The 57,643-nt window shown below is 35.8% G+C and carries 54 protein-coding genes, 1 riboswitch and 1 other annotated feature; of the genes, 12 read left to right on the top strand and 42 right to left on the bottom strand.

The features are described from left to right. Positions 1-378 precede the first annotated feature (378 nt). Positions 379-645, top strand: coding sequence for a hypothetical protein (locus tag RRY75_RS06090; protein ID WP_332493864.1), 267 nt, complete (start codon positions 379-381; stop codon positions 643-645). A 198-nt stretch (positions 646-843) separates the two neighbouring features. Here RRY75_RS06090 and RRY75_RS06085 read toward each other — a convergent pair whose 3' ends face one another. The 13 genes from RRY75_RS06085 to RRY75_RS06025 form a co-directional block, all read right to left on the bottom strand. Then, on the bottom strand, positions 844-1,326 hold the full coding sequence (locus RRY75_RS06085; RefSeq protein ID WP_332493863.1) for a DUF4358 domain-containing protein: 483 nt from the start codon (positions 1,324-1,326) through the stop codon (positions 844-846). A 201-nt stretch (positions 1,327-1,527) separates the two neighbouring features. Beyond that, positions 1,528-1,683 (bottom strand): hypothetical protein, encoded by a 156-nt coding sequence (locus RRY75_RS06080; protein WP_332493861.1) that lies wholly within the window; start codon positions 1,681-1,683, stop codon positions 1,528-1,530. Between the two features lie 325 nt (positions 1,684-2,008). Further along, positions 2,009-2,365 carry a 50S ribosomal protein L20 gene (rplT, locus tag RRY75_RS06075; protein WP_332493860.1) on the bottom strand — a complete coding sequence of 119 codons (357 nt, stop codon included), beginning with the start codon at positions 2,363-2,365 and terminating at the stop codon, positions 2,009-2,011. A gap of 25 nt (positions 2,366-2,390) precedes the next feature. Further along, the gene (rpmI, locus tag RRY75_RS06070; RefSeq protein ID WP_332493859.1) at positions 2,391-2,588 is read right to left on the bottom strand and encodes a 50S ribosomal protein L35; all 198 of its coding nucleotides are present in this window, start codon (positions 2,586-2,588) and stop codon (positions 2,391-2,393) included. Positions 2,589-2,634: 46 nt separating this feature from the next. Next, the gene (gene infC, locus RRY75_RS06065; RefSeq protein WP_332493865.1) at positions 2,635-3,126 is read right to left on the bottom strand and encodes a translation initiation factor IF-3; all 492 of its coding nucleotides are present in this window, start codon (positions 3,124-3,126) and stop codon (positions 2,635-2,637) included. A gap of 265 nt (positions 3,127-3,391) precedes the next feature. Next, positions 3,392-5,365, bottom strand: a complete 1,974-nt coding sequence (thrS, locus tag RRY75_RS06060; RefSeq protein ID WP_332493858.1) for a threonine--tRNA ligase — start codon at positions 5,363-5,365, stop codon at positions 3,392-3,394. 126 nt (positions 5,366-5,491) lie between these two features. Continuing rightward, a complete protein-coding gene (gene thrS / locus RRY75_RS06055) occupies positions 5,492-7,435 on the bottom strand; it encodes a threonine--tRNA ligase (RefSeq protein ID WP_334309735.1) in 1,944 nt (647 codons plus the stop codon). A 91-nt stretch (positions 7,436-7,526) separates the two neighbouring features. Then, positions 7,527-7,728: a binding site (T-box leader), on the bottom strand. Positions 7,729-7,801: 73 nt separating this feature from the next. Continuing rightward, positions 7,802-8,641: a sporulation protein YtxC gene (gene ytxC, locus RRY75_RS06050; RefSeq protein WP_332493856.1), complete on the bottom strand. Its 840-nt coding sequence runs from the start codon at positions 8,639-8,641 to the stop codon at positions 7,802-7,804. 186 nt (positions 8,642-8,827) lie between these two features. Then, the gene (gene nagE, locus RRY75_RS06045; protein WP_332493854.1) at positions 8,828-10,267 is read right to left on the bottom strand and encodes an N-acetylglucosamine-specific PTS transporter subunit IIBC; all 1,440 of its coding nucleotides are present in this window, start codon (positions 10,265-10,267) and stop codon (positions 8,828-8,830) included. A 357-nt stretch (positions 10,268-10,624) separates the two neighbouring features. Then, positions 10,625-11,500, bottom strand: a complete 876-nt coding sequence (gene hslO, locus RRY75_RS06040) for an Hsp33 family molecular chaperone HslO (protein WP_332493852.1) — start codon at positions 11,498-11,500, stop codon at positions 10,625-10,627. A 10-nt stretch (positions 11,501-11,510) separates the two neighbouring features. Beyond that, positions 11,511-12,284 (bottom strand): class I SAM-dependent DNA methyltransferase, encoded by a 774-nt coding sequence (locus RRY75_RS06035; RefSeq protein WP_332493850.1) that lies wholly within the window; start codon positions 12,282-12,284, stop codon positions 11,511-11,513. Positions 12,285-12,565: 281 nt separating this feature from the next. Further along, entirely contained in the window at positions 12,566-13,654 is a 1,089-nt protein-coding gene (dinB, locus tag RRY75_RS06030) for a DNA polymerase IV (protein ID WP_332527372.1), read from the bottom strand. Between the two features lie 151 nt (positions 13,655-13,805). After that, positions 13,806-14,015 carry a small, acid-soluble spore protein, alpha/beta type gene (locus RRY75_RS06025; protein ID WP_332493848.1) on the bottom strand — a complete coding sequence of 70 codons (210 nt, stop codon included), beginning with the start codon at positions 14,013-14,015 and terminating at the stop codon, positions 13,806-13,808. 232 nt (positions 14,016-14,247) lie between these two features. After that, positions 14,248-14,431: riboswitch (Lysine riboswitch) on the top strand. Positions 14,432-14,544: 113 nt separating this feature from the next. Here RRY75_RS06025 and RRY75_RS06020 point away from each other — a divergent pair. From RRY75_RS06020 to dapB, 3 genes are read left to right on the top strand one after another with little or no spacing between them, the layout of a single operon-like run. Next, positions 14,545-15,543 (top strand): aspartate-semialdehyde dehydrogenase, encoded by a 999-nt coding sequence (locus RRY75_RS06020; protein WP_332493195.1) that lies wholly within the window; start codon positions 14,545-14,547, stop codon positions 15,541-15,543. Between the two features lie 21 nt (positions 15,544-15,564). After that, the gene (gene dapA, locus RRY75_RS06015; RefSeq protein ID WP_332493196.1) at positions 15,565-16,449 is read left to right on the top strand and encodes a 4-hydroxy-tetrahydrodipicolinate synthase; all 885 of its coding nucleotides are present in this window, start codon (positions 15,565-15,567) and stop codon (positions 16,447-16,449) included. 24 nt (positions 16,450-16,473) lie between these two features. Beyond that, the gene (dapB, locus tag RRY75_RS06010; protein WP_332493197.1) at positions 16,474-17,232 is read left to right on the top strand and encodes a 4-hydroxy-tetrahydrodipicolinate reductase; all 759 of its coding nucleotides are present in this window, start codon (positions 16,474-16,476) and stop codon (positions 17,230-17,232) included. 94 nt (positions 17,233-17,326) lie between these two features. Here dapB and RRY75_RS06005 read toward each other — a convergent pair whose 3' ends face one another. From RRY75_RS06005 to RRY75_RS05990, 4 genes are all read right to left on the bottom strand, one after another. After that, positions 17,327-17,857: a cob(I)yrinic acid a,c-diamide adenosyltransferase gene (locus RRY75_RS06005; RefSeq protein WP_332493198.1), complete on the bottom strand. Its 531-nt coding sequence runs from the start codon at positions 17,855-17,857 to the stop codon at positions 17,327-17,329. A gap of 18 nt (positions 17,858-17,875) precedes the next feature. Continuing rightward, positions 17,876-18,544, bottom strand: coding sequence for a M48 family metallopeptidase (locus RRY75_RS06000; protein ID WP_332493199.1), 669 nt, complete (start codon positions 18,542-18,544; stop codon positions 17,876-17,878). A gap of 95 nt (positions 18,545-18,639) precedes the next feature. Beyond that, positions 18,640-19,302 carry a single-stranded DNA-binding protein gene (locus RRY75_RS05995; protein WP_332493200.1) on the bottom strand — a complete coding sequence of 221 codons (663 nt, stop codon included), beginning with the start codon at positions 19,300-19,302 and terminating at the stop codon, positions 18,640-18,642. A gap of 104 nt (positions 19,303-19,406) precedes the next feature. Next, positions 19,407-20,018: a hypothetical protein gene (locus RRY75_RS05990; RefSeq protein WP_332493201.1), complete on the bottom strand. Its 612-nt coding sequence runs from the start codon at positions 20,016-20,018 to the stop codon at positions 19,407-19,409. A gap of 241 nt (positions 20,019-20,259) precedes the next feature. Between RRY75_RS05990 and RRY75_RS05985 the strand changes: the two genes are divergently transcribed. Both RRY75_RS05985 and RRY75_RS05980 read left to right on the top strand, forming a co-directional pair. Next, positions 20,260-23,208: a vitamin B12-dependent ribonucleotide reductase gene (locus RRY75_RS05985; protein ID WP_332715952.1), complete on the top strand. Its 2,949-nt coding sequence runs from the start codon at positions 20,260-20,262 to the stop codon at positions 23,206-23,208. 91 nt (positions 23,209-23,299) lie between these two features. Continuing rightward, positions 23,300-23,506: an aspartyl-phosphate phosphatase Spo0E family protein gene (locus RRY75_RS05980; protein ID WP_332493203.1), complete on the top strand. Its 207-nt coding sequence runs from the start codon at positions 23,300-23,302 to the stop codon at positions 23,504-23,506. 67 nt (positions 23,507-23,573) lie between these two features. Here the strand turns inward: RRY75_RS05980 and RRY75_RS05975 are convergent, their stop codons facing one another. From RRY75_RS05975 to RRY75_RS05905, 15 genes are all read right to left on the bottom strand, one after another. After that, the gene (locus RRY75_RS05975; RefSeq protein WP_332493204.1) at positions 23,574-24,290 is read right to left on the bottom strand and encodes a polysaccharide deacetylase family protein; all 717 of its coding nucleotides are present in this window, start codon (positions 24,288-24,290) and stop codon (positions 23,574-23,576) included. Between the two features lie 137 nt (positions 24,291-24,427). After that, on the bottom strand, positions 24,428-25,273 hold the full coding sequence (locus tag RRY75_RS05970; RefSeq protein ID WP_332493205.1) for an NlpC/P60 family protein: 846 nt from the start codon (positions 25,271-25,273) through the stop codon (positions 24,428-24,430). A 325-nt stretch (positions 25,274-25,598) separates the two neighbouring features. Then, the gene (locus tag RRY75_RS05965; RefSeq protein WP_332493206.1) at positions 25,599-26,084 is read right to left on the bottom strand and encodes a PTS sugar transporter subunit IIA; all 486 of its coding nucleotides are present in this window, start codon (positions 26,082-26,084) and stop codon (positions 25,599-25,601) included. Between the two features lie 32 nt (positions 26,085-26,116). Next, entirely contained in the window at positions 26,117-26,944 is an 828-nt protein-coding gene (locus tag RRY75_RS05960; RefSeq protein ID WP_332493207.1) for a PRD domain-containing protein, read from the bottom strand. A gap of 12 nt (positions 26,945-26,956) precedes the next feature. Then, positions 26,957-28,609 carry a phosphoenolpyruvate--protein phosphotransferase gene (gene ptsP / locus RRY75_RS05955; protein WP_332493208.1) on the bottom strand — a complete coding sequence of 551 codons (1,653 nt, stop codon included), beginning with the start codon at positions 28,607-28,609 and terminating at the stop codon, positions 26,957-26,959. 15 nt (positions 28,610-28,624) lie between these two features. Further along, a complete protein-coding gene (locus RRY75_RS05950; protein WP_332493209.1) occupies positions 28,625-28,882 on the bottom strand; it encodes an HPr family phosphocarrier protein in 258 nt (85 codons plus the stop codon). A 243-nt stretch (positions 28,883-29,125) separates the two neighbouring features. Next, positions 29,126-29,866: a glucosamine-6-phosphate deaminase gene (gene nagB / locus RRY75_RS05945; RefSeq protein ID WP_334309727.1), complete on the bottom strand. Its 741-nt coding sequence runs from the start codon at positions 29,864-29,866 to the stop codon at positions 29,126-29,128. A gap of 10 nt (positions 29,867-29,876) precedes the next feature. Further along, entirely contained in the window at positions 29,877-31,028 is a 1,152-nt protein-coding gene (gene nagA, locus RRY75_RS05940; RefSeq protein WP_332493211.1) for an N-acetylglucosamine-6-phosphate deacetylase, read from the bottom strand. 87 nt (positions 31,029-31,115) lie between these two features. Continuing rightward, a complete protein-coding gene (locus RRY75_RS05935; RefSeq protein WP_332493212.1) occupies positions 31,116-33,728 on the bottom strand; it encodes a GH36-type glycosyl hydrolase domain-containing protein in 2,613 nt (870 codons plus the stop codon). 94 nt (positions 33,729-33,822) lie between these two features. After that, positions 33,823-35,433, bottom strand: coding sequence for a glycoside hydrolase family 3 protein (locus tag RRY75_RS05930; RefSeq protein ID WP_332493213.1), 1,611 nt, complete (start codon positions 35,431-35,433; stop codon positions 33,823-33,825). An 86-nt stretch (positions 35,434-35,519) separates the two neighbouring features. Next, a complete protein-coding gene (locus tag RRY75_RS05925) occupies positions 35,520-36,932 on the bottom strand; it encodes a phosphoglucomutase/phosphomannomutase family protein (protein ID WP_332493214.1) in 1,413 nt (470 codons plus the stop codon). 59 nt (positions 36,933-36,991) lie between these two features. Then, entirely contained in the window at positions 36,992-37,882 is an 891-nt protein-coding gene (locus RRY75_RS05920; RefSeq protein WP_332493215.1) for a carbohydrate ABC transporter permease, read from the bottom strand. 30 nt (positions 37,883-37,912) lie between these two features. Continuing rightward, positions 37,913-38,782 (bottom strand): carbohydrate ABC transporter permease, encoded by an 870-nt coding sequence (locus RRY75_RS05915; RefSeq protein WP_332493216.1) that lies wholly within the window; start codon positions 38,780-38,782, stop codon positions 37,913-37,915. 314 nt (positions 38,783-39,096) lie between these two features. Then, positions 39,097-39,873 (bottom strand): response regulator transcription factor, encoded by a 777-nt coding sequence (locus tag RRY75_RS05910; RefSeq protein WP_332493217.1) that lies wholly within the window; start codon positions 39,871-39,873, stop codon positions 39,097-39,099. Positions 39,874-39,887: 14 nt separating this feature from the next. Continuing rightward, the gene (locus RRY75_RS05905) at positions 39,888-41,789 is read right to left on the bottom strand and encodes a sensor histidine kinase (protein WP_332493218.1); all 1,902 of its coding nucleotides are present in this window, start codon (positions 41,787-41,789) and stop codon (positions 39,888-39,890) included. Positions 41,790-41,998: 209 nt separating this feature from the next. On the opposite strand from RRY75_RS05905, the gene truA reads away from it, so the two are divergent. The 3 genes from truA to RRY75_RS05890 all read left to right on the top strand — a co-directional run bounded on the left by truA (position 41,999) and on the right by RRY75_RS05890 (position 43,426). Further along, positions 41,999-42,739 (top strand): tRNA pseudouridine(38-40) synthase TruA, encoded by a 741-nt coding sequence (gene truA, locus RRY75_RS05900; protein WP_332527369.1) that lies wholly within the window; start codon positions 41,999-42,001, stop codon positions 42,737-42,739. Positions 42,740-42,815: 76 nt separating this feature from the next. After that, positions 42,816-43,232: a DUF5721 family protein gene (locus RRY75_RS05895; RefSeq protein WP_332493991.1), complete on the top strand. Its 417-nt coding sequence runs from the start codon at positions 42,816-42,818 to the stop codon at positions 43,230-43,232. Positions 43,233-43,243: 11 nt separating this feature from the next. Next, positions 43,244-43,426 carry a hypothetical protein gene (locus RRY75_RS05890; protein ID WP_332493990.1) on the top strand — a complete coding sequence of 61 codons (183 nt, stop codon included), beginning with the start codon at positions 43,244-43,246 and terminating at the stop codon, positions 43,424-43,426. 99 nt (positions 43,427-43,525) lie between these two features. On the opposite strand, the gene RRY75_RS05885 is transcribed toward RRY75_RS05890, so the two are convergent. Next, positions 43,526-43,696: an alpha/beta-type small acid-soluble spore protein gene (locus tag RRY75_RS05885; RefSeq protein WP_332493989.1), complete on the bottom strand. Its 171-nt coding sequence runs from the start codon at positions 43,694-43,696 to the stop codon at positions 43,526-43,528. Between the two features lie 272 nt (positions 43,697-43,968). Here RRY75_RS05885 and htpG point away from each other — a divergent pair, with 272 nt between their 5' ends. Continuing rightward, positions 43,969-45,831: a molecular chaperone HtpG gene (gene htpG, locus RRY75_RS05880; protein WP_332493988.1), complete on the top strand. Its 1,863-nt coding sequence runs from the start codon at positions 43,969-43,971 to the stop codon at positions 45,829-45,831. Between the two features lie 26 nt (positions 45,832-45,857). Next, a complete protein-coding gene (locus RRY75_RS05875) occupies positions 45,858-46,109 on the top strand; it encodes a DUF3783 domain-containing protein (protein WP_332493987.1) in 252 nt (83 codons plus the stop codon). A 141-nt stretch (positions 46,110-46,250) separates the two neighbouring features. Here the strand turns inward: RRY75_RS05875 and RRY75_RS05870 are convergent, their stop codons facing one another. From RRY75_RS05870 to RRY75_RS05830, 9 genes are all read right to left on the bottom strand, one after another. Beyond that, positions 46,251-46,865, bottom strand: coding sequence for a hypothetical protein (locus RRY75_RS05870; protein ID WP_332493986.1), 615 nt, complete (start codon positions 46,863-46,865; stop codon positions 46,251-46,253). Between the two features lie 17 nt (positions 46,866-46,882). Further along, positions 46,883-50,773, bottom strand: a complete 3,891-nt coding sequence (addA, locus tag RRY75_RS05865; RefSeq protein WP_332493985.1) for a helicase-exonuclease AddAB subunit AddA — start codon at positions 50,771-50,773, stop codon at positions 46,883-46,885. Next, positions 50,739-54,155: a PD-(D/E)XK nuclease family protein gene (locus RRY75_RS05860; RefSeq protein WP_332527368.1), complete on the bottom strand. Its 3,417-nt coding sequence runs from the start codon at positions 54,153-54,155 to the stop codon at positions 50,739-50,741. The genes addA and RRY75_RS05860 overlap by 35 nt, the downstream gene beginning before the upstream one ends. Before the next feature lie 90 nt (positions 54,156-54,245). Beyond that, positions 54,246-54,659, bottom strand: coding sequence for a hypothetical protein (locus RRY75_RS05855; protein ID WP_332493983.1), 414 nt, complete (start codon positions 54,657-54,659; stop codon positions 54,246-54,248). Positions 54,660-54,807: 148 nt separating this feature from the next. Continuing rightward, positions 54,808-54,969 carry a hypothetical protein gene (locus tag RRY75_RS05850; protein WP_332527367.1) on the bottom strand — a complete coding sequence of 54 codons (162 nt, stop codon included), beginning with the start codon at positions 54,967-54,969 and terminating at the stop codon, positions 54,808-54,810. A 90-nt stretch (positions 54,970-55,059) separates the two neighbouring features. Next, on the bottom strand, positions 55,060-55,788 hold the full coding sequence (locus RRY75_RS05845; RefSeq protein ID WP_332527366.1) for an HAD family hydrolase: 729 nt from the start codon (positions 55,786-55,788) through the stop codon (positions 55,060-55,062). Positions 55,789-55,866: 78 nt separating this feature from the next. Beyond that, entirely contained in the window at positions 55,867-56,049 is a 183-nt protein-coding gene (locus RRY75_RS05840) for a hypothetical protein (protein ID WP_332527365.1), read from the bottom strand. A 226-nt stretch (positions 56,050-56,275) separates the two neighbouring features. Further along, entirely contained in the window at positions 56,276-56,425 is a 150-nt protein-coding gene (locus RRY75_RS05835; protein WP_332527364.1) for a YvrJ family protein, read from the bottom strand. Positions 56,426-56,428: 3 nt separating this feature from the next. Then, on the bottom strand, positions 56,429-56,659 hold the full coding sequence (locus tag RRY75_RS05830) for a DUF2922 family protein (protein ID WP_332527363.1): 231 nt from the start codon (positions 56,657-56,659) through the stop codon (positions 56,429-56,431). A gap of 156 nt (positions 56,660-56,815) precedes the next feature. On the opposite strand from RRY75_RS05830, the gene RRY75_RS05825 reads away from it, so the two are divergent. Then, on the top strand, positions 56,816-57,643 hold an 828-nt coding region (locus RRY75_RS05825), incomplete at its 3' end, for a transposase (protein WP_332715935.1).

Raw genomic sequence — 57,643 nt, 5'->3', positions numbered from 1 at the left:
CTTTTGAATCGACTGGTTTAATGGTTACTATTTTATTTTCAAAGTTCATTTGTTTATTTTAGTGTGTCGCCTTAGTGACGACTTTTACTATTCTATATGATGCGTTTCTTTTTGTCAAGGATTTTTTTATCCTTTTTCATCTGTCTTTGTCAGATATTGTTCCGCCTCACAAGTAGATATATTACAGGATATCTTTACTTTTGTCAAGCAATGTTTTAAAGAGTCATTATTTCAAAAAAAGCTTTACTCTATCCCCCTCATTCAAATATCAATTTTTATTTATCTCTCTAATTTATATATTATTTTATATTCAAAGTTATTTTTAAGACAACTCTATCATATTTTATAGTAAGGCTTGTCATTAAGGAGGTTATTATTATGAACACAAAGAAGAAAAGTCATGCCATTAATTATGAACGCATTTATCAAGTATGTGCTATTGCTGCTATTTGTTTCTTGAGTTATGTTATTATTGCTTTTTTCTTAAGCATGAGTCATTTTATATCTGTTTTCCTTCTCTTTTCTAGTATTATCTTTTTAGTGTTACATCTTATCTTTAAGTTAAATCCTTATCTAGTTGCATCTTTTATCTGTTGTACCTTATGCCTTATAAGTAATATTTACTTTATTTACATACAAAAATAGAAGACAATCCTTACGGCATTGTCTTCTATTTTTATTATTCTCTCTTAAATGCTTCTTATATCTTTTGATCCACTTCACAGTATCTACTAAATAGATTCAATATGATATGATTCATGGTCTATTTCTCCTTAGAAATTCTTCTTCTTCTCCAAGGGCATAGTTTCTATGAAATAGAAAATACGATTTAAAGATTATTTTTTATTCTGCAAAGGCTTTTTCAATTTTTTCAAGGGCTTCATCAACTGCTTCTACCATTAATAAAATGATATAACCATCTTTTTCAATAACTTGTCCATTTGTTGCCACTGTAATAGCTGGTTCCATGCGATATTGCTCATAGGTTTCAAATACAAGATCTTTTCTTTTAGTAAGTGCTTCTTTTACAGCTTCATATTGTCCTTCTTTAGGTTTCACCACGCTTACATTCGTCGCTGATGTTCTAAACATAGAAAACATAGTATATTGGCTTTCATATAAATCAGGTGTTAAATAAAACATATCTTCAAGTAAAGTTTCATCTGGTTCTTGTAGCATAGGTGTTTCATCATTTTCAAGAATCTGCTCGACTAATGCTTTCTCATCAATTATTACTGATGTACTGTCAATACTGCTTCCACTACTACATCCTACAACGCCTAATGCCATTATCACGCTCATACATATTAATAATAATTTTTTCATATTATAATTCTCCTTAGTTTTCATCTTTATTTTATATATAAGACGTATAATGTTAGGCATGAGTTCCTAAATCTTTTTCTTTTGTACCTTTATTGTGTTTCCAACATATGTATATTATTTTAGGCTATCGTTTTTTCTATTACAAAACCTAGCAAAGCGTTAGGCTAATCTCAAGTATACTGTGTACATTTCATACACTAGCTAGCCTTCATCTTCTGAGTAATAAGCAAAACACGAAAATACTGTATTCAAAAAATCGAGTAGGTTACTTGTTTCAATTTCTGCATCATTTTCTCTTTCTCTCTTTGAGAACGCCAAATTTTTACTAAGCATCCCTTGATTATCTCCAGTTTCCATCTGTACCTCCTCAAGGCGACCTAAATATTTAGTTATCTGCTTTCCTTGTAATTTATTTGAGCTGTTCAAAGCCAAAAATCTCCTTAATGTTCAGTCCTTCCTAGATAGTGTTAACCCCATCTAGTACTATGACGTCTGCTGACTTCTGACACCTTACCCAGTGTGCATATGCCTCATATGTGATTTCTGTTCGTCAGACCAGAGTTTTGCCGCCAACTTCCTTCAGATTCCACCTCACGATGGACACCCTTGCCTTAGGCTATGCACTGGGCACAATCAAAAAAACGGCCTAGGCAAATGCCTAGACCATTTTATATTAACTTAATTATTTTAAGTTTGCTTTAGCTGTTTCAACTAATTGTGTGAAAGTAGCTGCATCATTGATAGCCATATCAGCTAACATTTTTCTGTTGATTGTGATATTAGCATTTTTAAGACCATTCATGAAACGGCTGTATGATAAACCGTTCATTCTGCTTGCTGCGTTGATACGAGCAATCCATAATGTTCTGAATTCGCGTTTTCTTTGTTTTCTACCTGCATATGAGTAGCTTAATGATTTCATTACAGCTTGTTTAGCTGTTCTGAATTGTTTAGATTTCGCGCCTCTATAGCCTTTAGCTAATTTTAATACTCTATTACGTCTTTTTTTAGTAGCCATGCCACCTTTTACTCTCGCCATGTTCCTGACCTCCTACTGCTTTTTCTTATAAATATGGTAATAAACGTTTCATTTGTCTTTCGTTTGTTGAATCAACAAGTCCTGCATGTCTTAAGTTACGTTTTCTCTTAGGAGATTTTTTTGTTAAGATGTGACTTGTGTATGCTTTTGATCTTTTAAGTTTTCCTGATCCTGTTGCTTTAAAGCGTTTTGCTGCTGCTCTATTTGTTTTTAATTTAGCCATGGTAGGATCCTCCTTTTTAATGATTTATTATTTTATCTTAAGGTAACTATTTTGGTGCTACCACGATAGCCATGTTTCTACCCTCTAATTTAGGTCTGTTTTCAGCCACGCCAAACTCTTCGAGAAGTTTCATTGCTTGATCTAATATCTCTACACCTTTTTGTGTATGCATCATCTCACGGCCACGGAACATAACTGATACTTTCACTTTGTCCCCTGCCTTTAAGAATTTTTGTGCATTACGGACTTTAGTTTCGAAGTCATGTGTATCAATACTAGCTGAAAATCTAACTTCTTTAACACTAATTGTTTTTTGATTTTTGCGCGCTTCTTTTTCTTTCTTAGCTGCATCAAATTTGTATTTGCCATAATCCATAACTTTACATACTGGTGGTTTACCTTGTGGAGCGATTTTTACAAGATCAAGATTTTTTTCAGTTGCTAATTGTTGAGCTTCTTTAAGTGATACTACACCAAGTTGCTCTCCATCTGAACCAATAAGTCTAACTTCTTTGTCTCGAATCTGTTCGTTAATCATTAATTCGTTAATAATGGGCACCTCCTAAATTTGTTTGCCTTTATTCATAAAACATCTTTTGCGTTGATGTGAACGCACTAAAATAAAGAAGTGGATAGATGCATTTGATCTATCCACTTCTTCTCTATATCATACTAAATCTGTCGATTTAAAAATTCAATTAGTATGACCTTACGAACTATTGTCGTTGTAAGGTGAGAAGAGATAGCTTCTACTTGCATCTGATTACCTCTGAAATACTAACATAGTCAAATAGGTTTGTCAACTAGTTGTTCTCGTTTTCAGCCTTTATTTCAAGATGGTAATTATATCTAGTTTTAATTTCGTTTGTAATACGTTCTGCAAATGTATCTAGCGCTTGTGCACCTTCATCACCATTTTGTCTACTTCTTACAGCTACAGTTTTATTAGCTTCTTCGTCCATACCTACAACTAAGATGTATGGTACACGTTCCATACGTGCTTCACGGATTTTGTAACCAATCTTTTCTGTTCTGTAGTCTGCCTCTACTTTTACACCATTATCTTTAAGTGTTTTTACAACTTCTGCTGCATAGTCAGCATATTTATCTGAGATTGGAAGCACTTTTACTGCTGTTGGTGCAAGCCATGTTGGGAATGCCCCTGCATATTTTTCAATAAGCATTGCAAGTGTTCTTTCATAACAGCCAATAGATGAACGGTGAATGATGTATGGGCGTTTTTTCTCCCCATTAGAATCTACATAAGTCATACCAAAACGTTCTGCAAGTGCAAAGTCTATTTGGATTGTGATAATCGTATCTTCTTTACCATGTACGTTTTTGAATTGGATATCAAGTTTTGGACCATAGAAAGCTGCTTCACCATCTGCTTCTGTATAGTCAATTTCAAGATGGTCTAAGATATTTTTCATAATCACTTGAGTTTCGTCCCACGCTGCTGGATTATCAATATACTTTTCTGTATTGGCTGGATCCCATTTAGAGAATCTGTAAGTAATATCATCTTGGATACCAAGTGTTGTCATAAGGTATTTAATAAGGTCAAGACACCCTTTGAATTCATCTTCAAGTTGTTCTGGTGTACACACAATATGTCCATCAGCAAGTGTAAATTGTCTTACACGAATAAGCCCATGCATTTCTCCTGAAGATTCATTTCTTGCAAGTGTAGCTGTTTCCGCAAAACGTACTGGAAGGTCACGGTAACTGTGTTGTTCTGCATTGTAAATACAAAATTGGAATGGACATGTCATAGGACGAAGTGCGATTACTTCACTATCTGCATCTTCTTCTCCCATTACAAACATACCCTCTTTGTAGTGATCCCAGTGTCCTGAAATTTTGTAAAGGTCGTTTTTAGCCATACTTGGCGTTTTTGTAAGGACATAGCCACGTCTTTCTTCCTCATCTTCTACCCATCTTTGGAGTGTTTGGATAACACGTGCACCTTTTGGCATCATAAGTGGAAGCCCTTGTCCTACTGCTTCGTCTGTAGTGAAAAGCTTAAGTTCACGACCAAGTTTGTTGTGGTCACGTTTTTTAGCTTCTTCAAGTTGTTCTAAATGCTCTTTAAGTTCAGCCTTTTTAGGGAATGCTGTTGCGTAGATACGTGCTAGCATTTTGTTTTTCTCGCTACCTTTCCAGTATGCACCTGCAGCATAAAGCACTTTGAAAGCGTCTACTGGTTTTGTACTCATAAGGTGAGGACCTGCACAAAGGTCTACAAAATCACCTTGTTTATAGAAGGAAATGATTTCACCTTCTGCAAGGTCATTGATAAGTTCTACTTTGTATGGTTCACCAGCTTCTTCCATAAGTTTGATAGCTTCTTCTTTTGGAAGTTCAAATCTTTCAATAGGAAGTTTTGCTTTTACAATTTTTTTCATTTCAGCTTCAATTGCTGTAAATTCTTCTTCTATAAATGTTTTTTCACGATCAAAGTCATAGTAGAAACCATCTTCAATAGCTGGCCCAATCGCAAGTTTCACATCTGGATAAAGGTTTTTCACAGCTTGTGCTAAAATATGTGCTGCTGTATGACGGAATGCCCATTTACCTTCTTTATCATTAAATGTAAGAATCTCAATATTTGCATCTGCTGTTACTGGTGTTCTAAGGTCTACCATTTGACCATTTAATTTACCCGCACAAGCGGCACGTGCTAAACCTTCACTAAGGTCTTTGGCAATATCTAAAAGCGTAATGCCTGCTTCGTACTGTTTCCTTGTACCATCTTTTAAAGTAATATTAATCATGTTTCACCTCTATTATATTGTGCATTTAAATTTTGTATAGGAATAAAAGCTAAGGCTTATCACCATAGGTGCATCACCCTAACTTTTACTTATTCCCTTATTTATAACTTTCGTTGTACCTACTGGTTACTCTATTTCAGGCGCGTTTTGGGGACCTGATACTAAATAGTTATATTTAGTTTTGATTTCTTCTGTAATCTTATCTATGAAGTTTGCAAGTGGCATCTTACCTTCTTCACCATTTTCACGACTTCTCACAGCTACATTGCCCTCTGCTTCTTCTTCAGCCCCTACTACTAAGATGTATGGCACACGTTCCATACGTGCTTCACGGATTTTGTATCCAATTTTCTCTGCACGCTCGTCTGTCTCCACTTTTACGCCTACTTCGATTAAAGCTTCTTGTACTTGTTTTGCATAGTCATGATACTTCTCTGATATAGGAAGTACTTTTACTTGTACAGGTGCAAGCCATGTTGGGAAGGCCCCTGCAAAGTGTTCTGTAATAACTCCAATAAAACGTTCAATACTTCCAAGGATTACACGATGAATCATAACGGGTCTATGTTTCTCACCATCTGCACCTACATATTCAAGTTCAAAACGTTCTGGAAGTTGGAAATCTAGTTGAATGGTTCCACATTGCCATGTTCTACCTAAGCAGTCTTCAAGTTTGAAGTCAATTTTAGGCCCATAGAATGCACCATCCCCTTCATTAATCTTATAGTCATAGCCAAGATCTGTTAAAGCTTCTTTTAAAGCTTCTGTTGCTGTATCCCAAGCCTCGTCACTACCCATACTATCTTCTGGTCTTGTAGAAACTTCTACTTTGTATTTAAATCCAAAAGCTTTGTATACCTCATCAATAAGTTGTACAACACCTTTAATCTCACCTTTAATTTGCTCTGGAAGCATAAAGATATGTGCATCATCTTGTGTAAAGTTACGTACACGCATTAAGCCATGCAATGCACCTGAAAGCTCATGTCTGTGTACAAGTCCTAACTCACCCATGCGAAGTGGTAGGTCGCGGTAAGAGCGCATCTTTGTCTTATACACTAGCATACCACCTGGACAGTTCATAGGCTTGATAGCATAATCTGCTTCATCAATAACTGTTGTGTACATATTCTCACGGTAGTGATCCCAGTGACCACTTGTAAGCCATAAGTCCTTATTTAAAATAATTGGTGTAGAAATTTCTTGGTACCCTGCTTTTTTATGGATTTCTCTCCAATAGTTAATAAGGGTATTTCTAAGTTCCATACCTTTTGGTAAGAAGAATGGGAAGCCTGGGCCTTCATCAAGAAGTGTGAATAATTCTAATTCACGACCTAGTTTACGGTGGTCACGCTTTTTGGCTTCTTCAATCTTTGCTAAATGCTCTGCAAGTTCTGCCTTCTTAGAGAATGCAGTTGCATAAATACGAGAAAGCATTTTGTTCTTCTCGCTGCCTCTCCAGTAAGCCCCTGCAACTGAAAGTAACTTAATCGCTTCTACTGGTTTTGTAGTCATAAGATGAGGGCCTGCACAAAGATCCACAAATTCACCTTGTTTATAGAAGGAAATAGTCTCATCTTCTGGAAGGTCACGAATAAGTTCTACCTTATAAGACTCTCCTGCTTCTTCCATCATTTTAATCGCTTCCGCACGTGGAAGTTCAAATCTTTCAATAGATAACTTCTCTTTTACAATTTTTTTCATTTCTGCTTCAATTGCCTCGAAGTCCTCTTCTGTAAAAGGTTTCTCACAATCAAAATCGTAGTAGAATCCATCTTCAATAGCTGGCCCTATTGCAAGCTTTGCATTTGGATAAAGTCTTTTTACAGCTTGTGCTAAAATATGAGAAGCTGTATGGCGGAATGCCCATTTTCCATCTCCCTCTTTGAAAGTTATAATTTCTAATTGGCAATCCTCATTTAAAGTATCTCTAAGATCTACTCTTTCTCCATCTACTAGACCACAGCACGCCATTCTAGCTAAACCTTCACTCAAGTCTTTTGCTACATCTAGTACACTAATACCTGCTTCGTATTGTTTGACAATACCATCTTTTAAAGTAATGTTAATCATAACATTGCCTCCTTTTAATATAGTGTGTACTAACTCTAGATTTTGGGACATCAAAAAACTCTCGTCCTTTTCTAGCCATAAAATCTAGAAAAGGGACGAGAGTACATTCCCGCGGTTCCACCCTTATTGTTTCTTTTAGAAACCTCTTGTTATGACGATAACGTAGTCAACGGATTGGTTCTCAATCACTCAGAGCTGGTCTTTACTTATATAACTTTAAAAATGCTCCCACCTATGCATCTTCTCTCTGAAAAAGCTTTATAAGTTACTTGTCTCTTCAACGTGTTTAAATATTCTATTCTCATTCTAGTCAAATTCTTTGATGCTGTCAATAACCTTTATCTATATAGTAGTTTTTTACAACTACTTATGACATATTTCACAGCCTTTACAATACTGCAATTGATCTTTAAAAAGAATTTTTAGTGTTTCTAGAAAAGGCTTATTCAAGTAATCTTGACAATCATGTAGTTTGATTTTTTGGGGTGCTAGCTCAATTAATGTATGCAATACTTTATCCTCTATTGTGAGTTTGTCATCTTCTAACTCCTCACAATAAAGCTTAAGCCAATAGTCTGTCTGCTCTTTCTTCTGTTCATCAAATAGCAGAATATCACCATTCCCTTGAGGAACAAGATGCACAAGTTCAGTTTGTTCCTCTTGCATAGACTTCATTTGAATAAGAAAGTTAATGAACTGAACATAATCCTTCTGCATTTCATAGTCATAGATGGTTTGTTCCATAACATCTTGGAGGATTATCTTATACTTTTGGCTTCTAAAGGTTATCCAGCCATCTATATTCAATACTTTGTACTTCTCTAGTTCTTTGTATATAGGTGTATAAATGACATAGTATGAAATATAAGATACACCTTCTTCTTTCGTAATATAGTTATTGTGTATAAAAAACTTTTCTATCTCTTCCTTCTCCTTCCGTATTAAGTCTTTGCGCCCTTTTAAATAACTTTTGGCAAAGTCTTTTAAAATCTCTTCCTGTATAAAATCTCCCACGAATGTTGCAAGGTTATTAAGACTCTGGTCTTGTTCCTTTTTATTGGGTGTAAATTTGAATCCATCTATGTTCACCAAGTGTTCCAATTCCCATCGCTCTCCTTGAAGCTTGGTTCGTTCTACATCACTTTCTATTTTCGTCTTAAAAGGTTCTCCATACTTTTGCGTCCAGATTTTATATTGAATCATTGTATGCCTCCTCTGACCCTTCTCATTCAATATATGAGTAACCCCTTGTTCAATTTACCTAATCCTAAATGTCCTCTAAGAATATTTTTATTTCTATCTGTTTTTGTTCTAAAGCACTTAGTGAATGATGAAAAACCACCTAAAAAAGGGAGATGCCTTAGGCATCTCCCTTTTTATCCCTTTGATCTATTTACAAAGTTTTGTTAATTCATCTGCAACGAATTGTACTTGTGTTCCAATAATAATTTGGACACTTGTTTTGCTAGGTCTCATCACACCACGTGCACCTGCAGCTTTAATTTTCTTTTCATCAATTAATGTGTAATCTTTGATTTCAAGTCTTAAACGTGTAATGCAGTTATCAATAGATGCCACATTACCTTTTCCACCAAGACCTTCTAAAATTGTTTTGGCTACTGCTGTGTAGTCATTGTTAGAAAGTGTTGCTTTCATTTCATCATCTTCAATATCATCATCTTCTCTACCTGGTGTTTTAAGGTTGAATTTAGTGATGAAGAATCTGAATACTGCGTAGTAAACTACCCCAAATCCTAAACCGATTGGAATTAACATTAATGGATTCATTGCCATTGGTACCTTAAGACTAAGTATTAAGTCTACAAGACCTGCACTGAAGTTGAACCCTGCTCTTACTGGTAATAAAGCAACTACGAATGCTGATATACCTGTTAAGATTGCATGAATTAAATATAACACTGGCGCTAAGAACATGAATGCAAATTCAAGAGGTTCTGTAACACCTGTGAAGAATGAACAAAGTGCTGCTGCACTTAATAGACCAAATGCTACTTTTTTCTTATTATCTTTAGCTGTGTGGTACATAGCTAAAGCTGCTGCTGGTAAACCAAACATCATAACTGGGAAGAATCCTGACATGTACATACCTGTTACACCACGTGTACCTGTACCTGCCCAGAAGTTTCCTAAGTCATTGATCCCTGCAACATCAAACCAGAATACAGAGTTAAGTGCATGATGAAGACCTACTGGAATAAGTAAACGGTTAAGGAATGCATAAATACCTGCACCAACTGCACCTGTACTTAAGATTGCTTTACCAAGAGATACAAGCCCTGTATAAAGGATAGGCCATACAAAGAATAAGATGAGAACCATCACTAAGCTGACCGTCGCTGTAACAATAGCTACACAACGCTTACCACTAAAGAAGGATAAGAAATCTGGTAACTTTGTATTTTTAAATTTGTTATAACATGCTGCACCAATGATACCTGCAAGAATACCTATAAATTGGTTTTCAATTTTTCCAAATGCTGCATTTGCTTCCATCCCTGTAAGCGCTGCAACTGTCCCTGTTGATAATAGCTTTGTAATCATTAACCATGATACTAATGCTGCAAGTGCTGACGTACCATCTTTATCATCAGCCATACCGATACCTACACCAATTGCAAAAAGAATAGCCATATTATCAATTAAAGCTCCACCTGCTTTAACTAAAAATGTAGCAATTACGTTGGCATCTCCTGTGATCATAATGTTCGGGTCAATCGCATATCCTATTCCCATAAGGATACCTGCAACTGGTAAACATGCTACTGGAAGCATTAATGATTTACCTAGTTTTTGAAGATACTTCATCATATTATTTTCCCCCTTTTTTGTACCTCCTCTACTGAGGAGATCTCTTTTTTTATTACTATGCCTGATATCCAACATCCCCAGAAAAACAAAAAAACCAAATCCTGAATACATATAGAAAGAACATAATTTTTTAATTTAAAAATATGTTTTCTTTGATGTCTCCAAAATTTGGTTTTGCCTGCTTTACCAGTAACAACCCATTTGATATCTGCTATAAATAGTTTAGCAAATATGGTAAAACATGTCAACTATTTAAAATCTTCTTTTGTGCAATTAATCTATTAGCACCTTGTTTCCAACTTATATTTTGTTATATTTGCATCAATTCTATAGAGATTTGTAAAACTTTTCACTTTTCTATAGCTCATCTACAATTTCTTTAATAGCTTTTTTATCAAAAGCATATTTTGTATTACAGAAGTGACAGACAAGTTCTAGATCCTCTTGTTCATCATTTGCAATATTAGTAAGCTCTTGTTTACCTAAGCTAATCAATGCACGCTCCATACGTTCTTTTGAGCAATCACAATAGAATCTAGCATCAGTCTTATCCATAATGTCAATGTCGTCTCCAAGAAGCATTTTAATCACATCTTCAATTGATTTGCCCTCTTCCATACATTGCGTTAAAGATGTAAAGCTCTTAAGTCTTGCTTCTATTTCACTAATAGCCTCATCTGTAGCATCGGGAAGTACTTGAATAATAATTCCACCTGCTTGTTTAATGCTATAGTCACGCTCAATCAATACACCTAAAATGACAACAGTATTCGTTTGTTCGGATACTGCAAAGTAAAAGCTAAAGTCTTCTGCAATTTCACCTGAAAGCATTGCCACTTGTCCTGTATAAGGCTCTTTCATTCCAATATCTTTTGTTACAGTCATGACAGCATTACCGATTGCACCACTTACATCAAGCTTACCATTTTCCTTTTGTGGAATATCTACCACAGCTTGATGAGGATAACCTTTAACATTTCCTTTAGCATCTGCTTCTACTGTGATTCCTTGAATTGGGCCGTCCCCTCTAATCATCACACATACACGGTCTGAATCATTTTTAAGCATCGCACCCATCATAAGTGCACCAGTCATTGTACGCCCAAGCGCAGCTGATACAACGGGTGATGTACCGTGGTGACTTGTTGCTACATTGACAATACCTGTTGTGTTTGCACCAAAAAATCTAAATTGTCTATTACGGTCTGTTCCTCTAACGATATAATTTTCCATTATGTCCTCCTTAATCCACGTAAACTTTGCCGTCTACTTGTTTTTCTCTTGCCACAAATGTCGCACGTAGCGTTTCTTCATTATATGGTTTATGTGTATAATCATCATAAATCGCTACAAGCTCCATGCCTGCTTGTTCAATGATTTGTTTAATACATTCTGCTGAATACGCTTTTTGATAATGCACTTCTTCAAACCTATCATAGCGACCTTCTTCATCTTGTACAAAAAAGCTAACATAAAACTCATTAATGTGTTGCTTTTCATCATAATAGTTTTCCCAAATATAAGCGGCATCTTCTGTCTGCTCTGCAAAAACTTTGTCACCCAAAAGTGTCTTATATTTATAAGGTAAATTCACATCAAAGATGAATAAGCCATCTTTCTCAAGGTAATTATTTACCCACTTAAACATAGAAAGTACTTTTTCCTCTTCCATGAGATAATTAATACTATCACAACTGCTATAAATAACATCTACTGTACCATAAAGTTCAAATTCAGTCATATCTTGCATCAAGTATAAGATGCCTCGTTCAGCTTCTAATTCTTTTTCGCGTGCAATCATAAGCATTTCTTCTGAACCATCTATTCCAATTACATCTAGGCCTCTATCTGCAAAGTGTTCACACATAGTTCCTGTACCACATCCTAAATCACAAATCAATTTAGGTTTAACGCCTTGTTCTTTCATTATACTTTCTATAAAATCTACCCATTGTACATAAGGTGTATCTTCCATAAAAGTGTCATAAATCATTGCAAAATCATTATAAATGTCCAATTCTCCACCTCTTTATATGATGACTAAACTTTATTGTACACTAGCTATTTTTTCTATGCAAATGTAATTTGTCCCTACGCATCGATTCATCCTACTTTATACAATAGGTTTGACGTATATTAAGAGATTCATTCCTTATCTCATAAAATATTCTGCATACCCCTATCATAACTCACACGAAAAGGAGTATATTAAGGATAGACATAATTTTTTCTCCCTTCAACTCACAAATAAACCATGAGGTATCTTATTCCTCATGGTTTATTTGCTCATCATTTGTTTTATCTAAGGCTCTCCATATACTCAAATAAGGAGATATTCTCCTGAAGTCGTTCTTCATCTGTTAGGAGATGGGATAAAGTAATCCCCAGTAGTCTCACTTTTTCATCTAGGTTATCCACTTTATTCAGCAATTGCTCCACATAAATGAGTATATCTTTTGCCTCTACTATAGGGTAACTTGTCATCATACTTCTTGTGATTTGGCTAAAATCACTAAACTTCACCTTTAGCGTAAGATTTTTTCCCCATACACCTCTACCTTTAACACGCATACTTACCTCTTCTGCTAATGCCTTTAAGACCTGCCTTGCAGCTTCACTATTTAGAGGCAAGTCCTCATTAAAGGTTGTTTCTGCCCCTATTGATTTGCGCACCCTTGAGCATTCTACTTCCCGTTCATCAATGCCTCTTGCAAAATCATAGAGAAGATATCCCCTTTTCTTGAACACACTTACCAAGTAACTAAGCTCTAAGTTTCTTAAATCTCTTCCATAGTGTACACCTATCTTTTTTAGTTCCTCAGCTGTTACCTTACCTACTAAAAAGAATTTACCAATAGGTAAGTGATCCAATAATGCCTGTGTCTTATCCGGTGTAATCACAGTAAGGCCATTGGGTTTTTCATAGTCAGATGCAACTTTCGCCAAAAACTTATTGTAGGATACACCTGCTGAACCTGTTAAGTACAATTCATTCCATATGGCTGATTTAATCTCCCTAGCTATGTACGTAGCTGAAGCCATATTTTTCTTATTCTCCGTTACATCTAAAAAGGCTTCATCTAAAGATAAAAACTCTACCTTATCTGTGTACCTTTTAAAGATTTCACCAATTTGAGTAGAAACCGACTTGTAGACTTCAAAACGAGGCCTTACAAATTGTACATATGGGCAAAGTTGTTTAGCTGTTCTACAAGGCATTGCTGAATGAATGCCATACTTTCTTGCTTCATAAGAACAAGTCGCTACAACGCCGCGTTCTTCTGGATTCCCTCCTACAACAATAGCCTTTCCTTGAAGATGTGGATTATCCCGCATTTCTACTTGTGCAAAAAAAGCATCCATATCCACATGTATAATCTTGCGCATACTCCACCACCTCTTTCATCTTTCATTAGTTGTATTAGTTTAACATTTTTTCTGTAGAAATAAAAGGTAAAAAAATAGTAGCACACTCTATAAGAATGTACTACTATTTTGCTCTAAATCATTCAATTTTGATTGTCCTTAGTAGCTGAGTTTATGCTTCACTCTCTTTATTTTTAAGCTCACGTTTTTTCTTGGTCATAAGTCCACCAATTCGTCCTGTTTCCTTCGGTGTTAAGCTCTTCCACCCATCTTTTTGAACTTTGTCCAAAAGTCCTAATTCTTCTGCAATCTCAAGTTTCATCTTTTGATCTGGTGAAAGTGCATCAAATAATTTTTCTTTTGTATTATCAGTATTTTTCATAATATACCCTTCCTTTTCGTGTATTCATGTTTTACAGTATGGATAATTTTTCACAAAATTATACACCCTCACCCTACTTTTTTATATTTTCATGCATTGTATCTGTTTTTTATCATATAATATTGGCAGTATAACTAACTGCAAAATTTTCTATAATTGTTTTTATTATTTATAACCTTGACACAATTCACAACCCATGCTATCATTAGACACAATTAAATATTAATTTGTTCAATCACGTAGAGGCGCGATGCTTATCAGTACAATTTATGATCTTTACAAGGAGACTTGATTAAATTGGAAAGGATGAATCGCCGAAGGAATAAACTGCTTGTACCCTTTATTCCTGGGTGTATAGCCAACAGCTATACAACTGTCACCTTTTGCTATACAATAGGTGGTGTGCTACTGTGTTTAAATGATTTTTGTAAATGATTTTTAAAAATTATTTTACATCATTTGGATTCACAGCCAGCTTACCTCTTAAGCTGGCTTTTATTATTTGAATAATTTTAGGGAGGATTTAATTATGAAAAAAATTAATTTAGCTGTTGTAGGCGCAACAGGCATGGTAGGGCGTACATTTTTAAAAGTATTAGAAGAAAAAAAATTACCGATTGAGAATTTCTACGTATTTGCATCTGCCCGTTCAGCAGGTTCTACACTTACTTTCATGGGTAAGGCATACACTGTTATAGAACTTACTGAAACAAGTTTCAAAGAACACCAAGTAGATATTGCACTCTTCTCAGCTGGTGGTAGCACAAGCGAAAAATTTGCACCTATTGCTGCTGAAAGTGGATGTATCGTCATCGATAATAGTTCTGCTTGGCGTATGGATCCAAATGTGCCTCTAGTTGTACCCGAAGTTAACCCCGAAGCCATTAAAAATCATAAAGGTATTATTGCAAATCCTAACTGCTCAACTATCCAAGCAGTTGTTGCACTTAAACCACTCTATGAATACTATGGTATCAAGAGAATTGTTTACACCACTTTCCAAGCCGTATCAGGTGCTGGTATGGGTGGATGGAATGATTTAGAAGAAGGCCTTCAAGGTCATGCACCTAAAAAATTCCCTCATCCTATTGCAAACAACTGTTTGCCACACATTGATGTATTCTTAGACAATGGTTATACAAAAGAAGAAATGAAAATGGTAGAAGAAACACGTAAGATATTTAGTGACCAATCACTTCGCATCACTTCTACAACTGTACGTGTGCCTGTTTTTAACAGTCATAGTGAAAGTATTAATGTCGAACTTAATAAACCATTTGAGATAAATGAACTTAAAGATGTACTTGCAAAAGGTGATGGCATCGTTATTCAAGACGATGTTGCCAATAATGTCTATCCATTAGCAATCAATGCAACTGATCACGATGAGGTCTTTGTTGGACGTATTCGCCGTGATGAAAGCATTGATAACGGTGTGAACATGTGGGTTGTAGCTGATAATATTCGCAAAGGTGCTGCAAGCAATGCTGTTCAAATCGCTGAATGGATTATTGCACACATGATGTAGATTGAAAGGACTGATAGATAAATGGCAATTTTTGAAGGAGCAGGTGTAGCAATCATTACACCATTCCATACAGACGGAAGTATTAATTTTAGTAAATTAGAAGAACTTATTGATTTTCAAATAGATAATTACACAGATGCCATCATTATTTGTGGCACAACAGGTGAAGCTTCTACCATGACAGACGCCGAACAACTTGAATGCATTAAAGTAGCTGTAGAACGTACAAAAGGCCGTGTCCCTGTTATTGCAGGAACAGGTAGCAATGACACGCGCCATGGCATCACACTCACTAAACGTGCTGGTGAACTTGGTGTAGATGGTGTCCTCCAAGTTACACCTTACTACAACAAAGCCACTCAAAAAGGTCTTATTGAACATTTTGATGCAATTGGTAAAGCAACAAATGTGCCTATGATTCTTTATAGTGTGCCTTCTAGAACAGGTGTTAACATTGCACCTGAAACAGTTTATGAGCTTTCTAATCGTGACTATGTAGTCGGCATTAAAGAAGCGAGTGGCAACCTTTCACAAGTCGCACAAATTGCACGTTTATGTGGTCCTGATTTTGCTATTTACTCAGGTAATGATGACCAAATCATCCCTGTACTTTCACTTGGTGGAAAAGGGGTTATCTCTGTACTTTCAAATGTTATTCCAAAAGAAACCCACGACATTGTAAACTTATACCTCCAAGGTCAAACACGCGCTGCACTTAACCTTCAACTAGATTACCTTCCTCTTATTGATTCCCTCTTTAGTGAAGTTAATCCGATCCCTGTTAAGGCTGCATTAAACTACATGGGATTTGAAGTTGGTCCATGTAGATTACCTCTTACTAATTTAGAACCAGCCAACGAAGAAAAAGTTAAAGCCGCGCTTCGCGCAGCATCACTTATTGATTAATTTCTTATAGAAAGGGTGACACACATGACCAATATATTATTACATGGTTGTAACGGAAGAATTGGGCAAGCCATCACACGCATTATTATAGACCATCCTAACTTAAACATCGTAGCAGGTGTAGACCCTAATCTTTCCGTACCAAATAGCTTTCCTGTATTTGACCACATTGAAAACTGTACGATTCCAGTAGATGTCATTGTAGACTTTTCAACTGCAAACGCTGTAAAACCGCTTCTTGAACATGCTATCTCAAAGAATATCCCTGTTGTTGTTTGTACAACGGGACTTTCTACAGAAGATGTGGATTTCTTACACGAAGCAAGTAAGCAAATCCCTGTATTCTTCTCTGCTAATATGTCCTTAGGCGTAAATCTTTTAATTAATCTAGCAAAACGTGCAACTGAAGTGCTTGCTGATTGTGGCTTTGATATTGAAATCATTGAAAAACACCACAATCAAAAAGTAGATGCACCAAGTGGCACTGCTCTAGCTATTGCCAATGCCATTACAGATACATTAGATGAAACACATACGCTTCGTTATGACCGTTCTAATGTACGTGAAAAACGTCCTAAAAATGAAATTGGGATCCATGCTGTTCGAGGTGGTACTATCGTAGGCGAACATGATATTTTATTTGCTGGAAACGATGAAGTCATCACTTTATCCCACTCTGCAGCTTCTAAGGAAGTATTTGCTGTAGGCTCACTTAAAGCAGCTAGCTTCTTAGCTCATAAATCAGCTGGCCTCTACAATATGGAACACTTATTAGACCAATAACAAAGTCCTCTGTAACTAGAATTTTTAGTCTAGTTACAGAGGACTTCTTTACTACTCTATCTCTTCTTATTTTCATCTTTTGTCATTTTTATCTTTAAAACTCTATCCCTGCTCTTGCACGAATACCTTGTTCCATTGGATGCTTTACTGCATCAATGCAACTTACATAATCTGCTCTTTCTTTAATCTCATCTGGCAAGTTACGCCCAGTGAGTACAAGTTCCATAAACTCTGGTTTTTCATCTATAAGCTGTGTAATTTCTTCAACATCCGCAAATCCAAGTTGAAGTACCCCTAAAATTTCATCTAAAATTAAGATATCACACTCACCTGTATCCATTACCTTTTTGGCAAACTTGAGTGCCATGTGGATTTCCTGTACAAGTTCACCCTTTTCTTCCTCGGTCAAAGTCCAAGTAAAACCTCTTTCCTTTTCAAAGTGAAAAATTTTGAATCCTGGTTCAAGTGTCTTGAGTAGCTTACATTCTCCTGTATTATCATTTTTAAGAAATTGAATCATAATGACTTTAAGGTTATTTCCTAATGCACGTATCCCTAGCCCAATGACTGCTGTTGTCTTTCCTTTACCCGGCCCACAGTAAATCTGTGTAAGTCCCTGTTTCATTATTGTCACCTCTTTAAATTATATGTCTAAAATATTTGCATGCTTTTTTAAATAGTCTTGCCTTATTTTATAATCTGGTATTACTGCTTCTATAGTATGCCAAAAGGCTACACTATGGTCAAAATGAATAAGATGTGCTACTTCATGTAAGGCTACATAGCTTATTACATCTAATGGTGCGCCCATTAACCTTACATTAAAAGATAATGCACCTTTTGCAGAACAACTTCCCCATCTTGTTTTCTGTTTTCTAATAGTAATGCTTTTGTACTGACATCCAAGCAAATGACTATACATTTGAACAAACTGGGTGACTAACTCCAATGCTTGTTCTTTAGTATACGTTTCTACCTGCTTTTTTATAAGAAAGGTATCATTTTTATTCGGTGTTGTGATAATAAACTGTTCCTTGGCTACACAAACATTAGGGCTAACTCCTAACTTTTCCTCTATATACACCTTTCGATAGGACCCCAAGTATAAAATTTCTCCATTACTTAACCAATCCCGCTTATTTGCTTGTACTGTTTTTGCTTGAATGGTCTTCTCGATCCAGTCTTGGTGTTTACTCACAAATACATCTATAGATTGTTTAGTTATACCAATAGGTGCTTTTACTAAAACAGTTAAATCATCCTGAATAGAAATGGTCATTGTTTTTCTCTTTTGTCTAACCAGTGTATACATAGTCTCTCCCTTTCTTATCTAATAGATTATACCTTAAAATAAAGAATTTTTCCATCAAAAAAGGTGTAGTTTTATCTACACCTCTATCATTTTATTTAATTACTTGATTCTGCTTCTGGAACAACACCTTTTTCATCCAAGATTTCCATCTTAGAAATAGAAACTTCATAGGCTACTTTACTAATAGCTTCACCTGTTTCTACTTTCTTTTGGTACGCTCTACTCTGGATTCTACCCCATAATTCAATATGAGCACCTGTTTTAAGACCTTGTGCATACCTTGCATTTCTTCCCCACGTAATACATGGTATGTAATCAGATTTATGATAAGAACGATTAACAGCAAGAAGTAAATCTGTAATCTCTCTACCAAAAGGTGTTGTACGATACACAGGATCCTTACACACAAATCCACTTAGATAAATAGTATTTTTATTTTTTTTCATTTCTTCTTCTGAAACTTCTTTAACTTCTAATGCAAATATAGTTAAAATCAGACGATTTTTTCCTTCTTCATACTGATTATAGGATCTAAATTGTCCTGTGATATCTAAAATTTTACCTTCAATATTTCCAAGTGATGCCAAAAGTCTTTCAGATACTGTAACTGGTAGAATATCTGCGGAGTCACTTAACCTAGGCACTTCTAAGTTAAAACTATAAAATCCTTCTCCATATACTTTATGGCTGTAGGTAAGTTCGCTTACAGCTTTTCCGATTATGAGTACCTCATTATTTTCTAATATGTGTTCTATCATCTTACACCTCTCCCTTATCCTCTTTTTATTGTGCACTAATTCTTTTGTCACTATCATTTATATTAACTTTTGTACAAGTTTATTACATATTTTTAAAATTTATTCTAATTTATTTTTATTCCATAAATCAGCATAGTTGCTACGCTAGCCAATGTTGCTTCTACATCATTAAAGGGTACCTCTACTGTAAATTCTCGCATACTTTTTATCTCACTTGCTGATGTTGTAGGATTTACACAGCATTGTACACTCAGGCTCCCATTCACTTGTAACTCTGCACTTGAAGCCGATATATTAGCTGCCTCACTCCATCCATAAGTAATATACCTTTGATCTTTGTGGTGATAACTTTCTGGAATAATATAATAACTCGCTCGGATAAGCTTAAAAAGCCTTGTATAAATGCCATTTTTACTCAATATATGTTTTGTAGATGGTTTATCAAAAAAGAGTGCTACATTGAATCTAAGCTGATCATAAACAGCCTTTTCAAGTGCCTCTTTTGTCAGTTCTACAATAAGTAAGTCCGGTGCTTCTCTTTTTTGTAAATGTTCAATATAACTGCGTAAAGATATTTTTTTGTGATTAAAATAAACGGAGGTATCTTGTGGCTTAATGTGTATTGTATGCATTCCATTTTGTCTACTTTGATTATAAATAAGTTGTAGCGCATTTCTACTGCTTTCATTTCCACTGTTTACAGCTAACGTAATCATAAGCAACCTCCTGTTATGTAAAGCTAAAGATATGATTGTGTCATTAGTGTTTACATTCAATAGATTTTTATGTTCTATAAACATTGGCAATCCTTATGAAATGTATATATATTGACTTTTAATCATACATTAGTACTATATATGTCACTTTATTATTCTTGTCATTTTATTCTTTTTATGATAGATTAAGAGTTAAATAAAAGTAATTATTGTTAAAAATAAATTCTTGGAGGATTATCTTATGTTAAAAAATTTATTAAACCCCCACTTTACCAAGCAACTAGATACTGACCTGACTGTCTATGACCTATTCCATTGGAAAAAGGTGAGTGTACATCTCACAGACTATGCTACAGGTAAGGTCTTAATACATATGACTGACTTGGAATTTCCAAGTCACTTCTCTCAATCTGCTTGCGATATCATTGTAAGCAAATACTTCAGAAAAAGTGGGGTACCTACTGCAATAGGACATGAGACCTCCTTCAAACAAATTGTCCATCGTATGGTCAACTTTTGGGTCAATTCAGCCGCTGATGAGGGCATTATAGATGATACTACTAAGCACATTTTCTACAACGAACTCGCTTATATGATGCTGGCACAAATGTGGGCACCAAATAGTCCTCAATGGTTCAATACAGGCCTTGCACTCTCTTATGACATTACAGGTGAAGGACAAGGGCATTATTACTTTGACGAAACCCAAGGATGTGTTGTGGAAGCCAAAGATGCCTATACAAGAACCCAAGGCTCAGCTTGCTTCATAGTCAGTGTTACGGATTCCCTTTTAGGACATAAATCACTTACTGACCAACTCACTACAGAAACCAGACTCTTCAAATATGGTTCAGGCGTTGGCACAAACTGGTCTCCTATACGTGGTGAAGGCGAACTTCTTTCTGGAGGAGGCAAATCTTCTGGACTTATGAGTTTCTTAAAAGTATTTGATCGCAATGCAGGCGCTATTAAATCTGGAGGTACGACAAGGCGTGCTGCTAAAATGAATGTTCTAGACCTAGAACACCCAGATTCACTAGATTTCATTAACTGGAAATGTAAAGAAGAAGATAAGGTCATTGCTCTTGGAAAAATGGGCTATGATACTCACTTTGATGGTGACGCTTATGCTACAGTGTCTGGACAAAATGCTAATAACTCTATTCGTGTCAAAGATACCTTTATGAAAGCACTAGATACCCCCGAAGCCACCTTCACTCAAATCAATCGCTTAGACCAAACGATCCACGCCACACTCTCAGTACAGGATGTATGGAGTAATATTACTCATGCCGCTTGGAAATGTGGTGACCCTGGGATCCAATTTGATGATACCATCAATGCATGGCATACATGTCCTGCTGGAGAAAATGGGGATGCTACAGACCCTTCTAACCGCATTCATGCAAGTAACCCTTGCTCAGAATATATGTTCTTAGATGATACGGCCTGTAACCTAGCAAGTATCAATGTACTCAAGTTTTATAATGCCGAATCCGATTGTTTTGATTTAGACGGCTATCTACACTGCATCATGCTTATTCAAATGGTACTCGAAGCAACGATTCACCATGGCCAATTCCCTACACCAGAAATTGCTGAGCGTTCTTATCACTTTAGAACAACGGGTCTTGGGCTTACCAACTTAGGTGCACTCTTTATGTTGATGGGCATCCCCTATGACAGTGAAGCGGCACGTACAATTGGAGCCAGTCTTATGAGTCTTGTAACAGGCTATGCTTACTACGTTTCTTCTCTTATGGCAAAAGAAGTTGGTCCTTTCACTTATTTTGAGTCCAATAAACCTCATATGATGCGTGTCTTAAGAAATCATGCAAGATGCAGTAACCTTCCACTTTCTACACCTGAGTTTGAGGGCTTAGACTATACACCTTTAACCCTCTCTCATGATGTATTAGTAAGCCTCGGTCAAACCAACTTAAGTGATACGATTAAAACCGTTTGGACACAAGCCCTAGCCTCTGGCGAACGTTATGGTTATCGTAATGCACAAGTCTCTGTTCTTGCCCCAACAGGTACCATTGCCTTTGCCATGGATTGTGCAACCACTTCCTCCGAACCTTTCTTCAGCCATGTAACTTATAAAAAGTTAGTTGGTGGAGGATTTATGGAGATTGCTAACCCTATTTTACCAATGACATTGAAAAAACTAGGGTATAGTGAAAAAGAAATTCAATCTATTACAGACTACATTATGCAAAAAGAAGATCATGACGGTTACAGCATCCTTCTTGACGGCAAAATAGAAGGGGTTCCTTACTTAAAAGAAGAACATTATGCTATATTTGATACTGCTAATAAATGTGGCACCGGCAAACGCTTCATTAGTCCAGAGGCACATGTTAAAATGATGGCCGCACTTACCCCCCATGTATCTGGAGCCATTTCAAAAACTGTAAATTTACCACAAGATGCTACAGTGGAAGATGTATCTTACATTTATCGTCTGTCCTCTACATTAGGTGTTAAGGCTATTGCGCTTTATCGTGATGGTTGTAAAGCTTCTCAACCGCTCAGCTCTACCAATGCTACATCTGCTACTAAAAAATTAGAAGACCTCTCTTATCACGAGCTTTTAGACTATGTCAAACATCCTGAAAAGCACTATACACCTATTCGCACTAAACCTACTGGCATCCGCCAAGCTCATGTCCATGAGGCTGAAATTAATGGACTTAAGCTCTACATCACTGTATCTTTCTTTGACAGTGGTAAACTAGGTGAGATTTACGTATCTGCTGGTAGACAAGGCTCTCTTGTTAAAGGACTCTTAGACAGTATTTCTACGACTATTTCAGAAATGCTTCAATATGGCGTTCCTGCTCACGACATTTCTAAAATGTATAGAGGCCAAAAATTTGAGCCTAGCGGCTTTGTTGGTGGTCACCCTTATATTAAACGTGTAGATTCTATCTCTGATTTAATTAGTAAAATTATAGATATTGAACTTGGTGATTTTACATATTGCCAAGTCAAGCCGGCTACTATAACTTCTCCTGCATCTGCCCAACCTCTAGAGATGATCTCACCCTCTACAACTTCTGCACATGTTGAAGCTGACTTGGAACTTGAAGGTGAACTTTGTGCTAACTGCGGAAGCACCAAACTCATAAAAAATGGAACCTGTAAAGTCTGTGCTGAATGTGGTACAACCACTGGATGTAGTTAATAGGAACCTTTTTGCATTTACTGGCATATTTTATAGTGTAGGCAGCTTAGTAACACCATGTTAACACTCTTTTGAAATGAGGCGAAACTGCATGCATGATACAACGCTAGATCATCAAACTATTCTAGAAGCCAAAAAACAACTTGTGCAAGCCATCATAGACGGACAGTATAACTTACAATCAGAGGAAGTACTCTTAATTAGTAGACATCTAGATGAATTAATGCTTCCAGCATTTCAAACACAACTTGACTTTTATAATCAATATTTAAATCTCTCTCATTCTTTTATGACATAAGCTTATACCCCTTTTAGGTATAATATATAAGCCTGCTACTTTATGTAGCAGGCTCTTTTTAATTCATCTATTTTCTATACTGTCTTCCCGTGTGGTCGATAGTATACTCATCCTTAATAATAAGTTGTGAAACAGGTACTATTTCATATCCTTTTAATTTCAATCCTTGAATAATCTCTGCTAAAGCATCCTTTGTATACTTTGTAGCATTATGCAAAAGAACAATAGAGCCTGGTGCTAAATTTTTATGTTTCAAAACGCGATCGATCATTTCTTGCTTTCCATAGTTTTTCCAATCTAGAGAATCTACATCCCATTGAATAATATAATACCCACTTTCAGTTGCTGCCTCTACTACTGCATCGTTATATTCACCATAAGGTGCACGATAGAGATTAGCCTCTTTCCCTGTGAGTTCCTTAATTGTATTATGGGCAAATCGCATATCTTTTTTAATATCTTCCTTACACATCTCGGTAACATGTGGATGCTTATCTGAATGACTTGCTATATCATGTCCCGCTCCAGCAATTTGTTTGACCGCATCAGGATACTTTCGCATCCAATCTCCTACCATAAAAAAGGTTGCCTTAACCCCTTCTTGATTTAACGTACTCAAAATATCCTCAATATCATCTGCACCCCAAGCACAATCAAAGGTAAGTGCCACTTGCTTCTCATGAGTAAAAACTGAATAAATTGGCAAGAGTCTCGCCTGTACAGCAACCTGACTCACTATTAATATGATACTCACTATTACTACCCATATATTTTTACGTTTCACCTTTTAACCTCCATTATCCATCACAACATATTTTCTTCTAGTTTTTTCTATTCTTCTAAATTTATTCATTTCTTCGCTCTTTAAATGAATAAAAGAGGCATCTATACATTGCTGTATAGATGCCTCTTAAAATATATCTATTTAATTACACGTTTAATACCAATAATCGGTTTGCCATAATTTAATTCACCCATTGTAATCCCTGTTTTAGGTGTACTCGCATGGATAATTGAACCATTACCTACATAGATTGCTACATGATCAATATTCCCGTTAAATCCATAGAATACAAGATCTCCTGGTAATAAATCACTCTTACTTACTTTAACACCATTACTTGAAAATTGTGATCTTGAGCTGCGTTGTAAGTCAATATCAAAGTTCTTATAAACTTGTTGAACAAATCCTGAACAGTCAGCACCTCTTGTTAGGCTATTTCCACCATATACATAAGGATTACCTAAAAATTGTTTTGCATAGCTAATGACTTCTTCACCTAAATAGTCTTCAGCTTTTACTTTTACTTCCTCTTCTTCTTTTGTCTTTATGTAAGGAATTAAATTTAAAGTTTCTTCATTTAATTGTTCTTTATATATGTATCCATCAATACCTTCAATTTGAATGTGGTACCAATTATCAATTCTTTCTGTTACAAATACAGGTACATCTTTCGCAATAAAGTTAACAATATCAGACTCTGGATTGGGTTCTCTTCTTACTGTTGCTTCATCTACAATAACTCTTGAAACAAGTCCTTCTTGATTTGACATGTCTCCTACTATATCTTCATCTATTAATGGCGCACTTATTACCGCCGATACATTTGCAATATTGCCTAATACCTTTGCATCTCTTGTTAATACGAACCCCTCTTGTGTCATCACTTGTTGAGGTGCTACATTTTCTATCGTATTCCCATAAGTACTACTTCCTAATCCGACAACTGATAATACCGTAATACCCATAAATTGTTTGATAGTCATTGATTTCCCTCCTGAATTTCATTCATCTATTTTTAAATGTTATATTTATTAAGTAATTGTTACATAATTATTATATGTCTATTATTTATCTTTGTCAAGCTATAGTTACTAATACAACTGATTTAATCTTATTTTTATTTAGCACTTAGTGACTACTTTCATTCTATATTTCCTTATTCATTATGCACATTTACATGTTTTCTATATATTTCAAACTTTAATTTTCAATCATCTTCCAAATATCTCCAATCACTAACTTGTCCATTTTATAAAAAGTTATAAAAAAACAGTAGATCTGCATCTACTGTTTTCATGTTTATTAACTTTATTTGGTTTTCTTTATATTCATTGCAATACTTTTACCTGCTTCAACTTTACCTGTCGCGCGGCTTTTAAATTCTACTTCATCTGCATTTGTAATAACAACTGGAGATGTAAGTGGTTTGCCAAGCTCTTGAATACGTTTAATATCTATTTCTAAAATAGGATCGCCCATTTTAACTGTATCGCCTTCTTCTACAAGCCTTTTAAATCCTTCACCCTTTAAGTCTACTGTATCAATTCCGATATGAATAAGTAAATCTAGGCCTGTAGTTGTTTCAATACCGATTGCATGGTTAGTTGGGAAGATTTGCACAATCTTACCATCGCAAGGTGCTACTACTCTATTTTCAGTTGGAATAATAGCAATACCATCTCCTACCATTTTTTCTGAGAATACTGGATCTGGTACTTGTGATAAATCAATTGCCTCTCCTGTCATTGGAGAAATGATTTCAATACCTTTGAGTTTATTAAAAAAGTTAAACATATTAGGGCCTCCTTGTTTAAAAACAATTATTATTAGATGGTTTGCAAAGAAATAAGCTTTTGTATATCTACTGCCATATAAGCTATAAGACCTTCACCTAGTGTGATATGACACTCTTTCTCAAGATATTTCCCTATTAACTGAGCAACCTTATAAGTAGGTTTTAACTGCTTCCCTACTTCTTTTTTTAGCTTCATTTCTACATCTTTGCTTCCTTGTTCGATATAGAACCTAAGCATCTTGAGAAACTCCTCTTTGACACGCTCTTCTATATTGATATCTACTTTTAATTCCTGTTCTACAACTTGTAGACAATCTTTATAAACACGCGTCATCCTCATAATTTCATTGACTGATTTGTTCTTCCTTGCAGAACGGAGGTGAAGTGCAATGAATCCTTGTTCTTCTTCTCCTATGTCAATACCTATAGTCTCTTCAATATACTTTCTTGCAATACCTGCAATTTCAAATTCCTTCTTATATAAAGTAATAATTTCACGCGTGAAAGGATTTTCTATCGTTAGACCCATTCCTAAACGTTCAATAGCAAATTCAATATGCTCTTTGAGCATCTTCTCACTATTTTCGTTTAAAGAACCTAAATTTTCTTCTGCAATTTGAATAATTTTATGGGTAAGCGTCTTAATTTTGAGATTAAAAGCATTCATACCTTTTAAATCTAAACGCTCTGCATCTGGCGAAAGCTCATGGAATACTTTCTCAATATTAGTATTTTCTTGAATGGTGTCACCTATTTTCTTGCCAAAACCAATACCTTTACTCACTAAAATAACTTGATCTTGCTCCTGACTTGCTAACACCACATTATTATTAAACACTTTTATGATTTGGTACTCCATTCTCCCTACCTCCTACAGATTTAATGTTGCTTTAGCTGTACGTGTATCTACTTGTTGTATTTTTTTTCTTACTTCAAGTACAGAAGGTGCGCTTACAGAGAGCTCATCAATTCCCATTGCAAGATATGTTTCTGTTAATGTCGTGTCTGCTGCTGATTCTCCACAAATCCCAACCCAAATACCTGCTTTATGTGCATTGTCTGCAATCATTTTAATACTTCTTAAAACTGCTAAGTTATGTGTGTCATATAAATGAGCTATTTTAGCATTCATACGATCTACTGCCATTGTATATTGTGTAAGGTCGTTTGTTCCAATACTAAAGAAGTCTACTTCCTTTGCAAGTAAATCTGACACTAATGCTGCTGCCGGTGTTTCAATCATCATCCCTACTTCAATGTCTTCACTTACTGCTTGGCCTTGGGCAATAAGCTCTTGTTTGGTAGCTTCTAATATTGTTCTTGCCGCCTTGATTTCATCTACTGTAGCAATCATTGGGAACATAATACCTAATTTACCATGTACACTCGCTCTTAAAAGGGCACGAAGCTGAGTTTTGAAAAGCTCTGGCTGGTCTAAGCATACACGAATTGCACGATACCCTAGAAATGGATTATCTTCTTTTGGAATATTTAAGTAAGGAAGCTCTTTGTCTCCACCTACGTCTAATGTTCTAATAATTACACGATCTTCCATTGCTTCTAAAACTTTTTTGTAAGATTCATATTGTATCTGTTCTGTTGGTAATGCATTGCCATCCATATATAAGAATTCACTTCTAAATAACCCAATACCTTTAGCATCATTTGAGCGTACATTGTCAATATCTTCTGGGCTACCGATGTTTGCATTTACTTCAATATGCACACCATCTAATGTTCTATTTTCAGTACCCACAAGTGCCTGTAATGCTTCTTTGTCATGTTTATACTTTTCTTGCTCTGTAGTCCACTGTGCTAACATCTCTGGTGTTGGCTCAGTATAAATTTTTCCGTCTTTCCCGTTAAGAATAATGATTTCATCATTTTTAAACTTTGTCAATGCACTTTCTACACCTACGATGGCTGGAATTTGCATTGTTCTTGCTAAAATAGCCGAATGTGACATCTTCCCACCGTCTTCAGTGATAAAGCCTAAAACAAACTTTTTATTCATTTGAATGGTATCAGATGGGAATAAATCTTTAGCTACTAAAATAACTGGTTCATCTAAATCGGCTAAGGCTATTTCTCTTTCGCCTGTTAAGATACCAATAAGTCGTTTTGAAATATCTCGTATATCAGCAGCACGTTCTTGCATATAAGCATCTTCCATACATTCAAACATGCCTGCAATGACTACAGCTGCACTGCTCACGGCATAGGCTGCATTATATTTATCTTCTGTAATCACACTTACAACTTGATCATGAAGATCTAAGTCTTGTACGAGCATTTGATGTACATCAAAAATGCCTGCGTGTTCTTCACCTACTTCTTGTAATGCTTTTTCATACAACCCTTGAAGCTCTGTTAATGCTTCTACCTTGGCTTCTTCAAAACGCTTAATTTCTGCTTCCACATTCTCTATTTTTGTATTTGGAACAGTAGCTGTACCTTGTTTTTTAATAAATACTTTGCCAATAGCTACACCGCTAGAAGCCCCCATGCCATCTAATATCATCATGTCAACTCCTATATTCTAGTGGTTTGCTTCAATTACTTCTTTAATTGCAACTACTGCACTGTCTTCATCTGCACCATCAGCTGTAATTGTAATGAGGTCTCCTTTTTTAGCACCTAAAGAAAGAATAGCTAGTAATCTTTTTGCATCGATTGATTTACCTTCTTTTTCTATTGTAATTTTAGATGTAAATTCTCCTGCTTTTTTAACAAGTACTCCTGCTGGTCTTGCATGTAATCCTGCTTCGCCTTGAACTGTTACTACTAATTGTTTCATAATATGTTCCTCCTTAAATTTATTAAATACTATTTATGTATTTTGCTAAGATTTCCCCGGATTTATTACTGAAAAATAAAAAGGCATAAACAATACCTTCTCCTCATATTTGGAAAAAATAAAGTTTATGCCTGATCGTATCAGTAACACACTTGTAACTATATTAATTATCTAATAAGATTATAACGAACTATTTTTTCATTGTCAACATCTACTAGATAACTAAACTATAGTATTATATTTTTATTTAATTTCACTTAAAAGTTCTGCTGCTGCATCTTCATCTAAAACAACTTTTACATCTTTGTGGAATTGCAAAATAGATGCTGGAACTTGTGGTGTAACTTTTCCTAAAAGCATTTCTTTGATGATTGGTGCTTTACCACTACCACTTGCTAAAAGTAAGATGCTTTTAGCTGTCATGATTGTCCCAATCCCCATTGTAATTGCTTGTGTTGGTACTTCTTCAATTGAGTTGAAGAATCTAGCATTATCTTGGATTGTTCTTTCATCTAATGTTACTTGATGTGTAATAGGATCAAATACCTCACATGGTTCATTGAAACCAATATGTCCATTTCCACCAATTCCTAACACTTGAACATCTACACCACCGATAGCACGTACAAGTTCATCATAGGCTTTGCCTTCTTCAGCAGAGTTAGCAGCCATACCATTTGGAATATGCGTATTGTTAAGATCGATATCTACATGATTAAATAAGTTATCTTTCATGAAGTAGTCATAGCTTTGGTCATTTGTTTTTTCAATTGGGTAGTATTCATCTAAGTTGTATGAAGAAACTTGTTTGAAACTAATTTCCCCTTTTTTGTTCATTTCAATAAGCTCTTTGTACATACCTACTGGTGTACCACCAGTAGCTAAACCTAAGTTTGCTTCTGGTTTAGCTTTTAAAAGCTCAGCAATAAGTTCAGCACCTTTTTGGCTCATTTCATCATAATTTTTTGTTACGTAGATTGTCATATCGTTTAATTTAATTGTTTTCATGGATTGTTTTCCCCCTATTAATTACATATTTAATATTTACAGCATCATCAAAGAAAATAATGTCTGCATCTTTTCCAGTATCTAATGTTCCTTTAAATGCATCTACCTTAATCGTCTTAGCTGGATTGATTGTAGCAAATTCAATTGCTTTTTCCACGCCATATTCAGTATGCTCAATCACATTTCTAAGTGCTTCATTTAGACGAAGCACACTACCTGCTAATGTACCATCTTGAAGACGTGCACTTCCTTCTGTTACAAATACAGCTTGTCCACCAAGAGCATATTCACCATCTTTGCAGCCTCCTGCACACATACAGTCTGTAACAAGTACAAATTTATCTGGTGCTTTAGCTTTCATAACGAGTGGGTAAAGGCCCTTGTTAACATGAATCGTATCACAAATCATTTCACAACTTACTTTTTCTGAAGCAAGTGCTGCACCTACTACACCTGGATTACGATGGTGTAATGGTGTCATAGCATTGAAAAGGTGTGTTGTATGAGTAATCCCTGCTTCAATACCTTCCATTGCTTGATTAAAGTCTGCTTTTGTATGTCCCATAGATAAGGCAATACCAGTATTGTTGGAAATTTCTTTAATAAATTCATTTGCGCCTTCTATCTCTGGTGCAATCGTAATGAGTTTTACAATATCTTGATAGTCTTTTACAAATTGAACGGCATCCGCATTAGGTTCTTGAATATACTTACCATTTTGAGCACCTTTAAAGGCCTCATTGATATATGGACCTTCCATATGTACACCAAGTACTTGTGAGCCTTCACTACCTTGTGCTTTCACTGTTCTACACACTTCTAATGCAGTGATGATTTCTTCTTTTGACATAGTCATAGTCGTTGGTAAGAAACTGGTTACACCATTTTGGGCAATACCCTTAGCAATCGTACGAATAGCCTCTTCTGTGCCATCCATAGTATCTTTTGTGTCATACCCATGGATATGTATATCAATAAATCCTGGTGCTACGTAGTGCCCCTTAGCATCAATTATTTCTACATCTTGTGACATTTCTTGTATATCTACTATTCCTATTATTTTATCTTCAAATAATAAAGCTTTATTTTCTATTATTTGTCCATCAAATAAAATTCTACCATTTACTATAGCTTTCATTGTATCCCTCCTTTTTACATACTTTTAGGTACTCGTAAAAAGTGCCTAAAAATACTTTCTTATTTTATTTTTACTCTAACCAACAAATTAGTCAAGAATTTCTACTACAATTTCTTTATTATTTGAAATAAAGTTGTTATTTAACCATAATTTTTCCAATTTCATTACGTTATCGTAAATTCCTTCTTGTATTTCACCATTAACTTTGAAGATACGTTTACCTGTTTCATGGTTACTATATTTAAGTACTAAGTGAGTCCCTCTTACTTTAAGTTCAAATGCTGTTGTTTCGAATGGAATGTCCATTGATGGTTGAATCCAAAGTCCTGTATATTGTGGCTCTACACCAAATACGAAACGAATGAACGTTTTAAGCGCAACATTTGAACTACCTGTTTGCCAGTCTTGCATAGATTCGCCATCAATTTGTTTTTCTTCATTAAAACCATAGGAGTTAGGCATAACATAGGGTGATACTGATACTGTTTCATGTGTAAAGGGTAGGCATTTTGAAAGTTCATCCCATGCACGGTCTGTTTCACCCATTCTAAAGAGCGACATTACCCCAAATGTACTTGCATGGATATATGCTGCACCATTTTCTGCTGTACCTTTTGGTAAGTTTGGAATACGTCCTACCCCTGTTGTACCTTTTTCAAAGTGAGGTTGGAATGTTTTTAAACCATATTTTGACCCTAAGCGGTCATACGCATTAAGAATCGTTTCTTTGATACTCATATCTTTATCGTACATACCTGCAAGTACCCAGAAAGCATTTGAAGTAATACCATCACGAGATTCATGATCTGGGTCATCAAAACTGCCTACAAAGTAGCTTCTTTCATCTCCCCATCCATGTACCAGCCGTTTTTCACCCGCTTCATTAGCAATAATAGCGTATTTTGTAAGGCCTTCTTCAATTTCAGCCATTGCTTGTTTGTACTCATCAATTTTATCTGCATATTGGTCTGCACCTAAGATTTCAAGTAATTCAATCATTTCATAACAGTTTTGGTAAACTTGAAGTGTTGCCATAACAGATACACCTGTACCATATTCACGGTCTTTATGTTTACTTACACCAAGACCATCAAGCGCATCATTCCAATCTCCATAAAGGGCACATACACATTTTGTGTACTCATGGTCACGATTTGTAAGAAGGTAGTTCATCATATCAAACAAGTGATCAAGTACTGAACTTGTCTTGTCTAATTTCTTAGCAAGATGTGCTTTGTCATTTACAAAGTCATAGTATCCACAGGTTTCATTTAAGAAGTTAAAATCTTGTGTGAAACGAAGGTATGTTGCAATTGTAGAGATGACCCATACTCCTTGGTCAATGAAAGGTCTAAGGTCCATGTTAGGTGTATCCCCTTCAAATCTTGGAAGAGAATATTGTCTTGGACAACGACCATCTGGCTGTACAAAGTTAAGTGCCTCAATCATTTTGTCTCTTGCAACTTCTGGCTCATAGAATACCAAACCTTCAAGCGCTTGGAATACGTCACGGATTCCAATAAGTGAGAAGCTTGAAAGTTGAATATAGCCTTTAATAACAGAGCAGAACTCAACTTGTTTCTTAAGATGCTCAAAGAATGCATTGAACACTTCTTCTTTAATTTCCCCACGGAGACGTTTGCCAAATTTAGCTTTCATAGCACCACCACGCTGTGCCTCTTCATTGATGATCTCGACTTCTGCACCATCAATCACCTCTGGTGCTGGCACTGCATGAATAGCTACTTCCATTTCTTCATCTTCAAAACAATAAGTCATAACAATATCTTCGCGCATACTTGCTTTTCCATCTAATTCTATATGAAGCATATCTGCTGCAATAGATACTTCTGTGAAGGTTGTAACTTTCTTAGTTTCCCCAAATGTCCCCTTATATAGAGCAGCCGGCGTATGCAGTGAACTTCTTACGCCGCCTACATAATCATTACGAGATGCTGTTTCTTCAGATTTTATAAGTTTTGCCCCTTCACTTAATGTAAGGTTTCTGATAAACACACCATAGTTTGGAGCCATCGCCCCTCTCTCTCTTTCTTCATATACTTCAACTAAAAAGTTATCAAGATTTTGTCCTTCATTTGCAGGAAGTACTGTAGCTTGTCTAAACCAACGATTTTCAGCACCTTCCATTACAGCATTTTTAAGGAATGGATTAAAGTAGGAAGATACAAAGAAAGTTTTCTTTTCATCTGTATTGTTTGTTGCAGATACTGTATAGTACATCTTCTTGTTGGCATCTACAAAAGTACGGATTGCAAACGTAATCCCTTCTGCTTCTGTTATATAGTATGCACTCGCCTTAGTAAAGACAGTGTATCTTTCTGTTTGGACATGCTCATCCATCACTGGCACAGATAAAATAGGAATAACTTTGTAATGCTCTTCCCCTTTGAATCCTGCAAAGAAAGCAATTTTAGGTTCTTGTCCTTCTGAGGCTCTAAGGTATGGAGAGAAAAGTCCTTCGTTACTATGAAGATAACCCGATGCATATACCCAGTAATTAAATCCATTTTGACCAAATGGGTATCTACAATCCCCATCTTCTCTAGGAATCGCTAAAATGTTATTATCCTCAACAAAGAAAGCCTTACCTGGCATTTCTTTTTCACATGCTACTTCAGGATTTGCCTGTAAGTTATGGTATTCATTTGCATACTTATTTACATTGTCAAAAAAGTTCATTACTTTCACCTCTCATAAATTGTTATTTTTCTACCCTCAGCGTACAAGTAGCCACCTGTAAACCTTCGTTTACGAAGTGGCACCTGTTGTAAATTTATTCAAATAATTGTTTTGCTGGATTGAACTCAAAGTCTCCATCACCAAATACAGCTTCTACTAAAGCGTCAAGTGTAACTTGTGTTAATCCACCTGTCACAACAACATAATCACAATAATTAGCAAGAAGCTTCGCATCTTCTGGACTCCTTGTCGCTACACCAATAACCTTTTTAGTTGGGCAGAACTCACGGATGTATTTGATTGTTTCAATTTGTTCTTCGAAACAGTAGGCATTAACCGTTGTAAAGATAACAAAGTCAGAGATAATTGCAATATCCCCTACAGATACTCTTTCCATATGAGTAGGTCTCCATGGCATAATCACTTCTTTTGTATTGTTATGGTAACCATGTTTTTTAACTGTTTCTTCAATAGATAGCTTATCATAAAGATTAATTGCATCACTCATTACAAGGCGTGCTGGATTCCCAAAGATAATTCCAAGTTTTTCTTTTTCTTCTAGTTTAATTGGGAAATCTGCTTTTTCCCCTTTGTAAAGAATGAGCGATTTTTTAGCAATTTCATAAGCAATTTCATCACCTTGAGCTTTATCAAATGCTTTTGTTTCTGGGAATTCACCACAACGATATCTTGCTTTGTATTCTAATACTTTAAGACACGCTTCATTGATACGCTCTTCAGAAATTGTACCATTTTGCACACACTCTTCCATGAAATCAACATACCATTTACCTGCACATGTAGACATGAGTAGGTCACACCCTGCATTCATCGCTTCTACTAATGGTTGCTTTTGACCATATGCATCAAGTACCGCTTTCATAATAAGGTCATCTGTAACGATAAGCCCATCAAACCCTAGCTCTTTTCTTAAGTAATTTACTACATTTTTAGACATTGATGCTGGGTTTTCACTATCAAGTGGTGGGAAAATACCATGGTGCATCATGACACAGCCTAGCCCATTTGCAATAGCCTTTTTATAAGGTACAAGTTCTACCTCTTCAAGACGTTTCATGTCACCTGAGTGTACATCCATTTTGAAGTGTGTGTCTTCTTGTGTTAAACGCATCCCCGGGAAGTGCTTACCACATGCAGCAATGCCATTTTCTTCAAGCCCTTTAATAAAGCCTGTTCCCATATCTGCAACAACACTTGGTTTGCTTGAAAACATACGATTATCTACAACTGGTACACCATTAATTCTATCGTAACTTACATCAAGTACTGGTGCATAACACACATCAATACCTGCATAGTTTAATTCTTTAGCAACATGTGCGCCTTGTCTATATGCCATTTCCTCGTCATTTGCAAATCCCATTGCCATATTCCCTGGGAACATAGTTGTTCCTTGGTGAATAGCTGTAAGTTGTCCACCTTCTTGGTCAATAGTAAGAAGAATTGGAATACCAAAACGATTCTCTTTAGCATGTGCTTGAATACGTTTGTTCATTTCACGGAACTGTTCAAGGTTTCTTACGTTGTTTCCTGAGAAAAAGATGATACCACCTAATTCTGTACGTTTATTCATTTCGATAAGAGATTCTGGAAGATCCTCATACCCTTGATAATATTGAAGAAATGTTTGTCCGATTTTTTCACGGAGTGTCATTTGGCTAAAGATTTCTTGTATGTTAAACATGATTTCCTCCTAAATAGATAAAATAAGTTCTATTCTACCATTATATCGGTAAAATTTATAAAGTGTATAAGATTTTCTATATGTGCTTATAAACCTAAGAAGCTTAGCATTTGTCTACTAATAGATTCTGCTTCTTCTTTTGTACTCATTTCTGCAAACACACGAATAAGAGGCTCTGTACCTGAGAAACGTGCAATAATCCATCCACCATTTTCAAAGTACACTTTGCATCCATCTTCATAACTTACTTTAGCTACTGGAATATTAAATGCAGGTAATTTCTTTTCATGGAAAAGTACTTCTACTAGCTCATCTTTTTTAGCATGTGAGAAGCGACAGTCATCTTCAGTCATTACAAAGTTTCCAAACTCTGCATGAATTTCATCTAACATTTGTGCAAGGCGTTTGCCTGTTACACACATCATTTCTACAAGTAAACCAGCAGCGAATATACCATCTTTACCTTTAATATGTCCACGAATAGTAAGACCACCACTACTTTCTCCACCAATAACAGCATCTGTTTCTTCCATTTTGGCTGAGATGTGTTTAAATCCTACTGGTACTTCGTAACATTTTTCACCAAAACTTTCCGCAATAGCGTCTAAAAGGTGTGTTGTTGCAATATTTCTAACAACTGGACCACTCCAGCCTTTGTATTTAAGCATGTAATAATATAATAATGCCATAATATCATTTGGATGAATAAAGTTACCTTTTTCATCAATAATACCAAGTCTATCCGCATCACCATCTGTACCAATACCAATATCATATTTCTTTTCAACAACCATATTAGCAAGTCTGTTAAGTGTTACCGCAGTTGGTGAAGGAAGTCTTCCTCCAAATTGTGTATCATGACGATCATGAATGAGGTCTACTTCACAGCGACAACTAATAAGAAGTGCTTGAAGTGAATTTTTAGACACGCCAAACATTGGATCAACAAGTACTTTAAGCTCCTTTTCACGGATAGCTTCAACATTAAGCATCCCTAAAATTGTATCTATGTAATCATTGAAAGGATTAACTTCCTTAATGATCCCTTGTTCTTTTGCTTCTTCATAATCCATTTGTCTCACATCATCTTTTGTAAGTGTTGCAACAATAGATTCCACTTTGTCAGTGACTTCTTCTGTTGCGTCGCGTCCACCAAGGGTGAAAATTTTGATACCATTGTATTCTGCTGGGTTGTGGCTGGCTGTAATGGCTATACCATAGTGATTGCCATGAGTCTTTGCATAATACATAATGAGGGGTGTAGGAGAAATCTTATTAATAATTTGTACTGGTATGCCATTTCCAGCCATAACTTCACTTACCCATCTAGCAGATTTATCTGATAGGAAACGTCTGTCATATCCTACTACTAAACCCTTTTGTGTGACTTCTTCTGTCTGCATAATGTTTGCCACAGCTTGTGCTACAAGCACCACATTATCTTTAATGTAATCTTCACCGATGATGGCTCTCCAGCCACCTGTACCAAATTTAATCATAATTTTCTTCTCTCCTTTTTAAGCTAAGAAATGTTGTTAACACTCCCCCGAGTTTTACATCAACCTTTTACTGCACCCGCTGTAAGACCTTTAATAATATATTTTTGTAAGAATAAGTATACAATAAGCACGGGTACAACTACTAGAATAACAGATGCACACATTAAACCATAGTCTGTACCGTATTGTGATTTAATTGTATCAAGTAATGCACAAATTGGACGTACTTGTGTTTTACGAATAATAATCTTTTGTAAGAACAAGTCATTGTATGACCATAAGAATGTAAAGATTGCTACTGTTGCAAATGAAGGTTTTGAAATTGGCACAACAATCTTCCAGAAGATTTGCCAAGCCCCACAGCCTTCCACTACAGCTGCTTCTTCAAGTTCCATGGGAATAGTAGACATGAATCCTACCATGATGATAATCGCAAATGCCATATTTCCTGCAATTTGAGGCAAGATAACGCCAATATGAGTATTCATAAGGCCTGCATTATAGAGCATTGTAAATACTGGAACGATTGTTGCAAATGCTGGAAATAATAAAGCTGCCATTACCATTGAATGAACAACTATCTTCCCCTTAAAATTGTACCTCGCCAAGATATAAGAAGCAAGGCCTCCAAACAACATTACGCCCAATACTACTGAACCTGAAATAATTAAGCTATTCATATAGGCAGTACCAATCTTCATACGGCCAAATGCTGTAATATAGTTTGCTAGAACTGGCTCCTTCACAAGACTAAATGAATCCACTAAAATTGTTTCTTTTAATTTAAAAGAGTTATTCATAACCCAAATTAATGGAAAAACCGTTGTACTTGCCCAAAGTAAAAGCACTATGTGAATAAATACTTTGCCTATTGAGAACTGCTCTATTGGCCCAGAACTCTTTTTAAGTTTAAGGTTCTTTGCCTTAGTCGTAGCTAAGTCTTTGGCCATGACTACACCCCTCTTTCCTTATTTTAAATTTTACATTTCTTCTTCTTTTAAGAATTTATTAACTAAAAGAGATATACCTAGCCCAAGTACTACAATGAGTACAGCAATAGCACATCCATACCCAACACGAGACGCTTCATAAACCATGTTGTATTGGTAAGTCCCTAGCAAGTAGCTGCTTCCTCCTGGTATCCCTTTAGGTGCAATTGTCCACGCTAAGTCGAAGATTTTAAGCGCACCTGTTATAACAAGAATTAGACTAGATTTGAGCACACCCTTAATAAGAGGAATAGTAATGTAAATTGTTTTTTTGATTCCAGTAATACCATCTAGGTAAGCTGATTCGTAAATATCTTCTGGAATAGCTGAAATCCCAGTAAGCACAAGTACGAAATAGAATCCTACATATTGCCAGATTGTTGGGATAGCAATCATGTAAATCGCTGAACTTTCTGTCATCCAAAGTACTTTATCTCCACCAAATTTCATTATTAATTGATTAAATAAACCAATATTATAATCATAGAAAAGTACGAACATAAGACCAATTGCTGTAGCTGAGATAACTACAGGGAAGAAGAATACAGTTCTATAGAACTTAGCCCCCCTCTTAATCCCATCTACAAATAACGCAAATAATGTACCTAACCCTAACTCAAAAACAATGCAAAGTATCATCATGATAAAAGTATTTTTAATACCTGTATGAATGTTGACATCTTTGATTAACTCCGTATAATTCCCAAACCCTATAAATGTTTTGTTGATCCCCGCTAAGTCTGTGATGTTGTAGGCACTGTTTACTACACTCATTAAAAATGGAATGTATAGAAAACCTACTAAGAATAAGATTGCTGGAAGTAAAAATAGTACTACAATTTTCTTGTCCTTATAAATCACTTAAAAAGCCCCCTTTCTTTTTTGTATTGCCCTTTTGTTGGTGAGATTTACTTACACACTTCTAATCTCTTAGCAGCGTACATTAGTTCATTTGATGCCCTATATGTAAGAAATGCTAGTAAGTTTTTAGCTTGATTTAATTATATCACTATAAATATACAGATTGAATATGCTTATCTTGCTGTTTATTGTTTAAATTTGCTCATACTTTTACATATTCTTTGCTTTTCAAATTATAATCTATCAAACTCAAATCTCTCATCTATACAAAAAACAATGGATTGATCATCACTTATTGACTAGTGCTTATTCAGTTAGTACATTTTGTTACGATATTCATTAGGTGTTACTTGGGTACTCTTTTTAAAGATTTTAGAAAAGTAAGCCGTATCTGTATACCCTACGTTTTCAGCAATTTCGTAGATTTTCATATTGCTCTCAAGCAACAGTCTCTTAGCCTTTTCAATACGTGCCGCATTGAGTAAATCTACAAAGTTAGTCCCCGTTTGTTTTTTGATGACCTTGCACAGATGCCAAGTACTTACATAGAGCTCACCTGCCACAGTTTGCAAATCTAACTTTTGATCATAGTGTTCATTAATATAATCAATAGCTTGTCTCACTAAATACTGTGGTTTATCAAGTTCCTCTCTACCTTTATCTTCATTTTCTACTTCCTTTAATGTTGGATTTAACAGAACCTCTCGTTTAGGTAATTGTTCAAGATTTGCAACTGCACTCACAATAGCTTCTTTAATTTCTTCTAACTTAGAAGGTTTGAGTAAAAATCTTAATACACCTAGTCGAATGGCTTGCTGAGCATATTCAAACTCTCTAAATCCCGTCAAAATGATAATTTGAATATCTTGATTAATACTCTTCATTTCATCAATCATCTCTAAACCACTCTTCTTTGGCATACGAATATCAGAGATAATAATATGTGGCTCATGCTGAATCATCTTCTCTATACCCTCTTCTCCATTTTGCGCTTCGTCTACAAGTTCACAGCCTAAATCATGCCATGGAATAACTTTTCTCATACCTTCTCTAATAAAAACCTCATCATCAATAATGAGTACCTTATACATCTCTATTTCCCCCTTTAAAGTGCTTCCTCTGTTGTTTTTGGCAACCTCATAATAATTTTGGTCCCCTTACCTTGCTCGCTTTCAATGCTCATTCCGTAGTCTTCTCCATACATAAGCTTAAGCCTCTTTTGTACATTAATAATCCCTATATGACTCCTACCTTTCCCCTTTTCTTCTGTTTCATTTTCTATAAAGACTTTTTGTGAGTTGTTCAGCTCATGTTGCAAGTACTCCAATCGACTTAACTCTATACCCGCACCTGTATCTTGAATGAGAATAACAAGATCCTCTTCCTTTACTATTACTTTAATACAAATCTTTCCTTCCCCTACTGGTTCAATCCCATGACTAATAGCATTTTCTACTAAAGGTTGTAGTATAAGACGTGGAATACTAGACTCTAGCAACACTTCTTCTACGCTGATTTCAAACTGTATTCTTTCACCAAACCTCTTTTGAATAAGAAAAGTATAGTTTCTCATATACTCTATTTCTTCTTTAAGCGTCAAATAATGGCTATCTCTCCTATCAATATTCACTTCCATAATTCCTGACAGCGCTTCTATCATTTGTACAATATCTTCATCTCCACTTATACGTGCCTTCCAGTTAATCATTTCTAACGTATTATATAAGAAGTGTGGATTGATTTGAGCCTGTAATGATTTAAGCTCTGAACTTTTTAAAATAAGCTTCTCTCTATAAACACAGTTAACCAAATACTGAATTTGTTTGCTCATCTTATTAAAAGCAGCATAAACATGGCCTATTTCATCTTGATAATCTCCTTTAATCTGAACACCCATTTCTCCATTCTCAATCTGCTGCATCTTGTCACTGAGTAAGTATACTGGGTAAATCAATTCCTTATAAAGCTTATTCGCTAGCAATAAGAAAATAGGGAGCGTACTAATACATAACATAAATATAAAGCGAGATAGCTCTCTAATCTCTTGTAATAGTATATCCGTCGAAATATAGACAGCTGTAGCTACTGAGAGATTTTGCGTTGAAAACATATGATAAACAATCGCCTCTTTTTTATTTTCTTCCTTATAAACAATATCTCGTTCTAGACTCATCTCCATAAACTCATTGAGTTTATACTTCTTTTTATCATTCAAGTTTCCGACACCTACTAGTTCTGCCATTCCATTAGCCTGTACATAGATTGCCTCTTTTGCCCCCTCAAGTAATTGTTCATACTTATTCATCAACTGCTCTTTATCTAATTGAATAACAATTGTACCTGAATGTTGATAGGTATCTCTATAAAAAATCTTTTGAGCTAAATAAATATTATTTAATTCATCTATGTAATAAGTCTTACTCAGCCCCTTCTCCTCTAACTTTTCCTTGATTTTGTTAAAAACATCTAGGCTATTAAATTGTTCTCTTTCTAAGTTAGCTTTAGATCGATCTCTGAGTTCATCCCTAAGCTCCATATAGCTAAATTGTTTTTGCTCTTTAAATTGATATGCTGCTAGGACAACATCTTGTCTAGAAAGCACAAGTGACCGCAAATATTTTCCGACTTTTTCTTCTTTCATATGATAGTCATTCATCAACATTTTATCTATTTCTTCAATGTTTTCCGGGCTATGATTATCTGTATCTATTTCCATCATTTTAAGCCGTCCATAATAATACTGTGTAAACTCATAAACCGCCTTATCATACTGAGTATCTGTTATAAACTTTTCTAAGTCTTTTAACTTTTCTTCGAACCACTCAGATGTTATGACCACGTCTTTTTGTACAGAATTTATAAAGTGTTTTGTAATAACTTCTTCATAGTTTTTATAACCTACATATCCGATTAAAATCATTGGATATAAGACAAGTATTAAGACAAACACTGTCCATTTTGTTTTAATAGAAGTTCTAACATTTATCTTATATTTCGATAGATTCATCTCTTTTCTCCCCTTTTAATGTCTATTATATTTTAACATATTTTAAACATTTATTAAATATTCAATCAAATATTGCTTATATTTTTATCTTCTCTTCTCACACTCTACCTCTGTAAAGTTATTTTAGCTCTTATCATTCTTATGTTATACTGTATAAGATTTATAAGGTTAGTTAAAACTTAAACTAGAAATCCTCAAAGGAGTTTATTATGTATAATTATAAAATGTTCCTAGCTTATGACGGCACTAAATATCTCGGTTGGCAAGTTCAGACCACCCAACCGCTTAAAACAATTCAAGGCAAACTTGAAAATGTCCTTTCACAACTTTTTGATGAGCCTGTTCAAGTTATTGCTTCTGGACGTACAGATGCAGGTGTTCATGCACGTATGCAAGTTGCTAACTTCCATACAACCACTTCAAAAAGCTGTGATGAAATTCTAGCATACCTACGTGACTATCTCCCTCAAGACATTGCGGTTATTCAACTTAAAGAGGCTTCGGAGCGTTTTCATGCACGTTACAATTGTCTTACTAAACGCTACGCTTACTATATTGATACCAACTTTTCTGCAAATCCTTTTTTCACTCGTTATAGTTATCACATACCTGAAACGCTAGATATTGCTAAAATGGAGGCAGCTGCCCATCACTTACTAGGCACTCATGACTTCAAGAGTTTCACTTCTATGAAGAACAAGAAAAAAAGTACCATTAAACATATTCATAGTATTACTATTGAATCGGCTCCATGTGGTCTTGTCATCTACTATCATGGCAACGGCTTCTTACAGCATATGGTACGTATTCTAACGGGGACTTTATTAGAGGTAGGCCTAGGACATATACAACCTAGTGATGTTATAGGCATCTTAGAAGGTAAATCTCGCGCTTTAGCTGGTCCAACTTCACCTAGCCATGGACTTTTTTTAGAAGAAGTGCTTTACTAAGAGTAATGACTTTTATTAATGACGATAGGGAGGGGTTTTTATAGAAGCTTATACCATTACTCACAACAAAGAATTTATGAACAAATTAATTAAGTCTGATCTATTTGATAGTTTCCTCATACGTGAAGCCATTTTGCACACAGCCTTCAAATCTATTTTAGATGGACATAGAAATATGGAGTTTTACAACTCCGATGAGAGAGAAGACTTGAGTGATTATTTAACCTGGGGTGAAATACGTCCTTACATCTATCAAATTATTATTGGAAGCAAGTCACCTTCTTACTTTAAAATCATTCTAAGTACAAATAAGCAAAAAACCGAAGCAATCTCTGACCTCGTTGATACTTGCTTTATTAACATTACTTTTAAGGCTTCTGAAATTACCGTCAGTACTGGAATTGCCTATAAGACTTTCACACTAGACAAGTCTCCCGAGACTATTTGGGATACTAAGATTAAAAACTTTCTTTTTAAGTATGATTTTTTATAAAGGGGCTTATCATGGATTACAGCAAATTGAAAACGAGTTTTCTACTCCTATTTTTAATGACCGCTATTCAGCTTCTAGTCGCTATTTTCATCTTACATCATACGGTCATTACCTTACTCTCAATAGGTGCTATGCTATTATGCATTGGTGGCCTTATTTATACGAGTAAAAATGCAAACAATAAAAAGGAGTAATCCAAGTGGAATACTCCTTTTTATTTACCTATATCCTATGCTTATGTTTCGTGATACTACACAAGTCTTTAAGATACCGCGTTATTTAGTTGTTTTGAGTTATTTTCCACCCATTTGAGCTTCTTGAGCTGCGATCATACGTTTTACCATTTCTCCACCAACAGAACCAGCTTGTTTAGCTGTAATGTCTCCGTTGTAACCTTGTTTTAATGGCACACCGAGTTCTGAAGCTACTTCTTGTTTCATTGCGTCTAATGCTTGGTTTTTCATTTGAGTTGCCTCCTTGAAAATGTTGATTGGATTTTGTTAACCAGCTTTTTTGCTGCCGGTTATAGTCATAATTTACCCCAAGATGCTTTCTATTATTACAGTAATATTTGGTAGTTCTTCATGTTTATTTCCAATTTTAAATATAAGTGTTATTCTAGTTTCAATTATCTGCCTATAGGTAGTTGACAATCAATTTTTGTTAATAGTATTATAGATATGTTTAAGGAATTATATAATTACTCAACCAAATTTATCTTTAGGAGGTTTTATTTATGTCTAAGCAAGGAAACTTATCTATCCATAGCGAGAATATCTTCCCTATTATTAAAAAATGGCTTTATTCAGATCACGATATTTTTGTGCGTGAAATAATCTCCAACGCCTGTGATGCTATTTTAAAGTTCAAAAAGCTTTGTGATATGGGCGAAATAAAAGACACGCTTAATGTGCCTTTTGAAGTAAAAGTCATCGTTGATGAAAAAGCAGGTACTATTACAGTATCTGATAATGGTATTGGGATGACAGAAGAGGAAGTTGAAAAGTATATTACACAAATTGCTTTTTCTGGTGCTGAAGACTTTCTCAACAAATACCAAGATAAAATGGACAAAGATCAAATCATCGGTCACTTTGGTCTAGGTTTCTACTCAAGCTTTATGATTGCCGACACTGTAGATATTGATACATGTTCTTATACGGGTAGCAAAGCTGTTCACTGGACTTGTGATGGTGGTACAACCTATGATTTAACACAAGGCACACGTTTGGCACGTGGTACAGATATTATTTTACATGTAAATGAAGAAAGTAAAGATTTCCTCAACTATCACACCCTTTCTTCTACCATTGAAAAGTATTGTAACTTCATGCCTGTACCTATCTATGTGATTGATGCAAACAAAGAAGAAGAACCTACAAAAGAAGGTGAGACACCAGAAGTTGTAGAACCAAAACCAGTGAACGATCCTGTTCCACTTTACACCAAAAAGCCTTCTGAATGTACTGATGAAGCGTATAAAGCTTTCTATAGCAAAACCTTTATGGACTATAACGAACCACTCTTCTGGATTCATTTAGATATGGACTATCCATTTAACTTAAAAGGTATTTTATACTTCCCAAAACTGCATAATGAATATGAAATGGTAGAAGGTAAAATTAAACTTTATAATAATCAAGTCTTTGTTGCAGATAATATTAAAGAGGTCATTCCTGAGTTCCTACTTCTTCTTAAAGGGATTATTGACTGTCCAGATATTCCACTTAACGTATCTCGTAGCTTCCTTCAAAATGATGGCTTCGTTAAGAAAATTTCTGACTATATCACGAAAAAAGTGGCAGACAAACTGATCTCTCTTTACAAAAAAGAAATTGAGCACTATGAATCATGTTGGGATTCTATCTCTCCATTCATCAAATACGGCTGCTTAAGAGAAGAAAAATTTGCTGATAAAATGAATGACTACATTCTCTACAAAACAACAGAAGATACCTATATCACACTGAAAGATTATCTTGAAAAAGTTAAGGATACTAACGAGAACAAAGTCTTCTATGTATCAGACAAAGAAAAACAATCACAATATGTAAGTATGTTTAAAGAAAATGGTCTCTCAGCTGTTTACTTGAATCATCCTATCGATTCTTCTTTCATCTCTCATGCAGAAATGAAAAATAAAGATGTTCATTTTATGCGTATTGATGCAGATATCTCTTCTGCCCTTAAACAAGATGGTGTAGCTATTGATACTGCTCAAGAAGAAAAACTTGGCAAGCTCTTTGGCGATATCTTAAACCAAGATAAACTTAAAGTAAAACTTGAAAGTCTTAAAAGTACTTCTGTACCTTCTATGCTTCTTATCTCAGAGGAAAGCCGTCGTATGCAAGAAATGATGAAACTCTATGGTATGGATACAGCAAACTTACCAGCAAATGAGGCAACTCTAGTGCTTAATGAAAACCATCCACTCATCACCACACTTGCCCAAAAGGACTTAGATGCACATACCCAAGACTTAGTATGTCATCACCTCTATGACCTAGCACTTATTTCTAATCAAACTTTAAGCGCTGAAGCTATGCAAGCATTCTTACAACGTAACAACGAACTCTTAATGACACTTTTAAACAAATAATTTAAAAATAAGGTGGTGGATTTGACTTGTTAGAAGATAATCCTTTGCAAGCTACTGCATCTATTGACATCCCTATGAATAAGACAATCGTATTCAATCATGTCCCTTCTAATAGAACAAATGCTTTTATTGAAGGTCTAAAAAAATTCCGTCTTCCAAGACCACTTATGGCTACAGTTACTGATACTTCTATCCATTGGACTTTTGAAGTACTTATTCAAAATCTAGCAGCCGAACGTCATGCTTTAAAAAATAATACAATGACCACACACGCATAACCTCCTATGATTTGTAAATACTAACTGTATATTTCAAACTTCAAAGTGAGCATTTACAATGAAAAATTCATAACAAAGAGGGGATTACACTTATTTTACCGAGTGTAATCCCCTCTTTGTTCTAGCTCTACGCCTTTGCCCTTAAGATATGATAAATTCTTCTGCATAAGGTAGTGTTTTTACCCATCTGCAGAAAGTATGCCATTCTTCTAACTTATGACTTTTACGTGCTGTATACATATTACGAATGTTCTCATAGGTCATAGAGCATGTACGCATTTGGTTGTAACTTGATGGTAACAGTTGAATCATGCTATACCAATCAGTCTTATCTTTTGTCTCATTGAAATCTACACGAAGTGTCTCTAATTGTTGCACAATCACATCCAATGTAGCAAGTGTTGCTGGATTCATATGATCTATACTGAAATCTTCTCTTTCAAAAGCTTTACTATGAATTTTGTGCATAGTACTTGTAGAATTAGCTGTTGTACCTACTTTGTAAGTGTCGTACTCCTTCCACCAGTAAAGGGGTGCTGTAATGTCTACAGAAACAAAGATTTGACGTAAGAACTTACGGTGGTCGCTCCCTGCTCTACAAAGTCTTTTACCAAGGTCTAAATCGTTTTCTCCAAGGATGTAGTGACCTGTCTCATCATACTCACTATCCATTCTATGCCAGCTATTCATAGGGTTTCTTGCACCTCTTATAGCATTTTCAATATTCATTACATCAGTACGTTCTAGTCTAATCATCTTTATTCTCCCTCGTATTAATTTAAAGTTACCCATCTATCAATATGATAGAGGTACAAACACTTCTCTTTGATTGGCAGACCAGTAATCTGGCTTAAGGCTCTTGCATACAGCTCTAACTGTACACTATAACGCCCTTTAATACGTTCAATGCCTTCTTGAAGTGCTTTCTCATCAATGTAATCTGTTTTATAGTCAATGATAACAATTCCATCTTCTTCAATGAAGCACGTATCCACTACCCCTTGAAGTAAAATTTCTTCTTCTGGATTGTAGTGTTCTTCTACCTCATTGGCAGGCAATAAGTATACAAAGGCTTTTTCTTTCCATATATGACGGCTTTCCTCCATGCGACGAAGCATGTCTGAGTGTGCCATATGCTCTAATTGGGCTAAGTCTACTAGGCTAACTGCCTCTTCATGAAGCTTGCCTGTCTCTACTAAGCGTGTAAGCTCTGCCCTAATTGAGTCTGCTGTTTTACATTGAATCAAATCTAGCTGTTCAAACACACTATGGATGAGCGTTCCCCTTACAGTTGCTTGCATCTTAGCCTCTTGCTGCATAAACTTTGGAATAGGCTTTTCTTCAAACATCTCTTGGATCTGGTTTAGATGTTGGGTACTTAGTATATCAGACTCATTGTCTGCTTGTATACTATTTTCTGTGTTCCCCCCATGCTCTATGAGATGTGCTTGGCTTGATTTTTCTAACACTGAAGTATGTTCAACATCTTCTTGGTACTGGTCTATCATCGCTTGCTTCTTAAGATCAGACACCGTCACCTTAACAGGCATAGTTGTAGCAAGTTCATGAGAATATACATAGTTTAAATAGCTATATAACGTTTCTTTATGCTCTGTATAGGCTTCCTCTACATTCCAATGTTCAAGTAGCGCCTCTCTTTGCTCTACTTTCTCCTCTACGGTTTGATAATCACTTAAAAGGCTGTCCTTAGAGCAGGTCGAAAGTTTCCATCTCCCACTTCCTTCAAACAAATAAGGGGCATCTATTCCCGTTGCCACTCTGAAATCCTCAAACTCTGAGTGCGCAAATAAGCTCATACCAATCCAATTCAAGTAACTTGGAGACTTTCTAAGCCCAAGTGGCAAGATTCCTTCCTCATTTCGAATGGCAAAAGGACTCCATTTTTCAATCTCTTTTTGCAAGTCTTTTACTGTCCCTGTAATAAATAGTTTTTCTTTGGCTCTTGTAAGTGCCACATAAAGTACACGCATTTCTTCTGATATATTTTCGGAAAGAATGCGTCGCTTGATGGCTTCAAACGGAAGTGTTTCATATAAAATATTGGTATCGCGGTCTGTATACTTAGGTCCGAGCCCCAATTCATGATGCATCAACACATTTTTCATAATATCTAAGTTATTGAATGCCTTGTTGGTGTTACATACAAACACAATAGGAAACTCTAACCCCTTACTTTTATGAATGGTCATAATCTGAACAAGATTTTCACTTTCACCTACAAGCTTAGCTTCTCCTATTTTTGCCCCTGAGTTTTTCAACTTCTCCATGTATTGTAAGAAAGCAAAAAGCCCTACACCACTGTTGGCTTCGAAGTCTTCTGCATATTTTTTGAGCAGTTTTAAGTTGGCTTTTTTCTTAGCTCCTGCTGGTAACATCCCTACATATCCGTAGTAGCCTGTTTCAACAAATAGCCTTGCCATCAGTTCTTCTAATGGCATGAGTGCTGCTTCTTGTCTATAGTGAGCTAATAACTTCATAAACTCTTGTAAAGTCACAGAAGCTTTTCCAAGTTCTAGGTAACGGCACAATACTGTATATAAATCTATTTCCTCGTCCAGCTTACGCACTTGCAATATTTCATCAAAGTCTAATCCTACCATTGGTGAGCGTAGTACCGTAAGGAGTGGAATGTCTTGTCTAGGATTATCAAGAATCTGCAAAAGACTCAGCATAATACGCACTTCCATCGCCTCAAAAAAGTTGCTACTTACATCTGCGTAGGCATCTATCCCCTCTCGTAAGAGTGCCTCTTCAAAAAGGTTCGCCTTATCTTGTACTGACCGCAAGAGGATGACTATATCCCTTGGCTCTACTTTACGATAGGCTCCAATCTCCTTATCATAAACCACCTTAGGATTGGCTTCTCCTCTTAAAAGTGCACCAATCTGCTTTGCTACCATCAATGCTTCTACTTCGATATTTTTAAGGTCTGCTGGCGATTCTTCACCTGTGCCTTCTTCTGACTCTTCTTCACCTCTTGCACTATCTTGGGTCTCTACTAGACAAACTTCTACTTGGTCTGCCACCTGCTCTCTATAAGCTTCATAGTCTCCCTCTTCATAATGATTCCCTACTTTAAGTTCAGCATCATCATCATAGCAAAGCTCCCCCACCCGTCTACTCATAATTTGCTTAAATAAGTCATTTGTTCCTTGTAAGATATTTGCACGGCTTCTAAAGTTTTGAGAAAGGTCAATACAAATTTCAGTATGTGCCCCATCTTCTTGGTATTTATCAAAACGCTCATACTTATCTGCAAAGATAAGAGGATTGGCTAATCTAAAACGATAAATACTTTGCTTCATATCCCCAACCATGAAGCGGGTTGGTCCCTCCTCTTTAGCAAGGGCTATGGCACCTAGCAAGGTCTCTTGTACTGCATTACTATCTTGATATTCATCAATGTAGATTTCTTCATAGAAGTCAGCAAGTTCCCTTGCAACTTCTGTATAAGCTAATTTTTTGCTCCCCTTTTCATCTTTACCATGGGTCACAAAGAGTTTGAGTGCAAGATGCTCTAAGTCATTGTAGTCCACAAGTCCCTTATCTCTTTTTGCCTCACTAAATCTAGCATCAAAGTTTTTCACCCACTTCACAAGGGTCTTCATTAACTCCCCTGCTTTGTAAGTTTTGCTATTTAGATAAGGGTCTGCTAGAAGTTTAGTCACTGTTTGAGCCTTTTTGACGATATCCTTAGCTAGTTCTCTGTACCCTTTTACACGGTCTTTGAGTATATCACTACAGTCTTGCTTCTTCCCTGAAAGCCTAGAAAAGTTAATCCCCTCGATACAGCCAATCAGCTCTTCCACATGTTCTATAGGCACTTCTAAAAGATGCTCAATCTGTTCTAAATCTTTGACTAGAGCTTCTTCATAAGCTGCTGGACCATCTGGCTTACGCGTAAGCTTTAAGGCCTCTGCGTAAACTTGCCTTAAATCCTTAAAGTCTGCCATGAGTTCTTGTATGAGTTCTTGTTCCCACGCAGATGCTCCCATTACTTCGTGGGTTTCACATAGCTTCTGGCTCATCTCATCTAACCACGCGTTGGGGAAGATGGTGCTTTTTGAGAAGGTATATAAATCTAATATTAAGTTCATTAGAGGTTCTAGACCTCTAATACTTCCATAAGTCTCTGCAAGTTCTAAGAAATCCTCATTGTCCTCTTCTTCAAAGGCCTCTTCTAACATTTCTTCTAAAAGGTCTAGTTTCATAACTTGTAATTCTGACTCATTACCCACTTTGATATTAGGGTCAATCTCTAAATAAGTGAAATAGTTCTTAATCACCTTCAAGCAGAAAGAATGGATAGTAGAGATTGAAGCCTTTGGTAAAAGGGCTAATTGCTTTTCAAGATAAGCTACCTTTTCCATCTCTTGTTCGCCATCATCTTCTTGTTGAAGATACTCTATTGCCTTACTCATCTTGTCTGCAATACGCTCCTTCATCTCATGGGCTGCTGCACTTGTAAAGGTTACGATAAGGAATCTATCAATATCTATCCCTGTTTCTTCCTCATTGCCCATAATCCTTTTAAATACACGTTCTGTAAGTACCGCTGTCTTTCCTGAACCTGCTGCTGCAGAAACTAAAATAGTAGCACCACGTTTATCAATGGCTGCTTGTTGCATCGGTGTCCATGCCATCTGTCACCCCTCCTTTACTAAGTTTTTCCCAAATCTCTTTATTCCCTAATGTTTCAAGCTGGTCATACTGATTATCTTTTGTACTTGCATCAAATTGACAAATCGTATGGTATTTACAGAATGCACAAGCATCCTTTTCTTTTAATTTACAAGGTCTCGCACTAATCTTTCCAGCCAGCATATCTCGGCCTAAGTTGCGTATGAGCTCATGCATATAGCCCATCAATGCTTGGAACTGCCCCTCACTTGCCACTTGGGATGTACTTCCAAGTGTTCCATCCTTTTTCTTCTTAGCAGGTACAATCTCTCCTTTTATACCCTCCTCCAACTTTTCTAGAATATCTATATTGTTGGTGCTAAGACCTGATAGCTTATATTGTTTCAACTGTCTTGTAAGTGCTTCGCTAAGAGCCATACCTGTTTCGTATTTGATGGTACGTGTATCAATGTGGAAGTAGAACATCCCTGCAGCCTTATTCTTCTCATTTAGACGTAAATAGGCATCTAAATAAAGTAGTAGCTGAAGCTGAAGTCCATGATAAAGTTCAAGTAGACTAAAGTTTTTGTTCCCAGACTTATAGTCTAATACTTTGATATAGCGTGCATCCTCATCTTTCATATACACATCTACACGGTCAATTTGTCCTTTTAAATACAATGTATGCGCATCATCTAAGATGATTTCTATAGGTGGCATCTCCTCGCTTCCAAAGCTCACTTCGTAAGCTTCTGGTACAAACTCACCTGCTTTAAGTTGATAGGTTAAGGCACCTATTGCACGCTTAGTCATCTTTTGTGCTTTCTTTAGTGTATAGGCAAATCGCCCATCTTGTTTTGCATTTTGACTAAGTTTGACCGCACTATAACGCAGTGCTTCTTCTATACACGTATCTTGTTGTTCCTCCGTCGCCGCTGTCCAAGTTGTATTCTGCTTCTTAAGCTCTTTGGGATAGCGCTCTAGTGTCTCATGGAAAAGTGTCCCAAGATCAGCTGCATTCCATTGGAGCACTTTACGTTCTGATGCTTTAAGCCCATAGCGAATAAAATAGCAACATGGACAATTACGATAAAGCTCAAGCTGTGAAATATTGGTCACAAGTCCTTCACTATATAAGAGCTTTGCATTTTCTTCTGTTAACTGGTCTTGCTGGTTGCTATAGGCCATATAAGAAGTTAAATGCTTAAACTTATCTTGCCACTGACTAGAAGTCATAAACCAACTCACTGCATCTTGCCATGGCCCCTCTTCACCCTGCCCATCTAAATACCTTCTCATTTCCCAACCTATATACCCAAGTGCTGGGCGTGGAAGTTGTAGAGGGTCTAGTATATCTTTTGAACCTTCTTCCATACCAAATAGTTTCTTCAACTTATAAAATACAATAGAAGGGCGAAGTACCTTTCCTGTTTCCTCTGCCTGAATAGTACTTACATATAATCTTTCTCTCGCACGCGTAAAGGCGTAGTACACCAAAAACTGGCCTAAGTACAGCGGATTGTGCACCATAACATCATAAAGTCTAGAGCGCTTTTCATCTCCTGTTTCACACAGTTGCATCAAGGTGAGCTTGTCCATATCAGAAAAGAGTGGCATCCCCTCATCCACCTTAGGAATCACACCTTCATTTACCCCTAGAACAAAGAGTGCTTTTACTTGTGGAATACGACTTCTATCAATATTTCCTACAATGATTTGATCTTTTGAAGGGGGAATAATACCTACTTCTATATAGCTAAAACTTGTCTTTAAAATATTTTTGTAAGCTTTTAAAGCTACTTTTTCATCCCCAAGTAGGTTCACTAAACGCTCTAAGGTATCCACAACTTGTCCCCATATCTGGGTATTTTCTAACTCCAGTGCTCGCTCACCTTGTACTTTATAGTAGCTCATACGCTTTTGTATGGTCTCATACGCCTGAATATCTTCTAAGAATTGATATACAGCTTTGCTCGCTTCACTAATTCTCATCTTCCCACTTGTATCTTTAACCTGCTTCAAGGCTTCCTCAAGGCTTACAAGTGGTGCCATCACCTGCTCTTTAATCCTCTTGATATATGCTAAGTCTATTCCTTTACTTTCTCTTTCCCAATCGGCTTGCCATTTTTTCTTATTTTGTATCCCCTGTTCAAGCATATAATTTTCTAGAATATCTATATCTTCACGACTGATCGCAAGCATATTGAAACGGAGGAAGGTCATCATGCTCTTATAACTCCAATTCGTGATTAGTACTTCTAGTACTCCATCAATGATTGCTACAAGGCTATTGGTGTGGATACTCTTCTTATCATCTATAAATACCGGAATCCCATACTCTTTAAGGGTACTCATAATAGTCGATTTATACTGCACCATATCGCCTACAAGAATGGCCATATCACGATATCTATAACTCTTATCACGGACTAACTTAACGATTTCTCTAGCTACTTGTACAACCTCATCATCTTTTGAGGCATAAGTTGTAAGTCTAATAGCATCTTGTGTAGGTGCGTAAGGCTTAGCATAAGACTTTAAATAGTTTTCATTTAAATAAGCTAGGGCATCTGCAGCTACATTTTCATTTTTTAAAGCATAGGTCTTAGTCTCCACATTCCCAGCTTCACAGCGTTTCACCAACCCTTGATAGTTCTTAATACTATCGTAAAAAGGATTGTTAGGATATACATACTCACCTTTATCATACTGACGGTCTATAGGCAGCGTAATGATGACCTTTTGTACTTTGTGCATGAGCTCTTCAATAATTTTCAATTGGGTAGCAGTAAAACCATAAAATCCATCAATCCATACCACTGCATCCTCTAAATACTGACTCTTAGAAATAGACCCTGCCAAACGCTCCATTGTCTTTTCCACCGTTACAAATCGCTCTTTGATAAAGCTATGGAACCATTCATTAATAGCTATGATATCTTGCATCTTGCACTTAAAGACATCACTACTTTTATCTTCTCCTGTTAAAGCTTCTAGCATAGATTTGTCTACTTCATTTTGTTCAAAGATGGTGATTAGGCGATTCATCCCATCTACAAATCCTTCACTGCTATAACTGGTTTTATAATACGCTAACTCCTTCTTATGCTGTTCAAGTAACTTCTTAAGAATCATTACACGTTCTAAGTCATCAATAAGCGGTTCCTTGATTCCACCTACTTCTTTCAACACCTTCTTCGCTAAGTTCTTAAAACTCATGACTTCTGTACGTAAAAGTCCAGGACTTAGCAACTTTGCCAGCTCAATTTGTACTTGTAAGTTAAACTGCTCTGGCACAAGCATAATCAGATTGTGATATGCCTCATCTTTTAAAGCTTCTTGAATTGCATCGTAGCATACTGTGGTCTTTCCGCTCTTTGCTACCCCTAATATAAACTCTACCATGTGCTTCCTCCTTCTGCATTTTTCTTCTATTATATCAACTCTTCCAAGCTTGGTCACAAGTTTCTTGGTAATAAAAAAACCTAGCAGTTATTAAACAGCTAGGTTCATGTACTCATTTCTTAATTTTTCAATGTCATCACGGTCAATATATGGATAAGCGCTTTCTTCTCCATCTAGAGTGATGAGTGCTTCATCTAAATAAGGTAAGCTTTGAGCTGGGTTATGTGTGAGGGTATAACTTAACTGGGCAAGGCTTACAAAATATTTCACTTTTTCTTCTAAATAGTCTTCGTAACTTGCAAAAAGATGTCTGTCAAAACGTACTGCACTTGTCTCATATAAGTGACGTAAAATCTCATAAGCTTCTTGTACACATCCTGCATCTTCAAGCTTATGTGCTACACAAAGTTTAGTAAAATAATGTTCTTCATTTTTTAAAATCCCCGCTTCAAGCTCTATCCCTTTTTCTTGTAAATTTTTTTTGTAAAATTCTAATGTTTTCATTCTATTCCCCTTACTTTTCTTATTAAAGTTGTTTCATTTTGCCATAATAAACACCTTCTGTCAAGTTAAATTAACTTAACATACAAAAATCAGAACATATATATAATAAAACTCCCCTTATACTCAGTAAGAGGAGTTTTATTATACTTTAGGGATTATTGGTCGTACTGTTAAAGTTAGATCCATTTGCATTGCCATTTCCCACACCTTTAACGATGATTTTATTGCGTCTTGTTAAACAGATTATGCTCACCATTGCTAAAACAGCATACCAAAACCATTTTTCTTCGTAAAACTTCTTCTGTGTCATAGTACTCCCCCTTTTCATCTAGCCATTATATGATTTAATACTTATTATTATAAGGAGTTTATTTTATTTTTTCAAACGCTTTAGACTTACTTATATAATATCTAAATGCTCTAGTGGCATACGATAAGTAACATCTTTTCTTTCTACAATAATAGTAATTTTTTGCTTCAGTGCTTCATCCTCTAAAATTTGACTAAGAAGCTCCTTAGTTGGATTAATGGCAAAAGGTTTTCCTACCATTTTAAGCATGGTTAAGTCTCCTGCTGTATCTCCGTAGGCAAAGCTTGCCTCTAAGTCAATATCATACTTCTCCACCATTTCCAAGATAGATTTACGCTTACTTACAGCATCCCACATAGGTACAATTTCACCACTATAAGTGCCTTGTTCATTGACCTGATAAATGGTACCACGATAGTCATCCATATCATACTTACCAGACATTTCCTTCACCAATTCAATAGGTGAACCGGATATAGCAATGACCTTATCCCCTTTTTGCTTATGTTCTTTAATGCGCTCTCTTGAAAAAGTATAGACACGGTCGCCTTTTTGCTCAATCACCTTTTGGGCAATGTATGCGATATGGTAAGGTGTTGTTCCTTTTACAGCTTCTGTATAGACATCGACCATTTTTAATAGGTAAGTGTCGTAATCACCCTGTCTTTTGTCCCAACTTAAGAAAGCTGGTCTTACATCACTATGCCATTTACTTGCATCAATGAGTTCATATTTAATCATCTTCTTGAAGACCTCTGTAATAAGCCCTTCTCTATAAATCGTTCCATCTATATCAAAAAATGCTGCAACGTTTCCCATGTCCTACCTCCTTTTAAATAATTAGAACTAGTATAGAGAAAGGCTTACATCTTGTCAAGCTACTTCTAGGCGCATTTCTCATGCTTCCATTGTACTTGGCACTTCCCTATTTACTTGTACGATTTGTCCAGTCTGTTCTACATTGTACGAGCCTATACTGACGTCATTTTGATTCTTATTCATCAAGATATACCCTGCTAACAATGCAATCAGAATGAGTAAGGAAATCATAAAAACAACGATACTTCTATTTCTTTTCATTTCATCATCTCACTTTCTTATGTTTTGGATCATCTAGATTGTCTATTCTTTTATTAATTTCCCTTATATAAGGAAAAATTATTTATGTTTCTTTTACTCTTCAAGGGTATCTACCTCCCTAAAAAATGGTAAGAATCCTCTTCTATAAATATATTATCCTTTCTCCCTTTTTAGACCATAAAAATGCCCTCACATCCATCTTGTAGATGGTATGAAGGCATTTTTCTTAATCTTGATTTCTTTTTTCTAGTACTTTACTCAATTGGTAGATTGTACTAGAAAGGGTTTCTATCTTATTCTCAATCCGAATGAGTAAATACATGGAAAGGATAATAGGAAAGCCAAAATTACCAATTTGGCTCAAAAGCTCTTCCATCTCTTAGGCCTCTTCGAAGTCCACGGCTGCTACTTGCTGAATCACAAATTTAGCCTCGATAATCTTATCTGCCTGTACCACCTCACCAATAGCATTGGTGGCTAAGGCATCTGTCATGGCCTTTTTAATTGCCACACCTGATAGGACCTCTTTTGGATTGGTAATCGTAATGTTTTCCTCACTTTTAGCTGCTGTTCCAAAGGTTAAGACTAAGCTTCTTTTCACTTGTTGCATATGTTGTTGCCTCCTTGTTTAAGTAGTTTACTATAAACGTGCAAATTCAGTTCCAATAAATTACCAATAGAATTTTGGGCAAAATAAAAAACATCTATGCTATCCCCTGTTATAATTAAGTCGACTAAAACCAATAATCACAAGGAGATTACATAAATGTTTAATGAACTAATTATAAACGATTCTTTAGATATAATCAAATTCCTAAATAAGTTAAATCTGGACTTATTCTTTTCTAAACCACAGTTCAGACATCTAATAGCATTTCTTTTAGCTATGGTACTCAAGGGTTTCAACGGAAAAATATCTGATGTAAATGAATTCTATACCGAGAAACATCGCACAACAATTTCCAGATTTATTAATAAGAGTTCTTGGAACGAATCCCTTCTTCTTGAAGAAATGAAGAGGTATGCTATCAAGCGTATTTGGCAACGTTCCATTGATACTGGTCAGCCTATTTACATTATTATTGACGATACTGTTAATGAAAAGACTGTGCCCTCGTCAAAGGCACAACGTAAAATACAAGGCTGTTCTTTCCATAACTCACATTTAAAAAGGAAAACGGTATACGGACATCAGTTTGTAACAGTTATGCTCCGCTGCGAAAAGCTTGTTTTACCCTATGATATTATCCTGTATCAAAAAGATGAAATGAGTAAAATAGAACTTGCTCAAAACACACTTAAGGAATTCCCTAAGCCTGCTAATAAAGGCTATGTTTTAGCAGACAGTTGGTATAGCTGCGAAGCTGTATTTAATGCTTCACAGTCCATAGGGTTCCAGTACATTGGTGCATTAAAATCCAACCGTAAAATCTTCCCTAGAGGCTATAAAAAAGATGGTATAAAGATTAGTGACTTTATCAAAACGCTCAAACAACATGAGCTAGACGTAGTGACAGTCGGCGGTAAGACCTACTATACATATACCTATCTTGGTAAAATTAATGGCTTTAAAAGAGTCAAGATTATTATGAGT

This window comes from Niameybacter sp. (assembly GCF_036655075.1).
Taxonomy (GTDB): Bacteria; Bacillota; Clostridia; order Lachnospirales; family Cellulosilyticaceae; genus Holtiella.
The sequence above is the reverse complement of the archived record's forward strand: the minus strand, read 5'-3'. Positions and strand labels throughout refer to the sequence as shown.

Coding starts and splice junctions, on each gene's coding strand:
- RRY75_RS06090 (WP_332493864.1), top strand. CDS start 379: ATGAACACAAAGAAGAAAAGTCATGCCATTAATTATGAACGCATTTAT.
- RRY75_RS06085 (WP_332493863.1), bottom strand. CDS start 1,326: ATGAAAAAATTATTATTAATATGTATGAGCGTGATAATGGCATTAGGC.
- RRY75_RS06080 (WP_332493861.1), bottom strand. CDS start 1,683: ATGGAAACTGGAGATAATCAAGGGATGCTTAGTAAAAATTTGGCGTTC.
- rplT (WP_332493860.1), bottom strand. CDS start 2,365: ATGGCGAGAGTAAAAGGTGGCATGGCTACTAAAAAAAGACGTAATAGA.
- rpmI (WP_332493859.1), bottom strand. CDS start 2,588: ATGGCTAAATTAAAAACAAATAGAGCAGCAGCAAAACGCTTTAAAGCA.
- infC (WP_332493865.1), bottom strand. CDS start 3,126: ATGATTAACGAACAGATTCGAGACAAAGAAGTTAGACTTATTGGTTCA.
- thrS (WP_332493858.1), bottom strand. CDS start 5,365: ATGATTAATATTACTTTAAAAGATGGTACAAGGAAACAGTACGAAGCA.
- ytxC (WP_332493856.1), bottom strand. CDS start 8,641: ATGATTCAATATAAAATCTGGACGCAAAAGTATGGAGAACCTTTTAAG.
- nagE (WP_332493854.1), bottom strand. CDS start 10,267: ATGATGAAGTATCTTCAAAAACTAGGTAAATCATTAATGCTTCCAGTA.
- hslO (WP_332493852.1), bottom strand. CDS start 11,500: ATGGAAAATTATATCGTTAGAGGAACAGACCGTAATAGACAATTTAGA.
- dinB (WP_332527372.1), bottom strand. CDS start 13,654: ATGCGCAAGATTATACATGTGGATATGGATGCTTTTTTTGCACAAGTA.
- RRY75_RS06025 (WP_332493848.1), bottom strand. CDS start 14,015: ATGAAAAATACTGATAATACAAAAGAAAAATTATTTGATGCACTTTCA.
- RRY75_RS06020 (WP_332493195.1), top strand. CDS start 14,545: ATGAAAAAAATTAATTTAGCTGTTGTAGGCGCAACAGGCATGGTAGGG.
- dapA (WP_332493196.1), top strand. CDS start 15,565: ATGGCAATTTTTGAAGGAGCAGGTGTAGCAATCATTACACCATTCCAT.
- dapB (WP_332493197.1), top strand. CDS start 16,474: ATGACCAATATATTATTACATGGTTGTAACGGAAGAATTGGGCAAGCC.
- RRY75_RS06005 (WP_332493198.1), bottom strand. CDS start 17,857: ATGAAACAGGGACTTACACAGATTTACTGTGGGCCGGGTAAAGGAAAG.
- RRY75_RS06000 (WP_332493199.1), bottom strand. CDS start 18,544: ATGTATACACTGGTTAGACAAAAGAGAAAAACAATGACCATTTCTATT.
- RRY75_RS05995 (WP_332493200.1), bottom strand. CDS start 19,302: ATGATAGAACACATATTAGAAAATAATGAGGTACTCATAATCGGAAAA.
- RRY75_RS05990 (WP_332493201.1), bottom strand. CDS start 20,018: ATGATTACGTTAGCTGTAAACAGTGGAAATGAAAGCAGTAGAAATGCG.
- RRY75_RS05985 (WP_332715952.1), top strand. CDS start 20,260: ATGTTAAAAAATTTATTAAACCCCCACTTTACCAAGCAACTAGATACT.
- RRY75_RS05980 (WP_332493203.1), top strand. CDS start 23,300: ATGCATGATACAACGCTAGATCATCAAACTATTCTAGAAGCCAAAAAA.
- RRY75_RS05970 (WP_332493205.1), bottom strand. CDS start 25,273: ATGACTATCAAACAATTTATGGGTATTACGGTATTATCAGTTGTCGGA.
- RRY75_RS05965 (WP_332493206.1), bottom strand. CDS start 26,084: ATGTTTAACTTTTTTAATAAACTCAAAGGTATTGAAATCATTTCTCCA.
- RRY75_RS05960 (WP_332493207.1), bottom strand. CDS start 26,944: ATGGAGTACCAAATCATAAAAGTGTTTAATAATAATGTGGTGTTAGCA.
- ptsP (WP_332493208.1), bottom strand. CDS start 28,609: ATGATGATATTAGATGGCATGGGGGCTTCTAGCGGTGTAGCTATTGGC.
- RRY75_RS05950 (WP_332493209.1), bottom strand. CDS start 28,882: ATGAAACAATTAGTAGTAACAGTTCAAGGCGAAGCAGGATTACATGCA.
- nagB (WP_334309727.1), bottom strand. CDS start 29,866: ATGACAATCTACGTAACAAAAAATTATGATGAAATGAGCCAAAAAGGT.
- nagA (WP_332493211.1), bottom strand. CDS start 31,028: ATGAAAGCTATAGTAAATGGTAGAATTTTATTTGATGGACAAATAATA.
- RRY75_RS05935 (WP_332493212.1), bottom strand. CDS start 33,728: ATGAACTTTTTTGACAATGTAAATAAGTATGCAAATGAATACCATAAC.
- RRY75_RS05930 (WP_332493213.1), bottom strand. CDS start 35,433: ATGTTTAACATACAAGAAATCTTTAGCCAAATGACACTCCGTGAAAAA.
- RRY75_RS05925 (WP_332493214.1), bottom strand. CDS start 36,932: ATGATTAAATTTGGTACAGGTGGCTGGAGAGCCATCATCGGTGAAGAT.
- RRY75_RS05920 (WP_332493215.1), bottom strand. CDS start 37,882: ATGGCCAAAGACTTAGCTACGACTAAGGCAAAGAACCTTAAACTTAAA.
- RRY75_RS05910 (WP_332493217.1), bottom strand. CDS start 39,873: ATGTATAAGGTACTCATTATTGATGATGAGGTTTTTATTAGAGAAGGT.
- RRY75_RS05905 (WP_332493218.1), bottom strand. CDS start 41,789: ATGAATCTATCGAAATATAAGATAAATGTTAGAACTTCTATTAAAACA.
- truA (WP_332527369.1), top strand. CDS start 41,999: ATGTATAATTATAAAATGTTCCTAGCTTATGACGGCACTAAATATCTC.
- RRY75_RS05895 (WP_332493991.1), top strand. CDS start 42,816: ATGAACAAATTAATTAAGTCTGATCTATTTGATAGTTTCCTCATACGT.
- RRY75_RS05890 (WP_332493990.1), top strand. CDS start 43,244: ATGGATTACAGCAAATTGAAAACGAGTTTTCTACTCCTATTTTTAATG.
- RRY75_RS05885 (WP_332493989.1), bottom strand. CDS start 43,696: ATGAAAAACCAAGCATTAGACGCAATGAAACAAGAAGTAGCTTCAGAA.
- htpG (WP_332493988.1), top strand. CDS start 43,969: ATGTCTAAGCAAGGAAACTTATCTATCCATAGCGAGAATATCTTCCCT.
- RRY75_RS05870 (WP_332493986.1), bottom strand. CDS start 46,865: ATGATTAGACTAGAACGTACTGATGTAATGAATATTGAAAATGCTATA.
- addA (WP_332493985.1), bottom strand. CDS start 50,773: ATGGCATGGACACCGATGCAACAAGCAGCCATTGATAAACGTGGTGCT.
- RRY75_RS05860 (WP_332527368.1), bottom strand. CDS start 54,155: ATGGTAGAGTTTATATTAGGGGTAGCAAAGAGCGGAAAGACCACAGTA.
- RRY75_RS05855 (WP_332493983.1), bottom strand. CDS start 54,659: ATGAAAACATTAGAATTTTACAAAAAAAATTTACAAGAAAAAGGGATA.
- RRY75_RS05850 (WP_332527367.1), bottom strand. CDS start 54,969: ATGACACAGAAGAAGTTTTACGAAGAAAAATGGTTTTGGTATGCTGTT.
- RRY75_RS05845 (WP_332527366.1), bottom strand. CDS start 55,788: ATGGGAAACGTTGCAGCATTTTTTGATATAGATGGAACGATTTATAGA.
- RRY75_RS05840 (WP_332527365.1), bottom strand. CDS start 56,049: ATGAAAAGAAATAGAAGTATCGTTGTTTTTATGATTTCCTTACTCATT.
- RRY75_RS05835 (WP_332527364.1), bottom strand. CDS start 56,425: ATGGAAGAGCTTTTGAGCCAAATTGGTAATTTTGGCTTTCCTATTATC.
- RRY75_RS05830 (WP_332527363.1), bottom strand. CDS start 56,659: ATGCAACAAGTGAAAAGAAGCTTAGTCTTAACCTTTGGAACAGCAGCT.